Below are 44,982 nucleotides of genomic sequence, written 5' to 3' on the forward strand. Positions count from 1 at the left end.
TGTCGATCCGCCGCTTCCTGCGCCCCGTCGCCTTCCAGAACATGCCGGCCGCGCTGCTGGAGCGTGATCTGGCCTGAAAATCAGCCGCGCTCGGCTTCGAGCGCGGCGCCCGCTTCGAGAAACGCATGCCTCACGAGAGAGACGACGGGGCGGCGTGCATCCTCTGCGGAAACGAGGTGCGTGATTGCCGTCGCTTCTTTCGTGACAAGCGGGCGGAACACGACATCGCCTATGCCTGCGAAACGCGCGTGTTCCGGCACGATCGACATTCCAAGCCCGGCGCTGACCAGCGAAAGCATGGCTTGGGCATGCGCGACCTGCTGGGCAATCTCCGGCATGGCTTGGTCGGCCGACAGCACGGAACGCACCAGATCGTGCATGTAGGTGGCTTCCGGCGAGTAGCCGATAAAAGGTCGCCCCACGAAATCTGCGGGGCGCAAGCGGCTTCGTTTTGCCAACGGATGGTCATGACGCAGCGCGACCAGAAGCCGCTCGCGCAAGATAGGATCGACCGCCAGCCCTTCCGGCTGTGCCGAGGGACGGACCAATCCCAAGTCGAGCCGCCCGAAGGAGAATGCCTCGTTCTGCCCGACGGCGTCCAGTTCCCGCAGGTCCAGCCGCACCCGCGGATAACGATCACGCAGGGCGATGATCAGGTGCGGCAGAAGGCGGAAAGATGCCGCGCCGTAGAAGCCCAGCCGGATCGTCCCTTCCGGCTCCGCCCGCACCTGTCGCACCGACACTTCCGCCGCCTCGGCGCGTGCCATCAACAGACGGGCCTCTGGGAGGAACGTCTGCCCTGCGGTGGTCAATCTGACACCATGACGTGAACGATCGAACAACTGGGCACCAAGGTATTCTTCCAGCAGCCGGATCTGACGGCTCAAGGGAGGTTGCGTCATTCCCAGCTTGTTCGCAGCTCGCCCAAAATGCAGATCGCTGGCAACCGCGATGAATGAACGGACATGAGCGAGGTCAAGCACGGTGATCCACATCCTGTATCAAGACTATTCAATCATAAGATTAGACGCGAATGGCGCAGAGGCATAGGACTCCCATGAAGGATTTCTTGGAGGATCTCATGCTCGATCTGCAAAGCGGCAAGCGCCTGCTGCCCGTGAACCCGCTGAACGCCGGCCTTCCGCCCGGCGAAGCCACGACCGACCGCATCGTCGGCGTGAAGCTGTCGCTCGTCTACCTGCCGCTGCACTCGGCGATCTCTGATGCCAAGGTGCTCGCCGGGCGGCAGAAGCCGCTGACGGAAATCGCCTTTCTGTTCTGCGAGCTGAAAAGCGAGCAGGGCTTCGAGGGCGTCGGCTACTCCTACTCGAAGCGCGCCGGCGGTCCCGGCCAGTATGCTCATGCTTGCGAGATCGCGGACGCCATCTTGGGCGAAGATCCCAACGACATCGGCCGCTTGTGGGAGAAGCTGAACTGGGCCGGGGCCTCCGTCGGCCGTTCGGGCCTCGCCACTCAGGCGTTGGCCGCCTTCGACATCGCGCTGTGGGACATGAAGGCGCGTCGCGCCAACCTGCCGCTGGCGAAGCTGCTGGGCGCGCATCGCGATTCCGTCCGCTGCTACAACACTTCGGGCGGCTATCTCTCAATGGAGATTTCCGAGGTGAAGGACCGCGTCTCGATGGCGCTGGAGCAGGGCATCGGCGCCGTCAAGTTGAAGGTCGGCCAACCCGATCCGATGATCGACCTGCAGCGCATCGAAGCCGTGCGCGATCACGTCGGCGGCAACGTGCCGCTGGCCATCGATGCCAATCAGCAATGGGATCGCACGACGGCTCTCCGCTTCGGCCGTATCGCCGAGCAGTTCAACCTCACCTGGATCGAGGAACCACTCGACGCTTATGACGCCGAAGGGCACGCGATGCTTGCGCGCGAACTCGCCACCCCGATCGCCACGGGCGAGATGCTGACCTCCGTGGCCGAGCACTACGAGCTGATCCGCAACGATTCGGTAGACTTCATCCAGCCCGATGCCCCGCGCGTGGGCGGGATCACGCCCTTCCTGAAGATCTGCGCGCTGGCCGACCACAAGAACCTGCAGCTTGCCCCACATTACTGCATGGAGATCCATCTGCACCTGACCGCCGCCTACAGCCGCGAGCCCTGGGTGGAGCACTTCGAATGGTCGGAGGCCATGTTCGAGCACAAGCTGGAAGTGCTCGAAGGCCGGATGATCGTGCCGAACCGGCCCGGCCTCGGCCTGACCCTGTCGGGCCAGATGCGCGCCTGGACCAAGGAAAGCGCGTCCTTCGGGAAGGGCTTTTAAGGCTCGTCCCGGAGCAGGCCGCTTTCGGGCGGCCTGCGCTGCTTTGACAGAACGATACCTGTCAGGATGTGCCTGTCACATCGCGGCCACCGGACGGCAGTCGCGTCCGTTTTTTCTGAACATTTGGAGATCCCGCGGCAGGGAGGAGAACTTGCCTGTGATCCGCCACCCATCGGCCGAGAGGATGCCTCCGGTCTGAAACCATCAGGCTCGTCGCCGACAGGTGATCGAGGAGGAGGAAGCTTCATGACAGAGGCGCAGGTCCCACGTGTGGGCCATTACAGATATGTTTCGCTTGCCCTGATCACTATCGTGCTGACATTCAGCACCGGCGATCGGGCCACGATGTCGGTTGCGGGGCCAGGCATCGTGGACGAATTAGGGATCGATCCGGTCGAACTTGGATGGATATTCTCCGCTTTTGCCTGGGCGTACGTTCTGGGACATCTCCCAGCGGGATGGCTGGTGGACAAGCTAGGTGCAAAAAAAACGGTCCTCTTCGGCCTTGTCCTATGGTCGATCTCGACATTCGCCGCCGGCTTTGTCGGACATCTTGCTTTCCCGTTCGTGGCGCTTCTTTGCCTGCGCGTCATGTTGGGCATCTTCGAGTCCCCCGTAGGACCGGCTTCAGCGCGCGTTATCGCGGCATGGTTCCCGTCGTCGGAGCGCGGGGTGGCCGGTGCTGTCTTCAACAGTGCACAATACCTGTCGCTAGCAATCTTCACACCACTCATGGGCTGGCTGAACCACATGTTCGGATGGGAGCATGTCTTCACCGTCATGGGGGCCCTCGGGCTGGTGCTCGCGGTGTTCTGGGTGAAGTTCTACCACGTGCCTTCGCGGCATCCACAGGTAACGGGAGCCGAGATCGATTATATTCGCGCGGGCGGTGCTCTGGTGGATCTAGGCAGCGCGGCAGAATCTGTCACCGTTGCAAGGCGTGGGCCGAAGACCTCCGAGATCCTTGGCCTGTTCCGCAACCGGATGCTTGTCGGGATCTTCATCGCCCAATACGCGATTACCGCGATCACCTGGTTCTATGTGTCGTGGTTCCCCACCTATCTTGTAAAGACGCTGAGCATCAACATCCTCAACGCTGGATTCATCGCGGCGCTTCCGGCCATCGCGGGCTGCGTCGGTGGCGTGTCGACGGGTTTCTTCTCTGACTGGCTGCTCCGCCGTACGGGGTCACTTACGATCGCGCGAAAAACGCCGATCACAATCGGTCTTCTTCTCAGCAGCGGCATCATGCTGTGTGCCGTCGTCACCTCACCGTCCATGATTGTTTTCCTGATGTCACTGGCGTTCTTCGGAAAGGGGTTCGGTTCCTTGGGATGGACCGTCATTGCCGATACTGCCCCACGTGAGATCATCGGCGTCACAGGCGGCGTGTTCAACGCGATCGGCAACACTGCTGGAATCGTCACGCCGCTGGTTATTGGCTATTTGGTCGCCGCCTCTGGGACATTCACCTCGGCGCTTGTCTTCATTGGCTTGCATGGCCTGATTGCGATATTCAGCTATTGGGTAATCGTGGGGCCACTTGAACGCGCAGTCATCAGGCCCGCCCCCAGATAAACGGGGCGCACAACGATCAGCCGTTGAAACGGCGTCACCGGCGCCGTTTCAACCATTGCCCGACCGTAACCCCCTTTTGGCGCCCCCCGCCTCCTGCTCGGCCCGCCGGTCGTCAGCGGGATGCCGGCATCCGCCATAGAGGAAGGCATAGCCTCCGCGCCGCATTGCCAGAGCGAGGTTCCGGTGGCCCCGAAACAGACGATAAGGAGCCGGTCGTTGCGGTCACGTTCCCCTGCTCTCGCATCGCACCAGTCGATCTGCCGGTTCGCATGGGTCACAAGCTGGCCCTTCTCGCAGGCATATCATCCCACCCGCCGGATGCTTCGCTGGCAACGTGAACCTGTCGCCGTCCACCGCGCGTTTCGCACACCTATCCCCGAACGATCTTGTGCGGTGCCAGCAAGGCGAGGGACAGGCCGTTAAGTGTTGAACAGCCGACATTTCCTAGACGCCGTCACGTCTCATCATCAGCCGCCGTTTGAATTCGGCGGGTGACAGCCTCCCGTTTCTCGCACGCTTGCGCTTCGGGTTGCAGAAGCTCTCGATGTGATCGAACGCGTCCCGCCTTGCGTCTTCACGGGTCCGGTGGGTCCTGCGCCTGATCCGTTCACGTTCGAGCAGGTTGAAGAAGCTCCCGGCGACGGCGTTGTTGTGGCCGTTGCGGCGGCGGCTCATTCGATGCTCAAGATTGTGGGCGCGCAGGAACGCAGCCCAATCCATGCTGGTGAACTGACTGCCCTGATCCAAGTGGATCAGCACCTTGTGCTTCGGCTTGCGTCGCCGGACGGCCAGCCCCGCTCCGTGATCTTCGCCACCGCATCGCTTGAAATCTTCGGTGAAATCGCACGAGCCCATCATGGCCTCCGTGCCTCAAAGTGAGCGCAGAAGGCGTCCACAAAACATGGGGCTATCCACACCGAAACCGCCGCGAGCCGTCCAGGTCAAAGGGGCCGCGCGCCCATCGACCCCGCACCATCCATCCTTCGCATGTGTCCATCCGAAATCGGCATGGCGCTGTTCCGGTCGGGTCCGGCCTATAACGTCCTCAGTTTCGATCCCCTGCGTCAGCATCAGGCGGCGGCCAGGTGCCGCCCGAGACCCGGGGATCCCGTATCAACAGCGGAAGGCGAAGGCAGATCATGGCGAACGGGTGGACCAGCAAGGACGAGACGCCAAGGGCCCGGAAGGAACTTTCGTTCCTGATGAACCGGAAGGAGGTCGGTGCCGCCTTTGCCGCGGGAACGCTGGGGGATCTGTCCGTCATCCGCATGAAGCCGACGAAAGCCGCCGCAAGGTCCGAGGTGGCGCGGACCGGCGCGAAGCCTGTGGTGGCGGGCTTTGCCGTTGTCAGCGAGGACGGGCCCCTCATCCTGTTCATGAACAAGGGCGCGTTCGCGCGGGCGAAGCGCCTGTTCACCGCATGGCTGAAGCTCTCCGGAAGGTCGAAGCGCGTCCTCCTCGGCGGTCATCTGGAGGATGAGGCCGATCCCCAGGGCCCGCTCGTCCTCGACCCGGTTCTAGCCGCGCAGTTTGACGAGGGGGAGACCGCCCCCCCGGCACCGGAGGAGGCGCTGGCCGACGCCCCTGCCCCGGACGAGTGGGGGGAGACGGCGACCTCGCAGGCCGCGATCCTCACGGACATGGCTCGCTCCGCCCTGACGCGGGTCCGGCGCGTCGACGGCTTCGATGCCGATGCGTTCAATGCGACCGCACGCGACCGTCTGACCGCGCTGACCGAACGCGCAAATCCCGACATCCTGAAGAACGCCGTCACGCGCCTTTTGCTGGAGGTGGGGCAGACCGCCTTGCTGGGCCCTGCGGACGCGGACGTCCTGAAGGACCGGCCCGTCGATCAGCCCGTGACCGCCGCCGAGGTCGTGGACCATTTCCGCGATCTGGCAACGGAGGTTCTGCATCGGGCGGGCCGCGACGAGGTCGTTTCGCGCGATAAAATCGAGGAACGGGTCGCCGGCCTGTTTGACGAGGCAAGACATGCCGATGAACGCCTGGCGCTGGTGGATCGCTTGTCGCGAACCCTGCTGCCGGTCCTGTCCGACCCCGACCGCATCGCGCAGTATTTCGTGGACTCCGCTCCGAATCCGATACGGGCGGCCTGGACCACCTGCCTGGCCGAAGCGCGGTCCGATTTCAACGACCTGAAATCCGCGGTGAACGGGCATCTGGCGCTTCTGGACACCCCGCTGCGCATCGAGGATTTGGGCCACGGCTGGTCCCGCGTGGAGGCTATGCTGGCGCAGGTGGCGTCTTCGGACCTGACGCGGCATCTCGACAGGATCGGGGCGCAAGGGCTGACTCCGAATGATCGACGCGACGTACTGGCCAGCCTCGCCTCTTGCCGCGCCGCCCTTCAGGCGAACCCGATCACCGCCGCCGTGCCCTTCGGCAAGGGCGCCTACGTGACCCCGGTTCTGGAACGCGGGCTCGCGAAGATCGAGGCATCGCTGGCCGCCTGACACGCAGCGGCATTCTGCATCATCAGGACGGCGCCCCGGGTCGGCGCGGGCCTGCGAAAGGACGAAAAAATGGATCAGAACCAGGCACATTCCAACCGCGCGGCCCTGCGCCTGAACGGCCAGCAGATCCGCTGGATCGCGGAACTGACCGGCGAAAGCCCGGCAGTCGATCCGGCCACGGACAGCATCGACGCGGTCATGGCGGCCACCGCCACCGCCCTTCCATGGGAACAGGCGCTGGACAACTGGGCCGCCGAAGCGCACGACCTTGATGAGGAGGATCGCGCCACCGCGGCCGCCCGCATTCGGGCCTGGTCGCAAGACCCGGCGGGCCCGGGGGCGCCGCTGGACCTTTCCGCCCTTGGCCTGACCGCCCTGCCCGCGGCCCTGCCTGCCGGCGTGCAGACCCTCGATCTGTCGGCGAACGCCTTCGCGATCCTGCCCGACACGCTTCCCGACACGGTGCAGGACCTGAAGCTGACGAGCTGCGGCCTGACGACCCTGCCCAACCGGCTGCCGCAGGGCCTGCAACGGCTGGACGCGTCGCACAACGCGTTGACCCGCCTGCCCGACACCCTCCCCCCCGGCCTGAAGGCCCTGCGTGCACATGACAACGAACTGGCCGCCCTGCCCGACACCCTGCCCGAGGGTCTGGAGACCATTGGCGTGACCGGCAACAACCTGACCGCCCTGCCCGGCACCCTGCCCACCGGGCTGCGGTCGCTGGACGCGCGCAAGAACCGGCTGGAGGCGCTGCCCGACACGCTGCCCGAAGGGCTGTTGGACCTGAAGGTGTCCAAGAACACGCTCAGTGAACTGCCCGCCACTTTGCCCTCGACGCTCGGCAACCTCGACGCATCAGAGAATTGGCTGGCGGCCCTGCCGGAGACGCTTCCTGCCGGGCTCAAGACCCTCAGCGTCCACCACAACGTGATCGAACAGCTTCCGGACCGCTTGCCCCCCGCGCTGGAAGAGTTGAACGCCAGCCACAACGCCCTGACAACCCTGCCCGACCGCGTGCCGGACAGCGTCACCTACCTCGACGTCTCGGAGAACAACCTGGAAGAGGTGCCGGACAGCCTCATCGAGACCTTCGCCAGCCCGGGCGAGATCCACCTCAACGGCAACTCCTTCGGGCTGCTGGCCAGCGCGGCCATCCTTGAAGCGCGCGACGCCAATCCAGGCCTTTGGGTGATCCTGGACGAGGAGCGCGACGCGGTGGTGCCCGATGGCTGGATGGCGGGGGAGGCGGGCTCCGAAGCCTCCTACGACTCGGACGAGGAGGCCGAGCCCGAGGCCCTGACCCAAAGCGTCGGCGCCTGGCTGGGCGACGACGCCCTGTGCCGCCAGTGGACCGGCTTCGTCGAGGAAACAGGGGCAAAGGCCTTCGGCGACTTCCTTGACCGCCTGTCCGGGGTGGGCACCTTCCAAAGCCCCGCGATGCGCGAGGCCGTGGCCAGCAACATCCGCGCCGCCACCCTGCGGGAAAACCTGCGCCAGAAGTTCTTCCTTGTGAGCTTCAGCGCGACCACGCGCTGCGACGACCGCGTCACCTACATCTGGAACGACATGCAGATCGCGCGCGTCGCCGCCGACGTAGAGGACGGGCTTTACGACGACCGGCTGGACGCCCTGCTGGACAAGGGGCGCCAGATGTACCGGACGGAAAAGCTGGCCGACATCGCCCGCGCCAAGGCCGAAGCCCTGGGCTATGACCAGGACAACGAGCACATCCAGGTCCACCTGGCCTATCAGGTCAAGCTGCGCGAGGAACTGGATCTGGACCTGATCGCGCCGGACATGAAGTACTACGATTCCACCGACGTGGAGCCGGAGGATCTCGCCTTGGCGCTGCGCAAGGTGCGGGGGGACGAAGCGCGGAAGTTTCCCGCCTACTTTGCCGGCAAGTGGGAGCCGTGGGCGTTGGTGATGCGGCGCCTCGCCCCCGAGGATTACGCTACGATGAGGGAGGAGCTGGAAGAGGAAACCGGCGCCCCCCTTGCCGCCCGGGTGAAGGCGGAACTGGAGGAGATGGGCCTGACGGGGGACCACGCCGCTGACCTGCAAAAGACGCTGTTCTATTCAAAGCAGTTAGAGCGGGAAAAGCGCGCGGCCCTGACGCGGAAGATCCTGGAGACGCGCGGCCTGTCGCTGGACGCCGCGGGTGAGGGAAGCTGATCCTTCGGGCGGTTCGGGATCGGGACCTGTTGACTTTGCTCCCTAAGGGCCAATCAGGCTCCGCAAGGACCTGATCCATGCGCACCTGTCTGGCTGAGAGAGGCGCTGATGCGCTGCACATGAGCCGTGGCCGACATTCGGGCGCTGGATGCCGATTTTTTTGGTACCGGGCCGGCTGGTAGGATTGTCTGGAACTCCGGCTGGTCAGGCCACATCATCCGCCTGACGTTCCAGATCGGTGGGGTGATCACCGGATCGCGCAGATGACGGCAAAAACTTCAGCGTCTTCCATCAGACCCTGGTCTGATGGGTGCATGATGTCCGCTGATAGGAGAGATACCGCCGACGTGGGACATCTATCGGGACCGAAGGCTGCGGTCGGGGGTTCTTACCGTGGCTGACGGGTGCGATGTTGACGAGTGACGTGATGGAGCAACAGCCAGCGCGAGTATTTGTGCCGCACCCGTCAGTTTGCCGCACCTCAGGATGCAACTTTGGGTTGATTTGTTGCCGGACGGCCTTTATCTATCACCGTCCGGGGTTTGATCCCGCAGGCGGCGGGGGCATCGTACGGGGCGCATCCGTCGCCGAGCCTGCGGATGATGGTCTGATCTGCGTCCATCGACCGGCGACATCCGAGCGGTGGAGTTCACCTCAAGCCGCGAAGGCGACAGCCTTGTGCTGCCGGATCTGCTGGATCAGATCCCGGCCGATGAACCGGTCGGCACGGTGATCGGCGGCGGCGCCTTCGACACCCGGCAGTGTCACACCGCAATTGTCTGATCGCGGCGGCACGGCCATCATCCCGATCCGCAGGAACGGACGCCTCGGGAAAGAGAAGTGCCCGGCCGCCCGGAGCCGGATCAAGGCGACAATGCGCGGCCTGAAGTCCTTCGGTGAGCACATCGCCTCACGAGATCCGGACAGGCAAATGGCCGAAGTCCACCCCCGCGTGGCCCTCATGAACCGTTTCAGCATCTTCGGCACCGCCGAAACCGAACGCGTGGTGAGTTCAGCGGGGCAATGGGACATCATGCTTCAACGCCGGAGTCCGCAACAACGATCTTGAACGGCGTCAATCCCAGATCGTACATCAGAGGGTTAATCGACGGGATAGCTGAAAAGCCGCGTCTATCGACGATGCATCTCCTTCTTCAATGGCGCTGTCCGGTGGGGCGACATGGTCTCGTGTCCAACGAAGACCCAGAGGCTTGGGAAAGGCGGTGGCAAAGAAGGTCTAGGAGGCAGAGATGTCGGGTCGCCTTCGGGAACGTGCAGCCTGATCCGATAACGTAGGCCTTCCGGCTGACCTTCTTTTTGCACGGTCACGCGACTACCAGCCTTCACCGAGATCAAGGGGGCAGTCTATACATCACTCATGCTCATCCGCTCCGGCTTCGACGCAAGATGGAAGCCCGCGGAACTGCACTTCTCGCCCCCCGAGACCCCGAAGAGCTTGATCAACTGTTCGGGGTTCCGGTGCAGTTTCTGCAGCGCTCTAACCAAATGATCCTGCAAGCGGACGCGGCCGATCAGGTTCATCACGAGGAAGATCCAGACATGATCGACCGGCACCTGTCCGGCCTGATGGGGGTTCAGCCGGGGACCGACTCCTTGTCCGGCGACGTTCATGCCGTCATCGACATGCTGACAGGGCTGAAACCTGCGAGGGTCACCGACATTGCGGCCGTTCTGAAAATGGCCGCCCAGAAGTCTGCAAAGGGGCCTCGCACAAGAGGGACGACGTTTCCACGAGATCGCCCATTCCTCGCGCCAACAGAAAGCCGAAACCCTGCTTCAGGACACGGATCTGAGAGTCGACGCGATCGCCGGCATCCTGGGCCACGCAAACGAAACAGCATTTTAGCGCGCATGTCATCGCTGGACCGACCATCCACCAGGCACCCGTCGGCATCGGCGGCCACCTCGCGGATGAAGTCCGCGGAAAAGGATGACGGTGGCGGTACCTTGATGAGGGCAGGTACGGCTCGCGTGGCTGTTCCACCTCGCAAACGTCCTGCCAACTCCTTCTTCAGGACGAAGTCGCGTAACATAGTTGTGATGTATCTGCCATATCCTTAAAGTGTCTTTACTTCAAGAGGTTCCCAATGGTCCGCATCGTCGTCGCAACCACTTCGCAGACGGGACATGTGCTTCCGGTGCTGTCGCTTCTATCCCAACTTCGTGCGTCGGGGCATGATGTGACCTTCGTCACGGGATCCCGCTGGACGGATCGTCTTCGGGCGGAAGGTATCCGACATGTCCCCTTGCGGGGAAAGGCGGATTACGACGCGGCCGACGTGAACATGACCTTCCCCGCCCGAAAACACGTGGTGCCGGGGCCGGAACTGCTGGATTATGACCTGCGGACCCTTTTCATCGAACCCATGGCCGATCAGGCCCGTGCCGCGCAGACCGCTCTGCACGATGGGCCGGCCATCCTGATCTGCAACCACATGTTCGCGGGCAGCTGGCCACTGCGCCTCGGGATGCCGGGGCCGAAGCCTTTGGCGGTGATCGCTTTGGGCATAACGCCCCTGATGTCGGGCGACCCTGTGCTGGCGCCCTTCGGGTCGGGCCTGCTCCCCGCTGCGTCCTCGGACTGCGGACACTACGCCGCCCTCAGGAAGGCCATGGACACGGGGCCCTTGCGTCCTTCGACCCTTCTCCTGCAGAGAGAACTTGTTTCTTTAGGGGCGAAGGCCAGCCCGTTTTCCTTCCTGGACGCGGCGACCTTCCTGCCCGACCAATTCTTGCAGCTGAGCGTTCCGGGCCTGGAGTATCCCCGTCGAAACATGCCGCCGAACCTGAGAATGATCGGGTCCGCGCCTGTTGCCCCGCAGCCCTTCGTCCCGCCTGTCTGGTGGCCTGAGGTCGCGGAAGCACAAGCGATGGGGCGTCCGCTCATCTTCGTCACCCAAGGAACCGTGGCGCGGGATCTCGACAAGCTTGTCCGGCCGGCGCTGGAGGCTGCCGCCGACATGGACGCTCTCGTAGTTGCGACGGGCGGCAAGGCAGATGGGCAGAAATGCGCGGACCTTCCCCCGAACGCCCGGATGTCCGATTACCTGCCTTACGAGCGCATCCTGCCGTTCGCCGATCTTGTCGTGACCAACGGCGGTTATGGCGGTGTGCAGCAGGCGCTGCGTCACGGCGTGCCGCTGGTCGTCGCCGGCACGTCGGAGGACAAGGCCGAAGTCGCCGCGAGGGTCGAATGGGCCGGGGCGGGCCTCAATCTCCGGACCGACCGCCCGACGGTCGGAGATTTGCGTGATGCGATCATGCGCGGCTTGCAGGAGAAGTCACTGAAAAGGGCGGCTGAGGCGTTGAGCCGTGAGTACCGTCGGCTTGACCCGGCAACGGAGCTGCTTCGCGCCGTTGAAGCCATGTCCGACCACATCCCCCTGCCCGCCCGCGAGGCCGTCTAGCGTAAGATCATGTCATCATCATGGAACCCTTCAATGCATCACATTGCCTCCTACCTCCGATAAAGGCACCTTACGCCGCCTTGATATTGGTGGGCCGCTTCGTCAGATGATCTGATAAAAAGCGCCCATCGCCACATTTGGGGAGCATGGACCCCACGGCATCTTTTTTCGATCGGCCTTCGCGGATTTGGGGACGAGTCGTGATCGCGATGCGGCCGCGCTTGTCTTATCGGCTGCCATCCCGGTTTGGGCATGACAGCGCTTGTCGCCGGTCAATGGACAGCAGACCAAAGGCGCCGATGTTTCCGTTGGCCGGGATCACTCTTTGCGACGTGGTGTGTCTGACCGTCGTTATCTGGATCTGGCCGCCATAGCACAAACCTTCGCCAGCCTCTTTCTGATCGTCGAAGGGCTGGAAGGTGCTTACGTCCCTTATCTCGCTGCCCGCTTCGCCTGCGACCTTATCCGCGGGACGAGGTAGCTGACCCTTGGGCGAGCCGGTCGACACTCGGAAGGCGATCCTGAGCCCGCAGCCATCCTTCAGACCACCGTCCCCCGAACATCACGGTGAAGACGCGCCGCTGCCTGTCGCGGCCGCGTCATGTCTTGGCGAGGTTCCGAAGGTGCGACGGAACGCGTGGGTGAACGCGCCCTGGGAACGATAGCCGACTGCATATGCCACGCTGGCCACCATTTCTTCCCCACGGGACCGCGTCCTTCGCGCGAGGGTGAGGCGCCACGAGCGTAGGTATGAAAGGGGCGGCTGACCGATGCGGCGGGTGAACTCCGCCGGAAAGGCGGCGCGGGAAATCCCGGCGCCACCCGCAAGATCGGCCACGGTCCGCGACCGCGCGACATCCTCATGCAGGGCCCGCAGCGCCCGGCCCATCCGAGGGTCGATCAGCGCGCCGAACCACCCTCTTTCATGGGGCCCGACCTGACCGACATGGGTGCGGAGGGTTTCGACCAACAGGACGTCGGCAAGACGCGACGACACGACGCCGGACCCGATCGCATCCCGCTCCGTCTCCTCCGACATGAGGGAGAGGATGGCCGATATCGCTCTGGATCCCGAAGTGCCCCGCGGTACGAACATGAAGTTAGGCAACATGTTCAAGAAGAAACCTGCATCGGGTTCCGCAAGGATAACGGATCCGCCGATCGCGACCGCCTCTTCCCGCAGATGCGGACGACGTCGCGTCCATGGTCACCATAAAGGCGCTGGCCGTCGGTCGGGATCAACGCCGAATCGCTGACCACCGCATATCCGGTCGGCCAAGCAGGCCGAGGCCGCAAAGTTTGACGCCGCCTTCTTTGCCGACGGCCCGGCGCTGGCCGACAACATCCGATACTCCAGCCGCTTCCGGCTGGAGCCGCTGACGACCATCGCGGCGCTTGCCGCGGTCTCGACCCATATCGGCTTCATCGCGACCGCGTCGACCACCTACAACGAACCCTACAACCTGGCGCGCCTGTTCGCGTTGGCGGATCACATCGGCGGCGGCAGGACGGGGTGGAACATCGTCACCACCAGCCAGCCCACGGCGGCGGCCAATTTCGGGCTGGATCACCACCCCCTTCACGCGCAGCGGTACGCCCGAGCCCCCGACTTTCTTGAGGTTGTGACCAAGCTGTGGGATTCTTGGGAGGAGGGTGCACTGCGGTTCGACAAGGCGTGGGCGTCTTCGCGGAAACCGACCTGATCCACGAGATCAATCATGTGGGCAAATATTTCCGCGTGCAGGGCCCGCTGAACCTGCCCCGAACCCCACAGGGGCGGCTGGTCTACGTGCAAGCCGGATCGTCGGAAGACGGGCGCGACTTCGGTGCCCGCCATGCCGAAGCGGTCTTCATCGCCCACCAGACGCTCGACAGCGCGCAGGCCTTCTATCACGACATCAAGTCCCGTGCCCTTGCCGCCGGACGGGACCCGCGCTTCCTGAAGGTTCTTCCCGGTATCAGCCCCTATATCGGCTCCACCGCGGCGGAAGCGAAGGCCCTGCAGGAGGAGTTGAACGACCTGACGCAGGCGTCCTATTGGCCGGGACAGCTGCAGCGCCTGATCGGACTGGACCTGACCGGCCATGATCTGGACGCACCGTTCCCCCGCCACCTCCTCGACACGGGGGGAGAGGGGGGCGTCGCCAGCCGGTTCCAGCTTTTGCTGGACATCATCAACCACGAAAATCCCACCCTTCGGCAGCTTGTTCACCGGCTGGTGGGTGCGCGTGGGCACTGGGTGATGACAGGCACGCCCGACCAGATCGCCGACGCGATGGAAATCCGGTTCGAGCAATGCGCAGCGGACGACTTCAACGTGATGCCGCCCTGGCTGCCCGGCGGGTTCGAGATGTTCACCGAGCAGGTTGTGCCGATCCTGCGCAAGCGCGGTATGTTCCGACATGACTACGCCAGAACCACCCTGCGGGATCCCATTGGCTGCCCCGCCCGAACAACCTTATGCGGCGCAAGAAATGTATGAAAGCCCCTTGGCCTTCACCGCCACCCACCATCACGGACACGCGGCATCGTTATGACCTCGCGCGTCGCGTACCTTTGGTACGTTCCGAACCAGGTCCGCGCCGGCCACCGCAGCGACAGCACGAGCCCGATGCCCTGACCACGCAGGCCCGCGCCTTGTGATGTTCTGGCTATGACGCGAGAAAGAGCCCTGACCCTAATGTGCCGTCGCCCTGCAATGGTTGGCGTGCGGGGAGAACGGCATCTGCTACGAAGCACCCCTCGAAAGATGAACAGTGCCTTCTTGCGCCCGAACCCAAGCGACGCGCCGTTGTCATTCGACAGGCGTCGACCATCGCGGAGCGGCACAGCAAATTTCAGAGGTGCGGGAACATCGAGAAAGGGCAACGGCTTTACAACTCGCCGGAAGGTGTTCAACATTAGGATACCGCAAGCCTCCTTGGATCAGCCGGGAGATGTCGCCTGCGGATCGCCGATGCTGCGGAAGTTCTGCTGCCGACCGGCTCTCCCGCCCTCGCCGCCGCTTTCGACAGATGGGGCGAACGTCGCCTCCTGATGCTGGGCGACGCAAGTCACGGAACCGCGGAATTCTACCGGTCCCGAGCCGGCATCACGCGCCACATGATCGAACGGCACGGCGTCACCTTCGTCGCCTTCGGCGCGCGGCACAGCGAGATGGGGAAGAGCATGGGCGAGCACAACCTTAGCCAGCTGGCACGGGAGGAGTGGAGGATCAGATGGCCCTGATCGGCTTTGACACGCGTAGGGGGACGGTGACCGCCGCTTCGGACTGGGACGGGCCGGCCGAAGGGAAAGACGTGAAGCCGTCGCATCCCGGGACCGTGGAGCGCCTCTGCCATGACGGCGGGGTGCCGCAGTTCTTGCTGGACCTGTCCTCGGTCGCCGCCTGCACGACACGCTGGCCCAAAGCCGACTGCAACAGTTCATCGGCGTCACCTACGATCCTGAAACTGAGCTCCTCAGCCACTACATGCAGACGGCCCTGTCGCAGCAATACGACGGTTGGGTCTGGTTCGACCGGACCGCTGTGTTGGCGGCGGCGCACGATCAGGGTAGCGTCGCTGAAAAGCAGCCGAATGACCGAAAGGCGCCTAGTTCTCTTTGAGAATGATGCTGATCCCCCCGCTCGTTTCCAGCACCGCAGCCTCGATCTTGTCCAGCGACGCAACCCCTTGCTGCGCCCGCGCCGCTTCCAGCACGTCCGACACGCTGACCCGGGCGCGGCGGAACGCCTCCCCATCGATCTTTCCGTTGCTGATGAGAACGGTCGGCGCCCCGTCCAGCCACAAGGCCAGCCGGGCCGAACGGGCCTTGGCAAAGGCGAGGGAGACGTCCGTGGCGAACAGCGTGACAATCAGGACGAACGCGTTCACGATCGAGAAGTCGTCGCCCAGCAGGGCCTGCTGCGTCGTCTCCGCGATGATCAGCAGAAGAACGAAATCGAAGGGGGTCGCTTGTGCCAAGGTGCGCCGGCCCGACAGGCGCGCGATGATCAGCAGAACGAAATATACGGCCAGACCGCGAATGACGGAATCCATCCCAACCTCTTACGGCAGTACCAGAATGTTGACCGTTTGGGTTTCTCCCCCGACGGTCATGTCGAACTTCGCCCGCCCGAAATGCATGGACCGGATGCTGATGGATACCTCATGGGGCGGGGCGCCTTCCGCCACGAAGGTCATGCGCTGCCCGGCTGACGCAAGTGCGTTCTCTTGCGGTTCCGGCTGGATCCTTTCGATGGAGAAGAGGTCAAAGAAGGGCTGCGCGATGAGGATCTCCGGCTTGACCCCGGCCGAGGTGAAGCGGACACGAAGACCATCGGATCCTTCCCACCGGGTGATACGCGGCAGTTCGACCTCGGCATCGGCAAAGAAGACCTTCTGCTTCTGGAACATGCCGCCACTGCCTGTAAAGCCGAGCAGCGCGATCAGGCAAATTAACCCGAAGAAGGCCCAGGATACACGCTGGACGGTCCAGAACACCCTTTGGATGTCCCGCCGTTCTTCCAATTGAAGGCCGTCGTCGCGCACCGGTGGAATGCTGATGTCTTCGCTCTTCACCTCGACCCTCCGCGGAAACGCCATGATCTTCGAACAATGCCAAGGCGCTCGCGGTTCCGCAGGACATATCTTCCACCACCGAAAGCTGGAAGGCGCATCGCTGCGCAAACCATGAAAGGGAGAGCAGCGCGCTGGTCCTGTCTGTGCCAGTCATGGGGATGATCCCGACATCAGGATCCATCGCCGTTCACGTTGCGTTGGTCTTGGTGACAAGGCCGATCGCACCTGTCCGTGTGCCGGTCATCCCGCCAATAGCGATCCGGGAGTACGCGCTCAACGAAGTCTCAGGCCGAAGGAAGCCCCAGCATGTTGAGCGCTTCTTGATATTTCTGCGTCCGCTGCACGTCTGCATCCGTAAGATCCGCAAGACGCGAGGTGTTCAGATTGTCCCGAAGATCCGCGATCTTGACGGCACGGGCGATCGGGTTGCGCGACGCGCGGTCCACGAAATCGGCATAGGTTTCGTCGTCCCGCCGTGTCATGGCATCGACCGCACCCACCAGCTCTTCGGTCAGCCCCTCGCGACGCAGATCGTCCAGCGTCCAGTCACTGTCCTCGATCACGTCATGAAGGGCCGCGACGATCCGCTCCTCGTTCGTCGTACAGGTCTGCAGGACACGCAAGGGATGCAGGATGTAGGGTTGGCCCGCCTTGTCGACCTGACCACGATGCGCTTGCGCTGCAATTTCGATAGCCCGCTCAAGATCCATGCCGACACGCCTTACATTGGGGAAAGCTTCAACATAGCGGCGATGTCGAAATGTCGCAACGCGAGCGCCACGCCCTGCGGGAGTCGGACTTCCGCCGGCGCGCGTTTCGGCTTGCGGACGAGCACTGGGAACTTGCCTCAGGCTCCCCCTTTGGCCGACAGGCTTTCCATCGGTCGCCATCCGTGGCGCGGCACCGGGTCGTCAATGTCAAAGTCGAACCAGCACCCCCCGCCATTGGGACCCTGATCGAAGCGCCGGTCGATCCCATGGCCCGCCAAGGCGCAGAACAGCAAGGTTCCCACGGCTCCGTGCCCGACGAAAAGCACATCGCCCTCCCCGGCTTCGGCCAGGCAGGAGAGTGTCGCCTTCAAGATGCGGCGCTGCGCGTCCGCCGCCGTTTCCCACCCACGTACCGAGGTCAGGGGTTCCGCGAAGAAGCGGTCAGCCACCCTTTCGAATTCATCCGGTGGCAGAAATCCTGTTGCACTCCGGTCGTTCTCGTGCATCCCCGGCCGCACCTGCACGGGAAGGTCCAAGGCCGCAGCCAGGGGTGTCGCCGTCTCCAGCGCCTTCGTCTCCTCGCTGCTGAAAACATGCCGGGTGTCCCTCAGCACCCCGAGGTTCTGAACAAGGGCCGCAACACGTGCCGCACCCGTTTCGTTCAGCGACCAGGAGCCGACGTCAACCGTCGCATCGATGTGCACCTGAGGATGGGTAAGATAACGTGCCAACCGAGGCATGAAGATGGACCCTTGTCGAGAAGCTGTCGCGACATTCTCAGCGCCCCGGGCCATGGTCAAGCATCCTCAGGCGGTCCTTCGCTCATCCGGGCCACTCTGCGCCCAAGGCCTACTGTGTTCATGCTTCTGTCACGCCCCGGTCGCGCATTTGTCACGCCACGTCTCTAAGCACCGCCTTCAACAGGAGTGCCAAATGCTTTTGCTCGTCGACAACGTCACGAAAATCTTTGGCGAGGCCACGGCGGTGGATGCCGCCAGCTTCTCGGTGGAGCGGCCGGCCATGATCGGCATCATCGGCCGGTCCGGGGCGGGCAAGTCCACCTTCCTGCGGATGATGAACCGGCTGACCGACGCCACGTCCGGCCGGCTTCTCTTTGATGGCACCGACGTTCTGGCCCTGAAGGGGCGCCAGAAGCGCGAATGGCAAAGCCAGTGTGCCATGATCTTCCAGCAGTTCAACCTCGTGCCGCGGATGGACGTGGTGTCGAACGTGCTGCATGGCCTGCTGAACCGGCGCGGCACCCTGCCCACCTTGTTCAACGTCTGGCCAAGTTCCGACATCCGCCGGGCCATCGACATCCTTGATCGTTTGGGCATTGCCGAACAGGCCGGAAAGCGTGCCGAGGCGCTGTCGGGTGGCCAGCAGCAGCGGGTCGCGATTGCGCGGGCCCTGATGCAGGATCCCAAGGTCATCCTGGCCGATGAACCCATCGCCAGCCTGGACCCGATGAACGCACAGGTGGTGATGGACGCGCTGCGCCGCATCCAGCGGGAAGACGGCCGCACCGTCATCGCCAACCTGCACACGCTTGATACCGCCCGCCGCTATTGCGATCGCGTGATCGGCATGCGCGGGGGGCGGATCGTCTTCGACGGACGCCCTGATCAGCTGACGATCTCGGTCGCCCGGGAAATCTACGGCGCGGGGGCGGAGTTCCGCGAAGAAGCCACCTCCACCTCCATCGAGGCGCTGCACGTCAACGACGCCACGGACCGCGCCTATGCCGGTTCGATGCTGTCCCACTGAACTTTCCAAAGGAAATGACCATGAAAAAGATGCTTGCCGCGCTGCTGGCCACCACGGTTGTTGCAGCCCCCCTTCACGCCCAAGAGATCACGGGCTTCAACATCGGCATCCTGGGTGGCGAAAACGCCCAGGATCGGCTGGCGAACCAGGAATGCTACCGTTCCGCGATCGAGGCATCGCTGGGCGTTCCGGTCAAGATCTTCACGCCCGCCGATTATGACGGCGTCATCCAAGGACTGCTGGGCGGCACGCTGGACATGGCGTGGCTGGGCGCCTCCGGTTATGCCAAGATCTACCTGACCGACCCGGACGCCGTGACGCCGGTTCTGGTCAAGCAGAACCAGGACGGGACCATCGGCTATTATTCGATCGGGGTCGCCCGCAAGGACAGCGGCATCACCTCGATCGAGGACATGAAGGGCAAGGTGATGGGCTTCGGCGACCCGAACTCCACCTCCGGCTACCTGATCCCCAACGTGGAACTGACGCAGGCCGGAATCGACATGGAGGCGGGAAAGTACTTCTCGGACGTGAGGTTCACGGGCGGTCATGAACAGACCATCGTCGCAGTCAACAACGGCGACATCGACGGCGGCGTGACCTATGCGGACGGACAAGGCGCATGGGAAGACGGATACAACACCGGCGCGCTGCGCAAGGCAGCCGATGCGGGTCTGGTCGACATGAACGACCTGGTCCAGATCTGGAAGTCGAAGGAGATCCCCGAGGGTCCGATGGTCGTCCGCAACGCCCTGCCGGAAGATGTCCGCACCAGGGTGACCGATCTGACGGCAAATCTTTGGGAAACGGACGCCGACTGCGCCTACGGCGTCGCGGGCGGGGAGGCGAAAGACTTCATCCCCGTCACGCACGAGCAATACGAGTCCATCGTCGAGGCGCGCCGGATGACCGGCAGCTGATCCGAGGGGCGGGCCCCATGGCCCGCCACCTCCACCGGGACCGAACATGACCAACATCTCCCTGATCCGCGACAGCTATCTGGCGCAGGCGCGGCGCAAACGCGCGTATTCCACAGTCCTTCTGGTCGTGTTCGTCGCGGTGATGGCCAGCGGGTTCCAGCTTGCGAACGACCGCAACGCGGGCGGCTTCCTGTCGGGCCTGCACCGCGTCTTCGACTTCCCGGCCGAATTGCTGAATGAGGCGCTGACCAAAGCCGCCAACCTGCCCGGCCTGATCCTGCACTATCTTCCCGCCTTGATCGAGACGTTGAACATCGCCGCCGCCGCCACCGTCATCGGCGCGATTGCGGGCGGGTTTCTGTCGCTGATGGCGACGCCGGGTCTTGCGCCCTTCCCACGCCTCGTGCCGCTGATCCGGCGCGTGCTGGACATCAGCCGCGCCATCCCCGACGTGGTGATCGCGTTGATCCTGATCTTCATGCTCTCGTCCGGGCCGGTGCCCGCGATGCTGGCCATCGCCTTCCATACGACCGGCGCGCTTGGAAAACTCTTTTCTGAAGTGAACGAGAATGCGGACGGAAAGCCGGTCGAGGGCCTGCAATCCGTCGGAGCCGGATGGTTCCAGCGCATGTTCCTCGCGGTGCTGCCTCAGGTCGCGCCGAACTGGTTGTCCTATGGCCTGCTGCGGTTCGAGATCAACGTCCGCGCTTCCGCCATCCTCGGCTTCGTGGGCGCGGGGGGCATCGGGGCGGAGCTGAAAGTGGCCATCGGCTGGGGCCAGGGCCGCTATGACGCGGCGGCCGCGATCTTCCTCCTGCTGTTCGCGACGATCATGGTCATCGACCAGGTGTCGGGCCACTTCCGCAACGTCCTCGTGAAGGGCCGCTGACATGACCGCCGCAATCTTCGCCGACGCCAACCGCCGCATCAGCCGCAAGCGCTGGACCGCCTTCGCGACCCTTGGCGCGGTTCTTGCGTATTTCATCTACATCTTCCTTGCCTTCGATGTCGGGGGGCTGGCGCAACGCATCCGCCTGGACAACGCCGCCGTCCTGTTGCGCGACACCTACAGCCACCGCGTGCAGGTCACCCGCGACAACCGGCGGGACGAGACGGTGGTGGCCATCGACGGTGAACGCAACGGCCGCATCCCCGACGGCCGCTGGCCCGACTGGGTGAAGGCGGAAGGCGGCACGACCGAGGTGGAGCTGCGCGGCGGCGTGAAGGTCTTCTACAACCCCGACGACGTGCGGATGGTGATCCCCGATTACGGCACCGTCACCATCGTGCCCGCCAGCAGCGGCATCACGCTCACCACGCCCGATGGCGTGATTCCGGACTGGATCAGCGCTTCGGACACCCGCGTGGGCATCACCCGCCCCGAAGGCCGGCTGACCGTGACAAAGGCGCGGAGCGAGACGTTCCGCTACTTCCTCGGCTGGCCCATGTTCTTCTTCACGACCGAAAGCCCGTTCTACGACATGGGCTGGGGGGAACGGGCGGCCTCCCTCTTTTCGGACGCGCAGGTGGTGCCGGGCACCTCCAACGCTGCGGCGATGTGGAAGGACTTCTGGCACAACACGGCCTGGCGGCACGCCGACGTGGCCTGGGCCATGTTCGAGACGCTGCTGATGGCGTTCCTCGGCACCATGCTGTCGGCCATCGTGGCGACGCCGCTCGCCTTCCTTGCGGCACGCAATTTCGGCCCGTCGATGCCGCTGCGCTTTGGCATCCGCCGGGTGTTCGACTTCCTGCGCGGGGTGGACGGCCTGATCTGGACGATCATCCTCGCTCGCGCCTTTGGCCCGGGGCCGCTGACGGGGGCGCTCGCCATCTTCCTCACCGACACCGGCAGCTTCGGCAAGCTGTTCTCCGAGGCGCTGGAAAACACGGATGACAAGCAGGTGGAGGGGCTGCGGTCGACCGGCGCCAACGCCGTGCAGCGCAACCGCTTCGGGGTGATCCCGCAGGTGATGCCGGTCATCACAAGCCAGATCCTCTACATGCTGGAATCGAACACGCGCGGGGCCACGGTCATCGGCGCCATCGTCGGCGGCGGCATCGGGCTTTTGCTGACGCAGGCGATCCAGACCCAGAAGGACTGGGAGGACGTGACGTACTACATCATCCTGGTCGTGCTGATGGTGATGCTGATGGACACGGTTTCGGGCTGGATCCGGCGGAAGCTGATCAAGGGTTAGTCGGGCGTCACCGTCAGGGTGATCCGGTCGCCGACGAACCAGGTGTGACCATATTCCACCGGCCGCCCTCGGTCGTCCACGTTGATGGAAACCGTGCGCAGGATCGGATCGCCTTCGCGCAGACGCAGGTGAAGGGCCATCGTCGCGGTGGCCCTTTTCGCCGTGAGCCGGGTATCCGACCGCGTGTAATCCTCCACCCCCTGCCGCCGCAGCGCCTCGGTGATGGAGGGTGTTTGCCGCAGGACCTCCAACATGCCGGGAAAGCGGTCGGCCGGCAGGACGCTGCGGAACATCCCCAAGGGCAACCCATCCGCAAGGCTGATCCCCTCCACCGCGTGCACAAAGGCGCCCGGGTTCAAATCGAGCGCCTCCGCCTCGGCCAGATTGGCGCGGCGGGTTTCCATGCTCAGGATCAGGCGCCCCGCTTCCCGCCCTGCGGCGGCCAGGTTCTGCGACAGGCGCGTGCGACGCCCGATCGGATAATCCACGGGCCGTCCTTCCTGCACGAAAACCCCCGCCCCCCGCCTTGCGTGCACAAGGCCCCGCGCCGCCAGCTCGGCCAGCGCCCGCCGCACCGTGTGCCGGTTGACGCCAAAGCGGGCCGAGAGTTCCGCCTCGGACGGCAGTTTGTCGCCCGGGCCGCGCCGCCCTCCGGCTATCTCGGCCGCCAGCGTTTCGGTGATGGAGGTCCAGAGGGGCGTACGTGTCATGAAAGGTTTACCATTGAGGGGCTTGAGCGAAAACGGATCACCCGCTACTTGTCGAGTTGTATATATAACTAGACAAGTTGGCAAGGTGTCGAAATGAATCCTAAGGACCGGCAAGAGTGGATGGGGTTGCTGGCACGCACCGCCCCTGCACGGCTCGCAGAGTTGCTGCCCAACCTGCCGGTGCACCACTCCGCCCGCACCCCCGAGATTGGAACGGTGATGGTGCGGGGACGCGCCGGCGGAACCGGCACCGCCTTCAACTTGGGTGAGATGACAGTGACGCGGTGCACCCTGCGCCTGCCGTCGGGCACCGTCGGACACGCCTATGTGCAGGGCCGTGACAAGGCCCATGCAACCCGGGCGGCCGTCGTGGACGCGTTGATGCAGGACGACCCGCAGGGAACACAGGCCACGATCCTTGCCCCGCTAAGGACGGAGGCCGAGGCCCGGGCCGCCGCGCGGCGCGCAAAGGCCGCCGCCACCAAAGTAGAGTTCTTCACGCTGGTCCGGGGAGAAGACTGATGGACGACATCTTCGCAGGCGGTTTCATCGACCCGCCCCGCCAGTCGGCCGATGCCTTCCGGGCCGCGCTGGACGCCATGGCCCGCCCCGGCACCCGCCATGCCATGGGGTTCGCCGAGGCCCCCGCCCCGCTGTCGGCCGCTGCGGCCGTTCTGGTGCTGACGCTGACCGACACCGGCACCCAAGTGCATCTGGCGGGCGCGCATGACACCGACGCGATCCGCCGCTGGATCGGGTTCCACACTGGCGCGCCGATCTGTGACGCCGCACATGCCCAGTTCGCCATCGGGACGTGGGACGCGCTGCACCCGCTGGACCGGTTCGGAATGGGCATCGCGGAATACCCCGACCGTTCCGCCACGCTGGTCGTGGAAATCGCGGGCTTTGGCGCTGCCACCCACCGGCTGACGGGGCCCGGCATCGACGGCCATCTTGATGCCCATGTTCCCGGCAACCGTCCGACGCGTTTCCCGCTGGGTCTGGACCTGTTCCTGACCTGCGGGGACACGCTGTCGGCCCTGCCCCGCACCACCCGGCTGGAGGCCCTTTGAAATGTATGTTGCCGTCAAGGGTGGCGAGCGTGCCATCGACAACGCCCATGCCTGGCTGGCCGAGGAACGTCGCGGCGATCCAGCCCTTCCGGAACTGACCGTTCCACAGATCCGGTCGCAGATGACGCTGGCCGTCAACCGCGTGATGGCCGAAGGCTCGCTGCACGATCCGGACCTTGCCGCGCTGGCGATCAAGCAGGCGCGCGGCGACCTGATCGAGGCGATCTTCCTGATCCGCGCCTATCGCACCACGCTGCCGCGCTTTGGCGCGTCGGCTCCGGTGGACACGGGAAGGATGCAGGTCAGCCGCCGCATCTCGGCCACGTTCAAGGACGCACCGGGTGGCCAGATCCTGGGGCCGACCTTCGACTACACCCACCGCCTGCTGGACTTCGCGCTGATGGCCGAGGCCGACGCGCCCGCTGCCCCGCAAGCGCCGGCCGACATCCTGGAGACGCCCCGCATCCTGTCCTTTCTGGATCAGGACGGGCTGATCGAACGGGCGGCGCCCGACGACACCATCCCCCGTGACCTGACGCGGGAACCGTTGGAACTGCCGGCCGACCGGGCCCTGCGCCTGCAATCCCTGACCCGCGGGGATGAGGGGTTCATCCTCGGCCTCGCCTATTCAACGCAGCGCGGATACGGACGCAACCACGCCTTTGTGGGCGAGTTGCGGATCGGCACCGTGGCGGTCGAACTCGACATCCCCGAGCTTGGCTTCGCGGTCGAGATCGGTGAGATCGAACTGACGGAATGCGAAACGGTCAACCAGTTCACGGGCTCCAAGACCGAACCCCCGCAATTCACACGCGGCTATGGCCTGACCTTCGGCCAGTGCGAGCGCAAGGCGATCTCCATGGCTTTGGTCGACCGCGCCTTGCGCTGGCAGGAACTGGGCGAGGACAATGTCGGCGCCCCGGCGCAGGACGAGGAATTCGTCCTGTCCCATTGCGACAACATCCAGGCGACCGGCTTCCTCGAACACATCAAGCTGCCCCATTACGTCGATTTCCAGGCGGAGCTGGAACTGATCCGGCGCTTGCGCACGGCCGCACAGCAGGAGGCTGCGGAATGAAGGACTACAACTTCGCCTATCTGGACGAAGACACAAAGCGGATGATCCGCCGGGCGCTGCTGAAGGCCGTCGCGATCCCCGGCTATCAGGTGCCCTTTTCCAGCCGCGAGATGCCGATGCCGTACGGCTGGGGCACGGGCGGCGTGCAGGTGACGGCGGCCTGCCTGAAATCCGACGACGTGCTGAAGGTCATCGACCAGGGCGCCGACGACACGACGAACGCCGTGTCCATCCGCAAGTTCTTCCAGCGCACGGCCGAGGTGGAGGTGACGGAACGCACGCAGGACGCCACCATCATCCAGACCCGCCACCGCATCCCCGAGGCGCCCCTGCAAGCGGGCCAGATCATGGTCTTCCAGGTGCCCATCCCCGAACCCCTGCGTTTTCTGGAACCACGCGAAACCGAAACCCGGCGCATGCACGCGCTGGAGGATTATGGCCTGATGCAGGTGAAGCTTTACGAGGACATCGCCCGGCATGGCGAGATCGCGACCGCCTACGCCTATCCGGTGAAGGTGGAGGATCGTTATGTCATGGACCCGTCGCCCATCCCGAAATTCGACAACCCGAAGATGAACAACAGCCCGGCCCTGATGCTGTTCGGGGCGGGTCGCGAACAGCGGATCTACGCCTTGCCGCCGCACACGAAGGTCGAAAGCCTCGATTTCGAGGACTTCCCCTTCGTGGCTGGCAAGGCCGACCATCCCTGCGCCATCTGCGGATCCACCGACAGCTACCTTGACGAGATCATCACCGACGACGCCGGCAGCCGCATGTTCGTCTGTTCGGACACGTCCTTCTGCCGGGAAAGGAGTGCGCCATGACCCCCCTTCTGCAAGTCCGCGGAATCGAGAAGCGCTATGGCACCCGCATCGGCTGCACGGACGTGAGCTTTGATCTCTGGCCCGGGGAGGTGATGGGCATCGTCGGCGAGAGCGGGTCCGGCAAGTCCACGCTGCTGTCCTGCCTTGCGGGGCACCAGCCTTCGGACAAGGGGGAGGTGATCTTCGACGGGCGCGACGTGCTGAAGCTGAGCGAGTCCGAACGTCGCCGGCTGGGCCGCACCGACTGGGCATTCGTCCACCAGAACCCCCGCGACGGGCTGCGGATGAACGTCAGTGCGGGGGGCAACGTGGGCGAACGCCTGATGGCTGTCGGCGCGCGCCATTACGGCAACATCCGCGACACCGCCGAGGATTGGCTGCAACGAGTGGAAATCGGCGCCGACCGGATCGACGACCGCCCCCGGCAGTTTTCCGGCGGGATGCAGCAGCGGCTGCAGATCGCGCGCAACCTTGTCACCGGGCCGAAGCTGGTGTTCATGGACGAACCGACGGGCGGGCTCGACGTGTCCGTTCAGGCGCGGCTTCTGGACCTGCTGAGGGGCCTCGTGCGGCGCATGGGGCTGTCGGCCATCATCGTCACGCATGACCTGGCGGTGGTGCGGCTGCTGGCCGACCGGCTGATGGTGATGAAGGGGGGGCACGTGGTGGAACAGGGGCTGACCGATCAGGTGCTGGACGATCCGCAACACGCCTATACCCAGCTTCTCGTTTCGTCCGTATTGCAGGTGTGACCATGATCGAACTTCGGAACGTTTCCAAGACCTTTACGCTGCACAACCAGGGATCGGCCGTGATCCCCGTGATGACGGACGTGTCGCTGTCCGTGTCCGCAGGTGAATGCGTCGGGCTGAAGGGCGCCTCGGGCGCAGGCAAATCCACGCTGATGCGGATGATCTGGGGCAACTACCTTGCCGCCAGCGGGACCATCACGGTTGCGGGCACCGACGTCGCTCGGGCCGAGCCGCGCGAGATCATCGCGCTGCGGCGCGAACGCATGGCCTATGTCAGCCAGTTCCTGCGCGTCGTCCCCCGCGTGCCGACGCTGGACGTGGTGGCCGAACCGCTGATGGCCTTCGTTACCGAAGATCAGGCGCTGGAGGCCGCGCGTGGCCTGCTGACCCGTTTGCGTATTCCCGAACGGCTCTGGGGCCTGTCCCCGACCACCTTTTCGGGTGGGGAGCAGCAGCGCGTGAACATCGCGCGCGGCTTCATCCGGCAGGTGCCGGTGATGCTTCTGGACGAACCGACCGCCAGCCTCGACGCGCAGAACCGCGAAACGGTGCTGTGCCTGATCGAGGAGGCAAAGGCCCGCGGCACCGCCATCGTCGGCATCTTCCACGACGAGGAGGCGCGCGACCGCGTCTGCGACCGCCTGATCGTGATGGGCGCATGAGGATCTTCGCCGTCGTCGGACCTTCGGGCGCAGGGAAGGACACGGTGATCAACGCCGTCCGCGCCCGGCGGACGGACCTTGCCATCCTGCGCCGCATCATCACCCGCCCCGAACGTGACGGCGACGAGCCGTTCGAGGGGGTAAGCGACGCCGCCTTCGACGCACGCCACGCGGCGGGAGACTTCGCCCTGGTCTGGGAGGCGCATGGCCTGCGTTATGCCATCCCGAAGCCCGACCGCGGCCCGGTGATCTTCAACGGCTCGCGCAAGCAACTGGCCGAGGCGGCGCGGGCGTTTCCCGGGCTGGAGGTGATCCACATCACCTGCCCCCCGAACATCCGCGCGCAGCGCCTGGCGCAGAGGGGCCGCGAAACGGCCGAGGACATCGCACGACGCCTGACCCGCGACGCGTCTCTGCCCGACGGGCTGATCGTGCACGAGATCGACAATTGCGGACCGCTGGAAGACGCCGTGGCGGCCTTCCTTGCAATCCTCGACGGTCGGGCTGGATGATGACGCAGAAGATGGAAACGGGCGGCCTCATCCTCGCTCCCCAAGCAACTTTCGGTGCTGGGTTCTGCGGTCCGAACGGTGGCCACAGCCTCCAGAGCCTGGTTGTGTGGGCCGGTCAGGGCGATACGGAAGGCGAACCCGTCCATCACTTGGGCCCGGACCCCCTCTCGATCCGGAGTGCGCGTCGGCGGCTGATGGATCGCGTCTCCCTTCGCCAGTTTTCCTTTCCCTCGCGACCCCTTATCGCAGCCTTGACACATCTCCGTGGCACGATGCGCGGCTCTACGATCCAGGACAAGACATGACCGAAACAGTCTTCACGAATGCCAGACTTGTGCTGGAAAACGAGGTGCGCGCGGGCTCGCTGGTGGTGCGGGACGGGTTGATCGCGGAGGTCGGGGACACTTCCCGCACCGGCATCGACTGCGAAGGCGACCTGATCGCCCCGGGCCTGATCGAACTGCACACCGACAATCTGGAGCGTCACATCCAGCCGCGTCCGGGCGTGGACTGGCCGCATTCCGCCGCCATCGTCGCCCATGATGCGGAGCTGGCGGGAACCGGCATCACCACCGTGTTCGATGCGCTTCGCGTGGGCTCCATCGGAAATTCCACCTATCTGCGCTATGCGCGGGATCTGGCGACCGAGATCATGGGCATCCGCCCCCACCTGCGGATCAACCACCTGATCCACCTGAGGGCCGAAGTCTGCTCCGAAACGCTGGCCGAGGAACTTGACGAGTTCGGCCCGGCCGACGGCATCGGCATCGTCAGCCTGATGGACCACACACCCGGCCAGCGCCAGTTTCGCGACATGGACAAGTTCGCGCAGTATTCCATGGGCAAGCGCGGCATGTCCCGCAGCGCGTTCGAGGCGCATTGCGCCACCCTGATCCGCCTTCGCGACCTGCACGGCACCGCGCACGAGGCCGCCACCGTCGCCGCCGCCAACCGCTGGGGGGCGGTGCTGGCCAGCCACGATGACACGACTGCGGAACATGTCGCGACCTCTGCCGGCTATGGCATCCGGCTGGCGGAATTCCCGACGACGCTGGAAGCGGCGACCGCCAACCGCGCTGCGGGCATCCGCAACATCATGGGCGCGCCGAACCTGATCCGTGGCGGGTCCCATTCGGGCAACATCGCCGCCCGCGACCTTGCGGAGGCGGGCCTGCTGGATATCGTCAGCTCCGACTATGTCCCCGCCGCGCTTCTGACTTCGGCCGTGCATCTGGGAACGCTTTGGGGCAATCTCGCGCAGGGGTTCGCGACCGTCACCGCCACCCCGGCCGCCGCCACTGGTCTGACGGATCGGGGACGTCTGTCCGCCGGCCTGCGGGCCGACCTGATCCGCGTTTCCATGCCGGGGGTTCAACCCTATCTGCGGGAAACCTGGGTTTCCGGACGCAGGGTGGCGTGATGAAACTCGCACCCACCCCCACGCTGCACCAGCCCATGGCGTTGACAAACTCCAACCTTGGCTCGTGCACGGAAGTGGGCGCCGACAGCGTTTTGACCCACGCGATCCGTGGCCATTATTCCTCTTGAGGGGCCCGCTGCGACATCGCCAACGCCGGGATCGGCAAGTTCGCCAACATCGCGTCGGGCGTGCGGATCGGGCCGACCGATCATCCGCTGGACCGTGCCAGCCTGCACAATTCCATGTATCGCTCCAGCTACTCCTGGGACGACGCCTTGGACGATGAGGCACTTCCCGCGGCACGTTCTGCGCGCCTGACCCATATCGGCCACGACACGTGGATCGGCCATGGTGCGATCATCAAGCCCGGGCTGACCATCGGCGATGGAGCGGTGATCGCGGCCGACGCGGGCGTGACGCATGATGTGGCCCACTGCACCATCGTTGCTGGCCTGCCGGCCTTGTTTCTGCGCCGCCGCCTGCCGGAAGATCCGGTCGCCCGACTGCAGGCGTTGGCATGGTGGCACTGGCCGCATAACCACCTGCGCAATGCTCTGGAAGATTTCACGCTTGTTCCCTGTGCCCGCGTTTCTGGCCAAATATAAGGCAGTCCGACGGCTTGAGTGAGATCCTCACGGTCATTGCAAGGAGAGTTATGAGATCCATGGAGGTGGTGACGAACAAGGCTGCCCGCCTTTTCAAGAAGCCTACTCGTCACTATAATGCTTGAGGTGTTGATGCGATGGAAGAGGAACGTGCGCTTACCGCCTTCGCGGCACTGTCGCAAGAAACGCGGCTGCGCATCATGCGGCTGCTGATCCAGACGGGTCCGAAGGCATGGCAGCATGCAACCATGAGCGTCTCCGCATAAGCAAGCCCGAAGCTGCCCGTCACGGCACGACGAACTGGCCGTCCTCCAATGATGCCCTTGGGCGGCGCGGGTCGCTGCTGATCTGGCTCGACAAGGACATGGTGTGGCTGGCCCCAAGGCGGGGCGGCCCGGCCACCCGTCGGTGGTCTTCGATGCGGCCATCCAGTTCTGCCTGATGGTGACGGCGCTGTTTAGCCGGCCGCTTCGGCAGACACCGGGGGTGGTGCTCAGAATTCTGGAAATGGCAGGGCTCGACTGGCCGGTGCCGGACGTCTCCACCCTGAGCCGACGGCAAGGAACTCTGGTGGTCAACGTATCCAACCGACGCGTGTCAGGGCCCATCATCGCCTTGTCTCTGATGGAATTTTCTGGATCGCACGGGTTTGTTGCGCAAATCCTGTGATGGCCGGAGCGACCCTTTTGCTGGACAGACTTATCCTGCGCGTCGCGTGAGCGGCGTGCCGGGGGCGGTGAAGCGGTTCAGGATGGCCGCCCGGATCTGAAGCTCGGCGACTTGCCGGTCGAAGTAGCCCGACATGACGCTCGCCCAGCAGCTTGAAGCAGCTCATCCTTGTCTCGACCAAACATCGTCGATGGCGGGCGGTTACGCTTCCAGATGGTCAGGCCAAGGCGGCGGCAACTTTGCAGCGCGTCGTTGCGGGTCGTTGCTCCTGCCCTGTTCCTTCCAAGGTTTACCGTTCTTGCAGGGCGGAAAGACCGCTGCCGCCCCGCGCGACGCGATGGCGGCATGACAGGCGGGGGTGTCATAAGCACAATCCGCTGTGACCCTGTCCATGGGCTGATCATCAGGAATCTGGCCTAGAAGGTCGGGCAGAATAGGCGCATGGCCAACCTGGCTGCCGGTGACCTCTGAAAAAACCTTGTGCGAGATTGCGTTCTTAAAGGCAAGCGAGGAGCCTCTCTGGCCTGCTCCGAAGATCACCATCATGCCCTTCAGCACCCATTTCAAGAGGTCTATTGGCAAATAACAGGCATCTTGTGCTTGGGTGTCTGATCGCACGGTTTGATGGTGCGATCCTTTCGTTGGAATGGAAGGATGCCCTATGGGCCGTTCGTCACGGCAGCGCCGCGGCCATGCAGTCTGTCCGAGCAGCGATACCGCGATCGCAGGCGCCGCTCGCGCAGCGGAGCCGGGAGTTGGGGAGTGAGGAGGAGCAGAAAACGATCCGGTGAATCGTTTTCCCGACGACCCCCAAGACCGTTTCGAAGTGGTGCGGGCGGGCAAGCGTCGAGGACATGAAGATCGGGCCGTCGGAGCCGCGCTCGACGGTTCTGTCCAAGGCGGAGGGGGCGGTGATCGCGGCGTTCTGGCACCCTGCGCGGCTGCCACTGGATGACGGCCCTTATGCCCTTCAGCCCTCCATCCCTCACCTGACGCGATCGGCACTGCATTTCATGTCGGGGGAAACGGTCCACCGGACCGTTTCCTGATCCCTCCTCGCCTGCAACTGATCAGCCCCACCTGAGTGGTCCAGTTTGAAAGTTAGTGCACGACCGGCCTTTGGTCCATCGAGATGAAGGTTTCCGGAGCCGGCAAGCGATAGCCCAATGCGCTGTGTGGTCGTTTTGTGTTGTAGTGCTTTCTCCATCGCTCGATCAGGATTTGGGCTTCGCGGAGGCTGTAGAAGACTTCCCCGTTCAGCAGTTCGTCGCGGAAGCGGACGTTGAAGCTTTCGCAATAGCCATTCTTCCAAGGCGATCCCGGTTCGATGTAAGCCGTTTTTGCGCCGACCGCCCTGATCCAGTCCCGGGCGGCCAAGGCGATGACCTCCGGGCCGTTGTCGGAGCGGATAAAAGAGAGCACGCCGCGCAGGATAAACAGGTCGGTCAGCGCATCAACCACGACGGTCGAGTTCAGCTTGCGCCGCACCCTGATCGTCAGGCACTCGCGGCTGAACTCGTCGCCGAGCAGCCTCGGAACCGGCACACCATCTACTCCCGGCCGATGCGCTTCGACATGATCTGCGAGGCGAATGGCATTGAAAACCGACTGACGAAGCCCAATCATCCATGGACCAATGGTCAAGTCGAACGAATGAACAGGACGATGAAAGACGCAACCGTCAAACGCTTGCACTATGACCACCATGATCAACTGCGGACGCATCTTGGCGACGTCATGGCCGTCTGAAGCTTCGCGCGCAGGCTCAAGACCCTCGGCGGCCTCACGCCCTACGAATACGTCTGCAAGATCTGGACAGAAGAGCCGGACAGATTCATCCTGAACCCGATCCACCAGATGCCAGGACTGAACATCAAAGGAATTCGGCGCCATCATGGCGCCGGAGGGTCTGCGCCTGATCCCGATGACCGCAGTGTTTACCTTGGATGCCGAACAGCTTCGTGAATGCCGCGGTGCATAAGCTGGACGGACAGGGCCGTCCGGGCTGCATCCGCACCTACATGTGATAACGCGGCACCGCTCCTCAGCCGACCAGCGCCGCCCGGACAAGCGCGTCCAGATCCGGATCCGGCCGATAACCGAGCGACAGCGCCACGTCCTGGTCCACGGGCGGCATCGCGCCGAACAACCGCTCCAGCGTCGCATCATCACCCCAAGTGACCCGCAACGGGTATCCGCCCAGCTTCGCAGCCGCCTCCGCAACCGCGCCGACGGATGCACGCAGCACCGGAAGCTGGACCACGGACGGGCCACCTTCCGTGGCCAAGGCGTGAAGGATCGCGGCCACGCAGCAGTCGCGCGACATCCACCAGCACATGGCCGTTTCCGGAACCGGACAGGCATAGGCCTCGCCGCGCGCCGCGTGCTGGATGACGCGGCTCATGAAGGCAGAGCCGTGGCCCGTCTCCGTCATCGGGCGCGCCACGAGTCCGGGCAAGCGCAGGCTTACCCCGGACAGCGCCCCGCGCCGGGTCAGATCCGACAGCAGGAGCTCGCCCATCAGCTTGTGCACCCCATAGCTCATCTGCGGCGAGAGCGGCGTCTCTGGGGTGACGGGCGTAAGGCCCACATCCCCGTAGACGGCAATGGAGGAGGCGAAGACAAACCTGCCCCTTGCCCGCTGCATCAGCGCGAAGGTCGCTTCGGCATTCGCTCGCCAGCCCAATTCGGGCCGCGTCTCGGCAAACGATCCCGGCACGGAGGCAAGATGAACGACCGCATCCGGCTCCTCGGTGAATAGCGTGTCGATGAAGCCGGCATCGGTCAGGTCGCCGGGACGTTGTTCCACCCCCTCCGCCGGTGGCAGCGTGATGACGCGGTCCACCAGCACCAGCCCGTGCCCCGCCGCAGCCAATGCCGCAACCAGCCCCCGGCCCACATAGCCGTCCGCACCCGTGACGATGATCTTCATGTCCGTTTCCCTTCAACTGCCATCGGCGATCAGCGTGCCGCCATCCACTACGATCGTCTGCCCTGTGACGAACCCGCCCGCAGGCGACAGAAGCCATGCCGCGGTTCCCGCAACCTCGCCGGGCTGTCCCGGCCGCCGCAGTGGCGTGGCTTTCATGCGTGCGGCCATGAACACCGGGTCGGCCAGCAGCCTCGCCGCCAGCGGGGTGTCGATCAGGCCGGGACAGATTGCATTGGCGCGCACGCCATGCGGCCCCCAGACCACCGCAAGATTGCGCGCCAGCTGCGCCAGTGCGGCCTTGGTCATGCCATAGACCCCGAGGACCCCATTGCCGCGCATCGCGGCGATGGAGGCCATGAGCACCACTGTCCCGCCGCCGCGGGCCGCGATTCCCGGCACCAACGCCTGCGCCAGCGCCAGCGGAGCCAGCAGGTTGATCTGGAACACGCGCGAGACCTCCTCGGGTTCAGCCGGGCCACGCGGCCCTTCGATCCCCGCGTTGAGCACCAGATCCGTGACAAGGAAATCCTCCGCGGCGCGCGCCAGATCGGCCACCCCCTTCGCGGTGGACAGATCGGCCCGCACGCCGGCATCGAGGTCGGACCTCAGCACCTCGGCGCCCTGTCCGGCCAGCATGTCGCACAGCGCCCGTCCAAGCCCGCCGCCCGCCCCGGTCACCAGAACCCGGCGACCGGAGAGGCTGAACGGACCGCTCATCCCCGGTCCTGGATCGCCTGCCCCAGATCCGGCTCATACTCCGCCGAGACAAGCACGAACAGCATCCGGCAGGTCTTGCCCGACCTGTTGGCCCAGGCATGGTTGGTGCCGCGCTGAATCACCACGGTCCCCGGGCGCAGGACGGTTTCGCCGTCATCGACAACCAACGTCATCTCGCCGTCGATGACGATGCCGTAATCGACGGATTCCGTGCGATGCATCAGCGGATGGGGTGCGTCCTCCCGCACGGTTGAGGCGTGTCTCTCGCCGATCTCGGTGAAGGCACCGCTCATCTTCGCGGCACCCGTCTTGAGATAATCTTCGGTGTCCGGCGGGATGTCGACGAAACGGATCCGGGTACCTCCGGGCGGCGGCGAAAGGCTCACCGGACCGGCGACGGGATCGCCCTCGGTGATCGCAATCACAGGCGCGGCAGGAGTGGACCAGACCTCGTGGAACACCGTCCCCGGCAGGTTCTTCAGCGGATGAACATGGGCGAGCGCCTCGTCCTCGACAATGATTGCCGTACCGTCGGCCCGGTGCCCGGTGACGACGCGGTGGATCGGGGGTAAGGATGTCATGCATGACCTCTTTCGATGACGGATGTCAGTGTTGCTGCCGCGCGGTGCACGACGGAGGCGTCAGATTGGCTCAACCAAGGCGTGTAGCGCGCTCGTCATGATCTGCGCGTGTTCGCGCTGATCGCCGCCGTTGATTTCGATCTCGCCCAGGCGGCCGGAGTCTTCCACCACCCGGCGGCAGCGCTCCCACCGCCGGGCCTCGAACATCCCGAGGGCCTTCTGGAGGTCGGGGGTCTTCGCGAGACTTTCGGCCAGAACCACCGCGTCCTCGACCCCGATGCAGGCACCTGCAGCCAGATGCGGGGTTGTCGCATGCACAGCATCCCCGATCAGCACGACCCGGCCTCGATACCACGGACGCGGCAGCAGAAGCTGTTCCAGCGGCCGGTAGACGATCTGGCTGTGGTCGCCCAGCTCCTCCCGCACCTGCGACAGGATCGGCGAGGGAAATGCCGTCAGCAGCTCGCGGAGCGCGGAGACGAAAGTGCCGGGATCCACGAAAGCGTTGCTGGGGCGGTTCTCGGTCACGAACAGATAGGCCTCGTCGCGACTGACAAGGTTCAACCCTGCCTTCAGCTTGCCCGAAATCCACATTGTCGGCCGCTCGATCCCGGCCGGCAACGCCACCACGGCACGCCACACGGCCTGACCAATGAAGCGCGGCGTGGGGGCCTCGGGGAAGACCGCCCTGCGCGTTGCGGAATACAGTCCGTCGGCACCGACCACGAGGTCATACCCGCCCACACTCCCGTCGGAGAAGGTGACGCGCACCACGTCGGGGCCGTCCTCGATGCTGCGAAAGCTTTCGCCCAGGCGGACCGGGATGCCGGTCTTGCGCACGGCATCGCGCAGAAGCCCCGCCAGCACAGGACGCATGACCGCGCCGCCACCCGCGAGGCCGGGACCTACGTTTGGCGTCGGCATCGACAGCACGACGCGGTCGTCCAGGGGGGATCGCATGTCCACCCCGTCCGTCACCGCGCCGACGGCAAGATAAGCGTCATAGATGCCGATCCGCTGCATGACCCGCAAGGTCGCGCCATGCAAGCTGATCCCCGCGCCGTAGCTTCGCCAGTCAGGGTCGATCTCGACGATCTCGACGGCATCGCCCGCACGGGCGAACTCCAGCGCCGCGGTCATGCCGGAAAAACCGCCCCCTATGATCAGTATTCTCCGCGCCTTGATTTCTACGGTCATGGCTCCCCCCTTCTGATGTTGCGTCACGCCGCCCTCCCTGGCAGCGCGTGGTCAATGTTTTTCCGGCCCGCCAGAGGGGAACCACTTCTCCCGGTGCTGGAACAGGAATATCTGCGCCGCCTCCGGGCCCGCTTTTGCTTCCCGCGGGGTCCAAGTGCTGTCGTGCTTGTCCATGTCGGCGTCGTATTCGAAATGGCAGCCAAGCGGACTGTTGAAATACCAGAACCAGTTCGACCCGAACTTGTGTCTCCCCGGACCCCAGAAGCTCTGGTAGCCCTTGTTCACGAAACGCGTCCCGGCCAGCATCATCTCTGTCGGCCCCCCCATGTGGAAGGCGAGATGCTCGCAGCCCTTCATGTATTCGGGCGTCTGGATGAAGAAGTGCGTGTGGTGATCCTCGTTCGCCTGCGGGCGCAGGAACGGCCCGGCGCCGGTCAGGACATCCGTGACCTGGAAGCCGAGGCGTTCGCAGTAGAACCGCGCAGCGCCCTCGATGTCGGGCACGAACAGCACCACATGGCTGAGCGACCGGGGCAGCGCGGGCATCCCCTCCCAGACGCCGATCTCGTTCGGCGCACGCTGGGCGGGCGATCCGGGAGCGTTGATCTTCTCCGCCGGCATGTCGAGGACACGCCGCGTGCTCACCTGGCAGCGCAGTTCGAAACCATGATCGTCCTTGAACTCGATCGCGCCGTCCGCCAGCCGCGTCACGCGTCGGTCGCGACCGATCTCGGCCTCGATCGCATTCAGCGCCGCCGCATTGGTGACGCCCAGGATCTGCTGCCGCAGCATCGTCGCCGTCGGAAGCGCCGGCGGAAGTCCGGGGTCGTTTCGGTGGCGGATGATGATTCCGGTGCCGTCCAGCGCCTCGAAGGTACCGCCCTTCTCCGTCACGTCGACGGGTGTCAGGCCCCAGTCCGTCAGGTACTCCTTGCACCCCGCGACATCGTCCACGCCAAACACCAGATAGTCCGGTCCGATGATATCCATTTGCTTCTCCCTCCCGAGGAATGCCTGCCCTCCGGCAGGTCGTGCCGCGTCAAATTGCCGTCCGCCCGCCCAGAGTCTCGGCCAGCCAGTCAGCGATCCAGGCGCCGGCATTGGACGGGTTGTCGAAGCTCGAATGCTGGACGCCTCCCTCGCGGTCGGTGAAGATCTTGAGCTCGCGCTTCGGACTGTTGATGAGCTGGTCATAGGTACGATGCGCCCATTTCAGCGGAATCTGGCTGTCCTTCTCCCCGTGCGTGACGAGGAAGGGCACCCGGATGCGGTCAAGAATGCCGTCGAGGTGGACGTTCTCGGCGATGCGCATGAAGTCGTCCAGGTCCTTCGCGCCCCAGACCCATTCAACATGCTCCCAATAGTGCGGCACGGGGAAGTTGCCTTCCTTCTCCAAGCGCCGCTGCTGGACGTGCCGCCAGTCGTGGTTGGCGCCCCAGACGGCACCACAGGCGAAGCGGGGTTCGAACGCCACGGCCCGCGGGCAGTAGTAGCCGCCGAGCGATACGCCTTCCATGCCGATCCGCTTCGGGTCGATGTCGTCCCGGGTTTCCAGCCAGTCCACCACCTGCGAGGCCCAGTGCTCGCTGTCGAAACGGGCGCGCAAGTCCTGCAGGCGGATCGCCTCGCCGGTGCCGGGCTGATCGACGATCAGGCTGGCGATGCCGCGCTTGGCCAGCATGGCGGGAAGGCCGACGAAGTATTTCATCTCCTTCGTGCTGTCGAGCCCGTTGACCTGAACCACGACCGGCTGCCGTCCTGTCACGCCTTCGGCGCGCACGTAAAGGGCGGAGAGATAGGTTCCTTCATACGGGATCTCGACACGCTCGCAATTGGCGCCAGACAGAGTTATGCCAAGGATGAAGAGGTCGAGGGAACGCTTGTAGAGCGCCAGCCGCCCCGGCGCGCCATGCCCCTGAAGGCGCTCGGCGGTCGTAAGGTACACGGAGGCGCGCAGATACTTTTCCCCCGCGGAGAGCATTCGGCCGTTGTCCTCATCCTCCTGCGCCAAGCCATACAGCTTGTCGCTCATCTGCCGCCAGGTCTCGGCGAAGGCCCGAACTCCCTCGGCATCCGGAGCGTTCGAGGCATCCATCAGCGGAGCGCACATCTCCTCGATCTCGCCCATCTTGGCACCGCTCTCGATGGCTAGGTCCACCGACAGGTTCCACACGTAGTTTTTAGGGAAATATTTGAACATAGCTCCTCCTCCACCCGCAGTCGCGCCACAGGCTCTTGGTGCGAAGGTATGTTCCTGATTTATATTTTTGAAATTGATTCATTCAATCTGAAGTATTCGCCGAATATGTATGTACGGTTGTAGGTGAATTGCCAACTCCTGCGCCGGATGGCGGACCGTCGACGACTTGCCTTCGGTGCAAGCGTTCGCCAGACCGAAAGGTGGCCCGGCTTCAGAGAATGGCGCCTCGCCACCTCGTTTACTAAAGCACCCTCAACAACCCTCTCGGCCGCCACCTGCCCCTTCACGGCATCGGATCACGGCCGCTTTGGCCGCCGAAGGCCCCAGAAAACGTCGATCGCCATCGAGACGTCATCCGGTTAGTGGCATAATCTCCAATGAGTATTGACCGATGTGACCGGCATTGTTGCAGAACTTTGCTTGCCGCAGGATGCACGCGCTCGATCTGGTCGGCTCGGCGTCCTCGCCTGAGCAAGCCCAAAGCTGCCCGTTACCGCGCGAACTGGTCCTCCTTCGATGATGCCCTGGGGCGGCGCGGATCACGGCCGATCTGGCTCGACAAGGACATGGTGTGGCTGGCGACCAAGGCCTCGCGGCCTGGCCGCCCGCCCGTGTTCTCCGATGCGGCCATCCAGATCTGCCGGATGGTGAAGGTGCTCTTGAAGCTGCCGCACCAGGCGCTCTACATCAAGCAGAGGTTCATTATGATGAATTGCGATGAATTGAACGAGGCGATGGGGAAACACAGATCGCCAATTTCCGCCGCGATGACGTTCCCATCGACACATCATCGTCCAGAACGGTCAAGGGAGATAACAAACCGACAGATGCAGGCCGGAGCAATGTCATCGAGCTGAACGCTGCCCTTGAGGCCGCCCGGCAGGAAAATGCCAAACGCTAAGTGCGGGGCGGATAGTATAGGCAAACGCCCCTTTCGCCGCACCGGCCGACCTCCACAATCAAGCCGACCGTTTAGCGGCCTGATCTAGAATGTCTTGTCGCGTCTGGTTCAGTCCCGCCCGCATGACCATCATCGCCAGACGTTCCAGCGCCAGAACCAACTGGCTGCCTGAAGCGAAATCAGGTTTCAGGAAGCGTCACGCGCCGCTTTTGGGCTTCCGCCACCAGCGCGGGCCAGATGGTTGGGTAAAGCTCCACCCCCTCCGTAGCCGCGCGACGCGACCGCTGCAGTGCCGCCTGTCCGGGCAGGCGCACGGGCCGCGCGGGATCCCGAGGGGGCGACGAGAGGCAAGCGTCGACCAGCCAGCCGGTCTGGCGAAGGAACAGGTCGCTTCCGCCGAACGCCTCAGGATCGTGGACAAGGATCGTGACGGCGCAGTTGGTCCCGACAGGATGATCCGCCCGTCCGTAGCCGGCAAGGCCTTGGGTCAGGGCCTCCACCGACAGGGCCATACCATAGCCTTTCTGGCCGTGATCCAGCCCACCGGTCGGCAGAAGGGTGCCGCCCTCCGTCACCACGGCCGGATCGGTGGTCGCGCCGCCGGCCGCGTCCATGATCCACGGGTGGTCATAGACGCGCTCTTCGCGGATCATGCGCTGCGCCATGTTGACCGTGGTGATGGAGGCGGAGATGTCGATCAGGATCGGATCTCCCGGCGTCGGGATCCCGTAGGCCACGGGGTTCGGCGTGAACACGCCCTTCAGCCCGCCAAATGGCGCCACCTGCGCCCCCGAGGGCGAAGACGACGCGATGGAGATCATCAGTCCTTGGTCCGTCGCCTCGGTCAGATAGGCCGCCAATGCACCGATGTGATGGCTGTCGGCGATGGTCAGGGTGCATGTGCCGTGTTGCCGCGCCCGGTCGCACGCCACCCGCACCGCTTGCGACACCAGCCAAGCCCCAGGCAGACGACGGCCGTTCCACAGGATAGCGGCACCCCGATCCGACCGGACCTCATGATCACCTTTCTTGGTCATGACGCCGTCGTCGATGCTTTGCAGATACCACGGGGCGAGGGCCAGACCATGTGTCGTGTGTCCCATTACGTCGGCTTCGACCAGGTAATGCGCGACGGCCTCAGCCTTCTCGGCCTCCAGCCCTGCGGCGAGGAAAAGGTCGGTGGCAAAGCGACGAAGCAGCGCGACAGCGTGCATGTAATGATCCTTCAGTTCAGGACACGGGCGGGACGGCGGCCGGCCAGCAGATCCTGCATGTCTTCGATGTTCATAAGGCCAACGTTTTCCAACGCTTCCACCGTGTCAGCGCCCGAATGAGGCATGAAGATCGCGTTCGGATGCGTGAAGATGGGGTGGGACGTATCCGGCGGCTCCACCACATAAGCGTCGATCGCCGCACCGGCGAGTTGGCCGCTCGCCAGTGCCTCGTGCACCGCGTCCAGATCCACCACCTCCCCCCGGGCGAGGTTGAGCAACCGTGCCCCTGGCTTCATGCGGCTCAGGCGCTTGGCGTCGATCAGGGCGGCGTTGTCGGCCCCGCCGAACACGTGCAGGGACAGGTAGTCGCTGCGGGCCAGCACGCCGTCCAGATCCAACAGGTCAATCCCGTGCTGCTGGGCAAAGGCCACATCCGGATAGGGGTCCGTCGCCACCACCTTCATGCCCAAACCCAAGGCCAGCAGTGCCAGCTTGCGTCCGATATTGCCCAAGCCGACGACGCCCAGCGTCTTGCCGCCCAGCTGCACTCCTGCCTTTCGGTCCCACCCGCCCGAGGTGACGGAGACGTGGCCCTGCGGGATCTGCCGTGCCATCGCGAACATCATTCCGATCGCAAGCTCTGCCACCGCGTCCGCGTTCGCGCCTGGCGTATTCGCGACGGGCAGGGTGCGGGCGGAACAGGCCGGGATGTCGATGTTGTCAACACCCACGCCATGCTTCAGCACGCCTTTCAGGCGCGTAGCCCGATCCAGCACCTCTGGGCTGGGACCGATCAGCCCGACGACGAAGAAGTCGGCATCTCCAATCTGCTCGGCCAGCGTGACGGCGTCCGCGCAGCGCACAAGGGTCCAACCCAGTTCGTCCAGCCGTGCGGCGACGCGGGGTGCGGTGCCAAAGCCGGGGGATGTCGTGACGATCTTCACCATGGGAACCTCGTGGTGGCTTATTCTTCGAAAGCGTCGACGCGCTTCTTGCGGATAGAGGGCAGGATCATCAGGATCAGGCACAGGGCGGCAATCGCCAGCAGCGTCGCGGAAATCGGGCGCGTCAGGAACACCGTGGGGTCACCCCGTCCGGTCAGCAGAGCCCTGCGCAGGTTCTCCTCCAGCATGGGCCCAAGGACGAGGCCCAAGAGAAGGGGCGTCGGTTCACAGCCCAGCTTCATGAAAACATAGCCGAGCACCCCAAACCCCACCATCAGCAGGACGTCAAACGTGCTGTTGCTGACGGTGTAGACGCCGACGCAGCACAGTGCGACGATAATTGGGAACAGGAAGCGGTAGGGGACAGAGAGAAGCTTCACCCAGATGCCGATCAGCGGCAGGTTCAGGATCACCAGCATCAGGTTGCCCAGCCACATGGAGGCGATGAGCCCCCAGAACAGCACAGGCTCGTTGGTGATGATGTTGGGCCCCGGCGTCACACCGTGCAGGATCAGTGCACCCATCATCATGGCCATGGTCGCATTGGCGGGAATGCCAAGGGTCAGCAGCGGAATGAACGAGGTTTGTGCCCCAGCGTTGTTCGCGCTTTCCGGCGCGGCAACACCCTCGATCGCGCCCTCGCCGAAGCGTTCCGGCGTGCGGGACAGCTTCTTTTCGGTGACGTAGGCGGCGAAAGCCCCGATCGTGGCGCCGCCACCCGGCAGAACACCAAGGAGGGAACCGATGCCTGTTCCTCGCAGCACGGGGCGGATGATCGCCTTGAAATCCGCACGGCTGAGCATCAGGGAGCCTACACTCTTAACCGAGGTCGCGCGCGATGATTCATCTTCGAGGTTCTGGCAGATCTCGGCCAGACCGAAGAGGCCCATGGCGATGGCCACGAATTCCAGTCCGTCCAGCAGCTGCGGCTGGCCAAAGGTCATGCGGGCGGCCCCGGTATAGATGTCCTGCCCCACCAGTCCCAACATCACGCCGATTACGATCATCGCCAGCGCCTTCACGATGGAACCGGAGGCCATGGTGACCGACGCGATCAGCCCCAGCACCATAAGGGAAAAGTAATCCGCCGGACCGAAGCTGAGAGCGGCTGCGGCCAGCACTGGCCCCAGTGTCGCGATCACCAGCGTGGCCACCGATCCCGCAAAGAAGGAGCCGAGCGCCGCCGTCGCCAGCGCCGCCCCGGCCCGGCCCTGCCGCGCCATCTTGTAACCGTCCAGCGCCGTCACGACCGAAGACGCTTCCCCCGGCAGGTTGATCAGGATCGCGGTGGTGGAACTGCCATACTGGGCGCCATAGAAGATGCCGGCCAGCATGATCAGCGCGGTGACCGGATCCAGCCCGAAGGTCAGCGGCAACAACATGGCGATGGTCGCAACCGGTCCAAGGCCCGGCAGCACGCCAATCAGCGTGCCGACCAGCGCCCCGAGGAACCCATAGGACAGGTTGGTGAAGGTCAGCGCGGTCGCGAAACCAAGGCCCAGATCGGAAAGCAGGTTCATGGGGCCCCCTTCAGGAACGTCAGCCAGGTGCCAACAAAACGGAACGGAAGATCCAGCGCTTCGGCGAAGATGAGCCACGCCCCGAGCGCAGTCAGCACACCGAGGGCCAGACCGGGCAGCGGGCGGAAGTCACGGCTGGCCGCCGCTGCAGTCACTACGGCACCGAACACGGCGAGCGGCAAACCCAGCGGCACCAGCGCGAGGGCGAAGAAGACGCCGGCGCCGCAGATGACCAGCATGCGGCCCCAGGCCAGCGGGGCCGCCGCGGTCTCCACGCTCGCCTTGCGCACGCCGTTCAGAATTGTCACGACCGCCAGCACCGTAAGGACCGCGCACAGGACCAGCGGAAAATATCCCGGCCCCATGCGCAGCGTCGAGCCAAGCGGCAAGCGGTGCGCGCCGTAGGCAAAGATGCCCGCGACCAGCAGGAACAACAGCCCGGAAAGAACGTCCCTGTTCCGAAGTATCATCTCGGTCCGCGTCATGGTGGTCCTTTGGCAGGTGAAAACGAAAAACCGGTGCCGCAGGACGGTACCGGTCAAAGAGGCAGATTACTTGTTCATCCCGTACATGCCGAGCTCACGGATAACACCTTCGGCCATCTTGCTGTCGGCGCGGGCCAGTTCGGCGTAGCCGTCGCTGTCGCGGTAGTCGACAAACTCCCCCATCTCCTTCATGCGGGCGATGAACCCGGGATCCTCGAACGTTTCCTTCAGTGCCGTCGTGAGAGCGGCCCGCACATCCTCGGGCAGGCCCTTCGGCGCGATGATCCCTTTCCAGGACGACCATGTGAAGTCGACACCACTTTCAATGGCCGTCGGCACGTCCGGGAACTCCGCAATCCGCTCGGCCTCCATGACGAACAGGGGCGTCACGGCGCCGGATTCCACATGGGCACGGGCTTCGGCCGGCGTTGCGGTGACGGCGTCGATATGCCCGCCCGCGCAGTTGGTCAGCGCTTCGGACGCGCCACTGAAGGGAACGTTCTCGAACGTTGTTCCAGAGGCGCGGCCGAACGCCTCCACCGAAAGATGGTTCGCCCCACCAGAGCCGGAATTGCCGATCAGCACCATGCCGGGGTTTTCCTTGGCATAGGCCAAGAATTCCGCGGCGCTGGAGAAGGGGGCGTTCTTGCACGCCAGCACGACCTGCAGGTTGCGCGCCATGAGTGCCAGGAAGTCCACATCGTCAATGTTGTATGTGGTTGCCCCATAATGCGGCAGAAGGGCAATGGGTCCCTGCGCGCCGGTTCCAAGCGTGTAGCCATCAGGCGTTGCTTTCAATGCCTCGCCGGTACCGATGCCGCCGCCGCCCCCGGGAACGTTGCGAATGACCACTGTTGCGCCCGGGATCTTCGTTTGGAGCGTTTCGGCCATGACCCTCATCGACAGGTCTGTGCCGCCCCCGGCGGCATAGGGCACGATCACCTCGATGGGTTGCTCAGGATAGCTTTGGGCATCGGCGGAAAAAGCCACAACTGTCCCGATCGCTGCCAGTGCAGCGACGCTGTTTCGCATCGACATGTAAGTCCTCCCAAACGTCCCGACCCTCCCGCCAGAACACTAAGATTAAGTGTCATGCTTTACGATGCTCTTGTCAATACACGATTCAATAACACACCTAAATATATATAACCGTATGAAATTGCTTGTAAATGTTTTATAAGTTTAATTGGACAACTTTACAAGCTTGCACGTTGTCATGTTGAAGTCAGTCTCGGCATGGCCATATAGACCTGAGCCAAAGGCAAGCGTTCTGTTCCAGCAGCGCGGCCAGCCAGTTGGTCAGTCACGCTCTGCCGCGTTCGTCGGTGTCCGCCGCGAAGGGATTCAGGCCGTAGCCTCGCCGATGCATACGGGCGCGTAGCTGCCACCCATCCGGCCGGATTCCGGCATTTCCGCGATCAGCACGGCCGCCGAAACCGGACCGTTGCCGGGGATGGATCGAAGAAGCCTTGCCTTGTTGGCCGACGCTTCCTCCCGTGCGATGACACATCCAATCTGGCGCTCGAGATCACGGATCTGGCTCTCCAGCATGGTTTTGAGGGCATCATCCAAACCCTCAGCCGGCGGGAATGTCCTGCTTCTTGCGGGCCGCGATCTGCGCCAAAAGCCGCTTGCGCATCCCGACGATCTGAGCGCGTCGCGTGGTCAAATTCCCGCGAATAGGGAAGTTATCATCTGGCAAGGTCAGTCCGGCTTCCGGCCGGAACAGCAGGAACTGGCCATCGAGTTCCGCGTCTATCCGATCCGTTTTGGCCCGCGTCCCCCGAGACATCGCAAGAGCCTTGATCTAGGGTCAGGATTCCTAACCAGTAGAGGACGGTTGCGGCGAGGGCGATGGCTGAGAGGAAGACTTCTGGACAGCGG

The 44,982-nt window shown here is 64.3% G+C and carries 44 protein-coding genes and 10 pseudogenes; 29 read left to right on the forward strand and 25 right to left on the reverse strand.

What is annotated here, in order from left to right; translation table 11 throughout:
- Positions 1-80 precede the first annotated feature (80 nt).
- Positions 81-995 (reverse strand): LysR family transcriptional regulator, encoded by a 915-nt coding sequence (locus tag ACSHZY_RS16370; RefSeq protein WP_435170958.1) that lies wholly within the window; start codon positions 993-995, stop codon positions 81-83.
- A gap of 62 nt (positions 996-1,057) precedes the next feature.
- Between ACSHZY_RS16370 and ACSHZY_RS16375 the strand changes: the two genes are divergently transcribed.
- Together ACSHZY_RS16375 and ACSHZY_RS16380 are read left to right on the forward strand one after the other, a co-directional pair.
- Positions 1,058-2,284: an L-talarate/galactarate dehydratase gene (locus ACSHZY_RS16375; protein ID WP_435170960.1), complete on the forward strand. Its 1,227-nt coding sequence runs from the start codon at positions 1,058-1,060 to the stop codon at positions 2,282-2,284.
- A 246-nt stretch (positions 2,285-2,530) separates the two neighbouring features.
- Positions 2,531-3,862: an MFS transporter gene (locus ACSHZY_RS16380; protein WP_435170962.1), complete on the forward strand. Its 1,332-nt coding sequence runs from the start codon at positions 2,531-2,533 to the stop codon at positions 3,860-3,862.
- 444 nt (positions 3,863-4,306) lie between these two features.
- On the opposite strand, the pseudogene ACSHZY_RS16385 reads toward ACSHZY_RS16380, so the two are convergent.
- Positions 4,307-4,654: pseudogene (locus ACSHZY_RS16385) on the reverse strand (DDE-type integrase/transposase/recombinase); the annotation flags it as partial.
- Positions 4,655-5,064: 410 nt separating this feature from the next.
- Between ACSHZY_RS16385 and ACSHZY_RS16390 the strand changes: the two are divergent.
- From ACSHZY_RS16390 to ACSHZY_RS16400, 3 genes and pseudogenes are all read left to right on the forward strand, one after another.
- Positions 5,065-6,336, forward strand: coding sequence for a hypothetical protein (locus tag ACSHZY_RS16390; protein WP_435170964.1), 1,272 nt, complete (start codon positions 5,065-5,067; stop codon positions 6,334-6,336).
- Positions 6,337-6,405: 69 nt separating this feature from the next.
- Positions 6,406-8,514, forward strand: a complete 2,109-nt coding sequence (locus tag ACSHZY_RS16395; RefSeq protein ID WP_435170966.1) for an NEL-type E3 ubiquitin ligase domain-containing protein — start codon at positions 6,406-6,408, stop codon at positions 8,512-8,514.
- A 621-nt stretch (positions 8,515-9,135) separates the two neighbouring features.
- Positions 9,136-9,583: pseudogene (locus ACSHZY_RS16400) on the forward strand (transposase); the annotation flags it as partial.
- 296 nt (positions 9,584-9,879) lie between these two features.
- Here the strand turns inward: ACSHZY_RS16400 and ACSHZY_RS16405 are convergent.
- Positions 9,880-10,146, reverse strand: coding sequence for a hypothetical protein (locus tag ACSHZY_RS16405; protein WP_435170968.1), 267 nt, complete (start codon positions 10,144-10,146; stop codon positions 9,880-9,882).
- A gap of 476 nt (positions 10,147-10,622) precedes the next feature.
- Here ACSHZY_RS16405 and ACSHZY_RS16410 point away from each other — a divergent pair, with 476 nt between their 5' ends.
- Positions 10,623-11,942 (forward strand): nucleotide disphospho-sugar-binding domain-containing protein, encoded by a 1,320-nt coding sequence (locus tag ACSHZY_RS16410; protein WP_435170969.1) that lies wholly within the window; start codon positions 10,623-10,625, stop codon positions 11,940-11,942.
- 562 nt (positions 11,943-12,504) lie between these two features.
- On the opposite strand, the gene ACSHZY_RS16415 is transcribed toward ACSHZY_RS16410, so the two are convergent.
- Positions 12,505-13,125, reverse strand: coding sequence for an AraC family transcriptional regulator (locus tag ACSHZY_RS16415; protein WP_435171033.1), 621 nt, complete (start codon positions 13,123-13,125; stop codon positions 12,505-12,507).
- Between the two features lie 82 nt (positions 13,126-13,207).
- Here ACSHZY_RS16415 and ACSHZY_RS16420 point away from each other — a divergent pair, with 82 nt between their 5' ends.
- The 4 genes and pseudogenes from ACSHZY_RS16420 (at position 13,208) to ACSHZY_RS16435 (ending at position 15,549) form a co-directional block, all read left to right on the forward strand.
- Positions 13,208-13,645, forward strand: a complete 438-nt coding sequence (locus tag ACSHZY_RS16420) for an LLM class flavin-dependent oxidoreductase (RefSeq protein WP_435171035.1) — start codon at positions 13,208-13,210, stop codon at positions 13,643-13,645.
- Positions 13,618-14,424: an NtaA/DmoA family FMN-dependent monooxygenase gene (locus tag ACSHZY_RS16425; RefSeq protein WP_435170971.1), complete on the forward strand. Its 807-nt coding sequence runs from the start codon at positions 13,618-13,620 to the stop codon at positions 14,422-14,424. Before ACSHZY_RS16420 ends, ACSHZY_RS16425 begins: the two co-directional genes overlap by 28 nt.
- A 554-nt stretch (positions 14,425-14,978) precedes the next feature.
- Complete coding sequence (locus tag ACSHZY_RS16430; protein ID WP_435170973.1) at positions 14,979-15,170, forward strand: hypothetical protein; 192 nt, start codon at positions 14,979-14,981, stop codon at positions 15,168-15,170.
- Positions 15,161-15,549: pseudogene (locus ACSHZY_RS16435) on the forward strand (erythromycin esterase family protein). The gene ACSHZY_RS16430 and the pseudogene ACSHZY_RS16435 overlap by 10 nt, the downstream one beginning before the upstream one ends.
- On the opposite strand, the gene ACSHZY_RS16440 reads toward ACSHZY_RS16435, so the two are convergent.
- From ACSHZY_RS16440 to ACSHZY_RS16455, 4 genes are all read right to left on the reverse strand, one after another.
- The gene (locus tag ACSHZY_RS16440; RefSeq protein WP_435170974.1) at positions 15,536-15,982 is read right to left on the reverse strand and encodes a DUF421 domain-containing protein; all 447 of its coding nucleotides are present in this window, start codon (positions 15,980-15,982) and stop codon (positions 15,536-15,538) included. The pseudogene ACSHZY_RS16435 and the gene ACSHZY_RS16440 sit on opposite strands and share 14 nt — an antisense overlap.
- Positions 15,983-15,991: 9 nt before the next feature.
- Complete coding sequence (locus ACSHZY_RS16445) at positions 15,992-16,528, reverse strand: hypothetical protein (protein WP_435170976.1); 537 nt, start codon at positions 16,526-16,528, stop codon at positions 15,992-15,994.
- A 260-nt stretch (positions 16,529-16,788) separates the two neighbouring features.
- Positions 16,789-17,214 (reverse strand): HD domain-containing protein, encoded by a 426-nt coding sequence (locus ACSHZY_RS16450; RefSeq protein WP_435170978.1) that lies wholly within the window; start codon positions 17,212-17,214, stop codon positions 16,789-16,791.
- 137 nt (positions 17,215-17,351) lie between these two features.
- Positions 17,352-17,954 carry a histidine phosphatase family protein gene (locus ACSHZY_RS16455; RefSeq protein WP_435170979.1) on the reverse strand — a complete coding sequence of 201 codons (603 nt, stop codon included), beginning with the start codon at positions 17,952-17,954 and terminating at the stop codon, positions 17,352-17,354.
- Between the two features lie 193 nt (positions 17,955-18,147).
- Here ACSHZY_RS16455 and phnC point away from each other — a divergent pair, with 193 nt between their 5' ends.
- From phnC to phnE (ACSHZY_RS16475), 4 genes are read left to right on the forward strand one after another with little or no spacing between them, the layout of a single operon-like run.
- The gene (phnC, locus tag ACSHZY_RS16460) at positions 18,148-18,981 is read left to right on the forward strand and encodes a phosphonate ABC transporter ATP-binding protein (RefSeq protein ID WP_435170981.1); all 834 of its coding nucleotides are present in this window, start codon (positions 18,148-18,150) and stop codon (positions 18,979-18,981) included.
- Between the two features lie 20 nt (positions 18,982-19,001).
- Positions 19,002-19,901: a phosphonate ABC transporter substrate-binding protein gene (gene phnD / locus ACSHZY_RS16465; protein ID WP_435170982.1), complete on the forward strand. Its 900-nt coding sequence runs from the start codon at positions 19,002-19,004 to the stop codon at positions 19,899-19,901.
- Positions 19,902-19,947: 46 nt separating this feature from the next.
- Complete coding sequence (gene phnE / locus ACSHZY_RS16470; protein WP_435170984.1) at positions 19,948-20,790, forward strand: phosphonate ABC transporter, permease protein PhnE; 843 nt, start codon at positions 19,948-19,950, stop codon at positions 20,788-20,790.
- Between the two features lies 1 nt (position 20,791).
- Positions 20,792-22,102 carry a phosphonate ABC transporter, permease protein PhnE gene (phnE, locus tag ACSHZY_RS16475; RefSeq protein ID WP_435170985.1) on the forward strand — a complete coding sequence of 437 codons (1,311 nt, stop codon included), beginning with the start codon at positions 20,792-20,794 and terminating at the stop codon, positions 22,100-22,102.
- On the opposite strand, the gene phnF is transcribed toward phnE (ACSHZY_RS16475), so the two are convergent.
- Positions 22,099-22,812 (reverse strand): phosphonate metabolism transcriptional regulator PhnF, encoded by a 714-nt coding sequence (gene phnF, locus ACSHZY_RS16480; RefSeq protein ID WP_435170986.1) that lies wholly within the window; start codon positions 22,810-22,812, stop codon positions 22,099-22,101. The genes phnE (ACSHZY_RS16475) and phnF overlap by 4 nt on opposite strands.
- Before the next feature lie 93 nt (positions 22,813-22,905).
- Here phnF and phnG point away from each other — a divergent pair, with 93 nt between their 5' ends.
- The 12 genes and pseudogenes from phnG to ACSHZY_RS16540 form a co-directional block, all read left to right on the forward strand.
- The gene (gene phnG / locus ACSHZY_RS16485) at positions 22,906-23,334 is read left to right on the forward strand and encodes a phosphonate C-P lyase system protein PhnG (RefSeq protein WP_435170987.1); all 429 of its coding nucleotides are present in this window, start codon (positions 22,906-22,908) and stop codon (positions 23,332-23,334) included.
- The gene (gene phnH, locus ACSHZY_RS16490; RefSeq protein WP_435170989.1) at positions 23,334-23,885 is read left to right on the forward strand and encodes a phosphonate C-P lyase system protein PhnH; all 552 of its coding nucleotides are present in this window, start codon (positions 23,334-23,336) and stop codon (positions 23,883-23,885) included. The genes phnG and phnH overlap by 1 nt, the downstream gene beginning before the upstream one ends.
- Before the next feature lies 1 nt (position 23,886).
- Positions 23,887-24,963, forward strand: a complete 1,077-nt coding sequence (locus ACSHZY_RS16495; RefSeq protein WP_435170991.1) for a carbon-phosphorus lyase complex subunit PhnI — start codon at positions 23,887-23,889, stop codon at positions 24,961-24,963.
- On the forward strand, positions 24,960-25,787 hold the full coding sequence (locus ACSHZY_RS16500; protein ID WP_435170993.1) for an alpha-D-ribose 1-methylphosphonate 5-phosphate C-P-lyase PhnJ: 828 nt from the start codon (positions 24,960-24,962) through the stop codon (positions 25,785-25,787). Before ACSHZY_RS16495 ends, ACSHZY_RS16500 begins: the two co-directional genes overlap by 4 nt.
- The gene (gene phnK / locus ACSHZY_RS16505) at positions 25,784-26,539 is read left to right on the forward strand and encodes a phosphonate C-P lyase system protein PhnK (protein ID WP_435170995.1); all 756 of its coding nucleotides are present in this window, start codon (positions 25,784-25,786) and stop codon (positions 26,537-26,539) included. The genes ACSHZY_RS16500 and phnK overlap by 4 nt, the downstream gene beginning before the upstream one ends.
- 2 nt (positions 26,540-26,541) lie before the next feature.
- Positions 26,542-27,201: a phosphonate C-P lyase system protein PhnL gene (phnL, locus tag ACSHZY_RS16510; protein ID WP_435170998.1), complete on the forward strand. Its 660-nt coding sequence runs from the start codon at positions 26,542-26,544 to the stop codon at positions 27,199-27,201.
- On the forward strand, positions 27,198-27,713 hold the full coding sequence (locus ACSHZY_RS16515) for an AAA family ATPase (protein ID WP_435171001.1): 516 nt from the start codon (positions 27,198-27,200) through the stop codon (positions 27,711-27,713). Before phnL ends, ACSHZY_RS16515 begins: the two co-directional genes overlap by 4 nt.
- 301 nt (positions 27,714-28,014) lie before the next feature.
- A complete protein-coding gene (locus ACSHZY_RS16520) occupies positions 28,015-29,133 on the forward strand; it encodes an alpha-D-ribose 1-methylphosphonate 5-triphosphate diphosphatase (RefSeq protein ID WP_435171004.1) in 1,119 nt (372 codons plus the stop codon).
- Complete coding sequence (locus ACSHZY_RS16525; RefSeq protein ID WP_435171006.1) at positions 29,133-29,261, forward strand: hypothetical protein; 129 nt, start codon at positions 29,133-29,135, stop codon at positions 29,259-29,261. The genes ACSHZY_RS16520 and ACSHZY_RS16525 overlap by 1 nt, the downstream gene beginning before the upstream one ends.
- A gap of 114 nt (positions 29,262-29,375) precedes the next feature.
- Positions 29,376-29,738, forward strand: a complete 363-nt coding sequence (locus ACSHZY_RS16530; protein ID WP_435171008.1) for a hypothetical protein — start codon at positions 29,376-29,378, stop codon at positions 29,736-29,738.
- Positions 29,739-29,875: 137 nt separating this feature from the next.
- Positions 29,876-29,968 (forward strand): annotated as a pseudogene (locus ACSHZY_RS16535) (transcriptional regulator); the annotation flags it as partial.
- Between the two features lie 32 nt (positions 29,969-30,000).
- Positions 30,001-30,347: pseudogene (locus tag ACSHZY_RS16540) on the forward strand (transposase); the annotation flags it as partial.
- 90 nt (positions 30,348-30,437) lie between these two features.
- On the opposite strand, the pseudogene ACSHZY_RS16545 reads toward ACSHZY_RS16540, so the two are convergent.
- Positions 30,438-30,875 (reverse strand): annotated as a pseudogene (locus ACSHZY_RS16545) (transposase); the annotation flags it as partial.
- A 224-nt stretch (positions 30,876-31,099) separates the two neighbouring features.
- Between ACSHZY_RS16545 and ACSHZY_RS16550 the strand changes: the two are divergent.
- Positions 31,100-31,417 (forward strand): annotated as a pseudogene (locus ACSHZY_RS16550) (hypothetical protein); the annotation flags it as partial.
- Between the two features lie 91 nt (positions 31,418-31,508).
- On the opposite strand, the pseudogene ACSHZY_RS16555 reads toward ACSHZY_RS16550, so the two are convergent.
- A pseudogene (locus tag ACSHZY_RS16555) lies at positions 31,509-31,928 on the reverse strand (integrase core domain-containing protein); the annotation flags it as partial.
- A 48-nt stretch (positions 31,929-31,976) separates the two neighbouring features.
- Between ACSHZY_RS16555 and ACSHZY_RS16560 the strand changes: the two are divergent.
- Positions 31,977-32,372: pseudogene (locus ACSHZY_RS16560) on the forward strand (integrase core domain-containing protein); the annotation flags it as partial.
- A gap of 79 nt (positions 32,373-32,451) precedes the next feature.
- Here ACSHZY_RS16560 and ACSHZY_RS16565 read toward each other — a convergent pair.
- Genes ACSHZY_RS16565 through ACSHZY_RS16595 form a run of 7 tightly spaced genes read right to left on the reverse strand, consistent with a single transcriptional unit; the run spans position 32,452 to position 38,321 of the window.
- Positions 32,452-33,339, reverse strand: coding sequence for an NAD-dependent epimerase/dehydratase family protein (locus ACSHZY_RS16565; RefSeq protein WP_435171009.1), 888 nt, complete (start codon positions 33,337-33,339; stop codon positions 32,452-32,454).
- 12 nt (positions 33,340-33,351) lie between these two features.
- On the reverse strand, positions 33,352-34,056 hold the full coding sequence (locus tag ACSHZY_RS16570; RefSeq protein ID WP_435171010.1) for an SDR family NAD(P)-dependent oxidoreductase: 705 nt from the start codon (positions 34,054-34,056) through the stop codon (positions 33,352-33,354).
- Positions 34,053-34,637, reverse strand: coding sequence for a cupin domain-containing protein (locus tag ACSHZY_RS16575; protein WP_435171012.1), 585 nt, complete (start codon positions 34,635-34,637; stop codon positions 34,053-34,055). The genes ACSHZY_RS16570 and ACSHZY_RS16575 overlap by 4 nt, the downstream gene beginning before the upstream one ends.
- A gap of 60 nt (positions 34,638-34,697) precedes the next feature.
- Complete coding sequence (locus tag ACSHZY_RS16580; RefSeq protein WP_435171014.1) at positions 34,698-35,861, reverse strand: FAD-dependent oxidoreductase; 1,164 nt, start codon at positions 35,859-35,861, stop codon at positions 34,698-34,700.
- A gap of 24 nt (positions 35,862-35,885) precedes the next feature.
- Positions 35,886-36,824 (reverse strand): VOC family protein, encoded by a 939-nt coding sequence (locus ACSHZY_RS16585; protein WP_435171015.1) that lies wholly within the window; start codon positions 36,822-36,824, stop codon positions 35,886-35,888.
- A 49-nt stretch (positions 36,825-36,873) separates the two neighbouring features.
- Positions 36,874-38,034: an alpha/beta hydrolase family protein gene (locus ACSHZY_RS16590; RefSeq protein ID WP_435171017.1), complete on the reverse strand. Its 1,161-nt coding sequence runs from the start codon at positions 38,032-38,034 to the stop codon at positions 36,874-36,876.
- A 59-nt stretch (positions 38,035-38,093) separates the two neighbouring features.
- The gene (locus ACSHZY_RS16595) at positions 38,094-38,321 is read right to left on the reverse strand and encodes a transposase (RefSeq protein ID WP_435171018.1); all 228 of its coding nucleotides are present in this window, start codon (positions 38,319-38,321) and stop codon (positions 38,094-38,096) included.
- A gap of 180 nt (positions 38,322-38,501) precedes the next feature.
- Between ACSHZY_RS16595 and ACSHZY_RS16600 the strand changes: the two are divergent.
- A pseudogene (locus ACSHZY_RS16600) lies at positions 38,502-38,705 on the forward strand (transposase); the annotation flags it as partial.
- 409 nt (positions 38,706-39,114) lie between these two features.
- Here the strand turns inward: ACSHZY_RS16600 and ACSHZY_RS16605 are convergent.
- From ACSHZY_RS16605 to ACSHZY_RS16635, 7 genes are all read right to left on the reverse strand, one after another.
- Positions 39,115-40,149, reverse strand: a complete 1,035-nt coding sequence (locus tag ACSHZY_RS16605; RefSeq protein ID WP_435171021.1) for an Ldh family oxidoreductase — start codon at positions 40,147-40,149, stop codon at positions 39,115-39,117.
- Between the two features lie 11 nt (positions 40,150-40,160).
- Positions 40,161-41,096 carry a phosphoglycerate dehydrogenase gene (locus tag ACSHZY_RS16610; RefSeq protein ID WP_435171022.1) on the reverse strand — a complete coding sequence of 312 codons (936 nt, stop codon included), beginning with the start codon at positions 41,094-41,096 and terminating at the stop codon, positions 40,161-40,163.
- Positions 41,097-41,113: 17 nt separating this feature from the next.
- Positions 41,114-42,613, reverse strand: coding sequence for a tripartite tricarboxylate transporter permease (locus tag ACSHZY_RS16615; protein WP_435171024.1), 1,500 nt, complete (start codon positions 42,611-42,613; stop codon positions 41,114-41,116).
- Entirely contained in the window at positions 42,610-43,098 is a 489-nt protein-coding gene (locus tag ACSHZY_RS16620) for a tripartite tricarboxylate transporter TctB family protein (RefSeq protein ID WP_435171025.1), read from the reverse strand. Before ACSHZY_RS16620 ends, ACSHZY_RS16615 begins: the two co-directional genes overlap by 4 nt.
- A 66-nt stretch (positions 43,099-43,164) precedes the next feature.
- Complete coding sequence (locus ACSHZY_RS16625) at positions 43,165-43,989, reverse strand: Bug family tripartite tricarboxylate transporter substrate binding protein (RefSeq protein ID WP_435171026.1); 825 nt, start codon at positions 43,987-43,989, stop codon at positions 43,165-43,167.
- A gap of 453 nt (positions 43,990-44,442) precedes the next feature.
- Complete coding sequence (locus tag ACSHZY_RS16630) at positions 44,443-44,670, reverse strand: hypothetical protein (RefSeq protein ID WP_435171028.1); 228 nt, start codon at positions 44,668-44,670, stop codon at positions 44,443-44,445.
- 4 nt (positions 44,671-44,674) lie between these two features.
- Entirely contained in the window at positions 44,675-44,890 is a 216-nt protein-coding gene (locus tag ACSHZY_RS16635; protein WP_435171030.1) for a hypothetical protein, read from the reverse strand.
- Between the last annotated feature and the right edge of the window lie 92 nt (positions 44,891-44,982).

This window comes from Falsirhodobacter sp. 1013 (genome assembly GCF_051195255.1).
Lineage (GTDB): Bacteria > Pseudomonadota > Alphaproteobacteria > Rhodobacterales > Rhodobacteraceae > Falsirhodobacter.

Bases quoted from the DNA above. Each gene is read 5' to 3' on its own strand.
- ACSHZY_RS16370 (WP_435170958.1), bottom strand. From the start codon at position 995: ATGTGGATCACCGTGCTTGACCTCGCTCATGTCCGTTCATTCATCGCG.
- ACSHZY_RS16375 (WP_435170960.1), top strand. From the start codon at position 1,058: ATGAAGGATTTCTTGGAGGATCTCATGCTCGATCTGCAAAGCGGCAAG.
- ACSHZY_RS16380 (WP_435170962.1), top strand. From the start codon at position 2,531: ATGACAGAGGCGCAGGTCCCACGTGTGGGCCATTACAGATATGTTTCG.
- ACSHZY_RS16390 (WP_435170964.1), top strand. From the start codon at position 5,065: ATGAACCGGAAGGAGGTCGGTGCCGCCTTTGCCGCGGGAACGCTGGGG.
- ACSHZY_RS16395 (WP_435170966.1), top strand. From the start codon at position 6,406: ATGGATCAGAACCAGGCACATTCCAACCGCGCGGCCCTGCGCCTGAAC.
- ACSHZY_RS16405 (WP_435170968.1), bottom strand. From the start codon at position 10,146: ATGAACGTCGCCGGACAAGGAGTCGGTCCCCGGCTGAACCCCCATCAG.
- ACSHZY_RS16410 (WP_435170969.1), top strand. From the start codon at position 10,623: ATGGTCCGCATCGTCGTCGCAACCACTTCGCAGACGGGACATGTGCTT.
- ACSHZY_RS16430 (WP_435170973.1), top strand. From the start codon at position 14,979: ATGCTGGGCGACGCAAGTCACGGAACCGCGGAATTCTACCGGTCCCGA.
- ACSHZY_RS16440 (WP_435170974.1), bottom strand. From the start codon at position 15,982: ATGGATTCCGTCATTCGCGGTCTGGCCGTATATTTCGTTCTGCTGATC.
- ACSHZY_RS16445 (WP_435170976.1), bottom strand. From the start codon at position 16,528: ATGGCGTTTCCGCGGAGGGTCGAGGTGAAGAGCGAAGACATCAGCATT.
- ACSHZY_RS16450 (WP_435170978.1), bottom strand. From the start codon at position 17,214: ATGGATCTTGAGCGGGCTATCGAAATTGCAGCGCAAGCGCATCGTGGT.
- ACSHZY_RS16455 (WP_435170979.1), bottom strand. From the start codon at position 17,954: ATGCCTCGGTTGGCACGTTATCTTACCCATCCTCAGGTGCACATCGAT.
- phnC (WP_435170981.1), top strand. From the start codon at position 18,148: ATGCTTTTGCTCGTCGACAACGTCACGAAAATCTTTGGCGAGGCCACG.
- phnD (WP_435170982.1), top strand. From the start codon at position 19,002: ATGAAAAAGATGCTTGCCGCGCTGCTGGCCACCACGGTTGTTGCAGCC.
- phnE (WP_435170984.1), top strand. From the start codon at position 19,948: ATGACCAACATCTCCCTGATCCGCGACAGCTATCTGGCGCAGGCGCGG.
- phnE (WP_435170985.1), top strand. From the start codon at position 20,792: ATGACCGCCGCAATCTTCGCCGACGCCAACCGCCGCATCAGCCGCAAG.
- phnF (WP_435170986.1), bottom strand. From the start codon at position 22,812: ATGACACGTACGCCCCTCTGGACCTCCATCACCGAAACGCTGGCGGCC.
- phnG (WP_435170987.1), top strand. From the start codon at position 22,906: ATGAATCCTAAGGACCGGCAAGAGTGGATGGGGTTGCTGGCACGCACC.
- phnH (WP_435170989.1), top strand. From the start codon at position 23,334: ATGGACGACATCTTCGCAGGCGGTTTCATCGACCCGCCCCGCCAGTCG.
- ACSHZY_RS16495 (WP_435170991.1), top strand. From the start codon at position 23,887: ATGTATGTTGCCGTCAAGGGTGGCGAGCGTGCCATCGACAACGCCCAT.
- ACSHZY_RS16500 (WP_435170993.1), top strand. From the start codon at position 24,960: ATGAAGGACTACAACTTCGCCTATCTGGACGAAGACACAAAGCGGATG.
- phnK (WP_435170995.1), top strand. From the start codon at position 25,784: ATGACCCCCCTTCTGCAAGTCCGCGGAATCGAGAAGCGCTATGGCACC.
- phnL (WP_435170998.1), top strand. From the start codon at position 26,542: ATGATCGAACTTCGGAACGTTTCCAAGACCTTTACGCTGCACAACCAG.
- ACSHZY_RS16515 (WP_435171001.1), top strand. From the start codon at position 27,198: ATGAGGATCTTCGCCGTCGTCGGACCTTCGGGCGCAGGGAAGGACACG.
- ACSHZY_RS16520 (WP_435171004.1), top strand. From the start codon at position 28,015: ATGACCGAAACAGTCTTCACGAATGCCAGACTTGTGCTGGAAAACGAG.
- ACSHZY_RS16525 (WP_435171006.1), top strand. From the start codon at position 29,133: ATGAAACTCGCACCCACCCCCACGCTGCACCAGCCCATGGCGTTGACA.
- ACSHZY_RS16530 (WP_435171008.1), top strand. From the start codon at position 29,376: ATGTATCGCTCCAGCTACTCCTGGGACGACGCCTTGGACGATGAGGCA.
- ACSHZY_RS16565 (WP_435171009.1), bottom strand. From the start codon at position 33,339: ATGAAGATCATCGTCACGGGTGCGGACGGCTATGTGGGCCGGGGGCTG.
- ACSHZY_RS16570 (WP_435171010.1), bottom strand. From the start codon at position 34,056: ATGAGCGGTCCGTTCAGCCTCTCCGGTCGCCGGGTTCTGGTGACCGGG.
- ACSHZY_RS16575 (WP_435171012.1), bottom strand. From the start codon at position 34,637: ATGACATCCTTACCCCCGATCCACCGCGTCGTCACCGGGCACCGGGCC.
- ACSHZY_RS16585 (WP_435171015.1), bottom strand. From the start codon at position 36,824: ATGGATATCATCGGACCGGACTATCTGGTGTTTGGCGTGGACGATGTC.
- ACSHZY_RS16590 (WP_435171017.1), bottom strand. From the start codon at position 38,034: ATGTTCAAATATTTCCCTAAAAACTACGTGTGGAACCTGTCGGTGGAC.
- ACSHZY_RS16605 (WP_435171021.1), bottom strand. From the start codon at position 40,149: ATGCACGCTGTCGCGCTGCTTCGTCGCTTTGCCACCGACCTTTTCCTC.
- ACSHZY_RS16610 (WP_435171022.1), bottom strand. From the start codon at position 41,096: ATGGTGAAGATCGTCACGACATCCCCCGGCTTTGGCACCGCACCCCGC.
- ACSHZY_RS16615 (WP_435171024.1), bottom strand. From the start codon at position 42,613: ATGAACCTGCTTTCCGATCTGGGCCTTGGTTTCGCGACCGCGCTGACC.
- ACSHZY_RS16620 (WP_435171025.1), bottom strand. From the start codon at position 43,098: ATGACGCGGACCGAGATGATACTTCGGAACAGGGACGTTCTTTCCGGG.
- ACSHZY_RS16625 (WP_435171026.1), bottom strand. From the start codon at position 43,989: ATGGCCGAAACGCTCCAAACGAAGATCCCGGGCGCAACAGTGGTCATT.
- ACSHZY_RS16635 (WP_435171030.1), bottom strand. From the start codon at position 44,890: ATGTCTCGGGGGACGCGGGCCAAAACGGATCGGATAGACGCGGAACTC.